Here is a 57,671-nt window from a genome sequence, read left to right on the forward strand (position 1 = left end):
CACGGCGGCTGGAAGCATGCTCGGAGACGAACACCCAGCCTCCAGGGGCTTCTCCGCCTATTGCCGCACCCTGCATGATACGCAGGATAAGCAATGTGAGCGGAGCCCTGATGCCGAGTGTCTGGTAGCCAGGCAGCAACCCCATCAACAAGGTCGGGAACGCCATCAAGAGCACGCTGAGCGTAAAGACCTTCTTTCTTCCTGCGACATCTCCAAAATGGGCCATAATAAGCCCACCTACAGGACGTGCCAGATAGCCGGCTCCGAAAAGGCCGAATGCCTCCGCCTGTCGCAACCATTCAGCCTGACTGTCCGGGAAAAAGTGCGCGGCAATCAGCTTTGCAAGGAAAGCAAAAATAACAAAATCATAGAACTCCAGCGCCCCTCCCAGCGAAGCGAGAGCTAAAATCCGAAGCTGAGATGAACTGAGAGGCGAAGCTGCCGGGTTAGACGACATGAAGAAGTGTTTCCTGCGCACGGAAAGGTTTCAGCAGAGAGGCTGGAACAAAAGGATTGGATCTTATAATCGCGCTTGTTTCAAACCGTCCATGTTTTTTGGAATAATATACCACACAAAAACCGAAAATTTGCACTTTCAGTCTCTATAACTTTCCATTTTACCTTGAACCAATCGGCCTTTTAGCAAGGATGGCTAGGTTATACCGATCATTCCTCTGCCCATAGGATCAGAAGGAACACGCAGCAGGTGCATCTAGACCATTCGTTGAAAACGGGTAAGATAGCTCTCAAGATTTTTGAGGCAACAAACTCTAGTAATCAAGCGACAGGAACAGCATTTCGAAGATTTTTTAGAAAATTTCTAAGGAGTATTCAAATGCGATGTAAATGACATGATAGAAAACTTTGATTTTGGTCGTCTCACGGTTATTGGCGATATTCTTCTCGACCAATACATTGTTGGAACAGTAAATCGCATTTCGCCTGAAGCACCTGTTCCTGTCCTGTTGCGCTCAAAGCATTCTGTTGTCCCTGGTGGAGCCGCCAATGTGGCTGTTAACGCTGCCTCTCTGGGGTGTACTGTCAATCTTGTGGGTGTCGTCGGCCCGGACGCCAATGCTGATATCCTCCGGACAATCCTGGGAAAACATAAAGGCATTAACGTCAGCGGGTTAGTTGAAGAGCCTGAATGGTCTACCATTTCTAAAACCCGCGTTCTGAGCGGCCAACAACAGATCGTCCGCATTGATGAGGAAGAAGTAACGGGCTTTACCGAGCAAACTCGGCAGAGGCTGATCTCCAATGCACAGGTCGCGATCGATAACTCGGACGTTCTTGTCTGTTCAGACTATGCCAAAGGTGTACTGGCTGATGACGTTCTTGAAGCAATCATAAGATATGCGCGCGGGAAAAATATTCCTGTTATCGTAGATCCGAAACGCAAAGATTTCACGGCCTATTCGGGGGCGACCTTGGTCACCCCGAACCGTACCGAAGCGGCTCTTGCTACCAACCTCCCCGTAAATACGGATGAAGAGGTTCTCAAGGTGGCCGCGACACTCTCCGAACAATTCGGCGGAGATGTTCTTCTTACGCGTTCTGAAAAGGGCATGACACTCTGGCAGAGAAACGGCCACATTCATCATGAGGCTGCCCACCAATCAGAGGTATATGACGTTTCAGGTGCAGGAGACACCGTTCTCGCAACAGTGGCGAGCATGCTCTCGGCTGGTCAGGACCTTGATACAGCGGTGATGGTCGCAACCGTTGCTGCATCCATAGTCGTCAGAAAATTGGGCACTGCGGCGATTTCGCGAGAAGAGCTGAGCCAGCAACTCCTTAAAGACGTTTCAGAGGCTGGGTTGCTGGCGTCTTGGGAGAGCGCGGCGCGAACTGTCGAAAACTGGCGCAAACATGGGGCTTCTGTCGTTTTTACAAATGGATGTTTCGACCTGCTCCACCCCGGACATATCGCTTTAATCAAAGGCGCGGCCGCCGAGGGCGATAAGCTCATCGTCGCGATCAACAGCGATGCGTCCGTCAAGAGACTCAAAGGCGAGGCCCGCCCCGTTCAAAATGAAATCGCACGCTCAACAGTGATCGGTGCATTACGGGACGTCGACATGGTTGTGATTTTCGATGAGGATACGCCTCTGGACATCATAAGAGCATTAAAGCCGAATGTTGTCGTAAAGGGTGCCGACTACACGGAGGATGCTGTTGTTGGAGGCGATTTCGTAAAGGAACATGGTGGCCGGGTAGCTTTGGTCGATATTGTCAATGGACACTCGACGACGAGCATCGTTAAAAAAATAAGTAATTGAAATTATTATTTTATGAAATATCCACCAAATTACCTGAATAACGTTACAATAAGGCAGATAAAATCTTTCTGCAGGAGACCATCTCGAAAGTAAAATTAATTTATTTCAGAATATGCCTGATCCCTCTAGATTTAATTTACGGGAAATAGGAGTATGAGTATCGTCGCTTTCAAATTCTTCTCGCCTGACGTTCTCTCCATGCTCACAACGATTGTTTCCTAGATGCCTTTCAAGTCACACTGCAGGCCGGTCTCCGCCTCTAAAACCATCGTTCTTACGGGCGCGTCTGGAGGCATCGGGACGATCGTTACCCAAAAACTGTTGGACCAAGGGCACGTTGTCGTCGCGCTGTCCCGCACCGCCCCGGATATATCGCATGAGGCACTGACACATATCCGATACGATGCTGTGAACTTGCACGATATAGGTCAGATCAATAAGAAAATTTCGGAAAAAATTTCTCATATTGACGTTTTACTTCATTGCGCCGCAATCATAAGTCCAAGCACGATAGAGAACTCTCCACCAGAAGATATAATACGGCAAATATCGATTAATCTGACCGCCCCCATTACTCTGACGTCTCTTCTATTGCCAAAAATTCCGGCTGGTGGTCGGATTATTCTGGTAAACTCGATGGCTGCAACAATTCCTTTGGCCGGAAGTAGTGTCTACGGCGCCACAAAGGCAGGATTGCGTAACTTTGCATTATCATTAGCTCAGGAAGTGCGTTCCAAAGGTATTTCTGTTTCCTCTATCTTCCCGGGCGCTGTGGAAACCGGGATGCTACGCCAGGAGATGGAAAACGGTGGCTCGGTTCTCAATTTCGTTAGTGATCCCGCGAAGCCAGAAGACGTTGCGTGTGAAATTCTGAAGCTCATTCGCAAACCAAAACTGGAGCGTTTTCTTCCGACACTCGACGGAATTTTCGGTGGCCTTTGCCTGCTGATGCCTACGCTCCTGCGTCTTAGCATGCCAGCGCTCACGTTCTTTGGAAAACGGGGCTTTCAGAAATTTCTCCGCAAACAGACAAGCCGACAGTAACTCGGGCAGCTTTCTGACCAGAGCCGAAAGCGCGACCTCCTGACCCTACAATCCGTCTCTCAAAACAGATCTATAGGAAGGCAGAATATCATGCAGAATACGTTGCCAAAGATAACTGCTCATGCCTCTGATCTTTTGACGCGCAAAGAAAGCCATTGTCAGGGGGCCAAGCTTAGAAAGAAAATTCCGCGCGGAGCTCATGCCGAATGGAGTTCTCCTTCGACCCGGCAAAGCCCCGTAAGCCTTCTATCTCAACAGGGTAAGAACCGGATCCCGTCTCTTTTGCCTGTCCGCTATGACCGAATGAAGGTGTCTCCCTTCACGTTTCTCCGCGGTGCAGCGATTGTTATGGCTCAAGACCTCGCATCAACCCCAGCATCCGGCATTGATGTTCAGTCTTGTGGAGACTGCCATCTTGCTAATTTCGGCAGTTATTCGTCTCCAGAAGGCGTGCCGGTCTTTGATATCAATGACTTTGATGAAACCCTGAAGGCGCCATTCGAATGGGATATCAAGCGCCTCGGAACGTCTCTGGTTCTTGCAGGTCAGGAAAATGGGTTATCTAGCAAGGCGGCCAGAGATCTAGCCGCCAATATGTCCTTGTCATATTGCGAGCAGATGACGCGGCTAGCCGCGATGACACCACTTCAGATCTGGTCAGAGCGAATTGACCTGACCGCAGCTATTGCCGGCTTCGACGATCAGAAAGTTCGGGCTCGTGCCGAAAAACTTTTGTCCGACCGGTTGGAAGCAGCGAAGGGGCATTTCGGCCTGATCGCCAGCGACGGAAAAAATCCGTCTTTCAAAGAAAAGCCACCGCTCGTCATGCGGCTGCCAGAGCAGGAAGACACCATTCGTCTTGCCTTCAACCGGTACGTTGAAACGCAGCCGTTAGAACGGGCCATTCTGCTACGTCGCTACACCCTTAAAGACGTTATTTTCAAGGTTGTTGGGATCGGAAGCGTCGGGACATTCTGTGCGATCGGACTGTTCTCAACCGCCGATGGTGAAACTATGCTCCTGCAGATCAAGGAAGCTCAGGTTTCCGTTCTACAGGCTGATACGCGGACCTCACCATTCGCCAATCAGGGCGAACGTGTCGTAACAGGCCAAAGGATCATGCAGGCTGTCTCTGACACCTTCCTCGGATGGACGCACAGTAACGCCTCGACCTCCAGTGACACACCAGATCTATCCGGAAGCGGACGGCAGTTTTACGTTCGTCGCGTGAAAGACAGCCGATTAGCTGCAATTGGTTCAGACGTTGCTCAAGATGGTCTGGCGGACTACGCAAAATTATGCGGCCGTACGTTAGCTCGAGCCCACGCACGCTCTGGAAATGTCAGTATGATCTCTGGATATCTCGGCAAAGGAGCTTCGTTTGCTGCGGCCGTATCGGAATTCTCCGAGACATATGCAGACCAGACGCACAAGGACTGGAAGACGTTTTGTTCAGCTCTGGAAAGCGGTGAACTTATTCAAAAATCTGCCTAAAGATACGCATTATGGGAAGGTCCGGACCGGATTTTTCGTCTTCACGTCAAACTTTCGGACCTTCCCGGTGCTCGGATCTAAGTGACATTCCCATGTGAATGTCACCCACTCAAAAGGGTTGGTTTTCGTCTGATATTGCCCTCGCCCTTGTATCAAAGAGGCGTTTATCACTCTCTCGCTCTCAGGCTTGTCGTCTTGAAGAAAAAAGCGGTTACTTGAACTTCCCAGCCTCACGAGTTCACGTCTGGCAGCAGACTGACAGAGATAGGTTGTCATAAGCCATGCCGTTCCTTGCGTCGCCACGGCATTCCTCTCGTGAGGGTCACGAATAGAGGCGACCTGACGCGAAATGAGTTTTTGTTCTGCGGGTGACGGAGCAGTCTCTTTCTGGGCGCCCGCGTTTGCAGTCCCGGACAGAGCAACGAAGAACAAGAACGATCCCGCTAGCAGATAATCATAGATTTTCATAAAGTCCCCTGCACCGTATTTTGCCTGTCTCTCATCCCGAGCGTATAGGGTGGGACTGATCCCTCACCCTGCCAAGTAGCAACTCAACCCTGGACCCCGCCTTTCATGATCCGTCAGTCATCTACGCTTACAACGTTCGTAGTCACCCTGAGCTGCCCTAACCGACCTGGCATTGTAGCGGCAATCAGCCAGCGCCTTTACGAACTTGGTGCCAACATCACGGAAGCACAGCAGTTTGATGACACAGGCAGTACACAGTTCTTCATGCGAATTGTTTTCGATGTGGCAAAGGAGGCATTGTCCGAAACCCAGTTGAAAACAGAATTTTCCCGGCTAGCTGAAAATTTCTCGATGGACTGGCAAATCAGTGACACCTCAAAGCGCCAGAAAGTTCTCCTTTTTGTGTCCCGCTTCGATCATTGCCTTGTGGACCTGCTCTATCGCTGGCGTATCGGTGAACTACAGATAGATCCGGTGGGAATCATCTCCAATCATGCGCGGGAAACCTATGCTGATCTGGATTTCCATGGTGTTCCATTTCACCATCTTCCCATTACCAAAGATACCAAGGCGGAACAGGAACAGCGTATCTGGACTGTTTTTCAGGAGAGTGGTGCTGAACTGGCTGTTCTGGCGCGATATATGCAGGTGCTTTCCAATGAAATGGCCACTCGCCTTTCTGGACGTTGCATCAACATTCACCATTCGTTTCTACCAGGATTTAAAGGCGCTCGCCCCTATCATCAGGCGTTCAGCCGTGGCGTAAAGCTTATTGGTGCAACGGCCCATTATGTCACCAGCGATCTGGATGAAGGACCGATCATTGAGCAGGACGTTGAGCGGATCTCTCACGCTGACGACCCGGAAGACCTGATCCGTAAGGGACGTGATATCGAGCGCCGCGTGCTTGCTCGCGCCGTACGGTATCACATTGAACGACGGGCCATTTTGAACGGAAACAAGACGATTGTTTTTACGCCCTGAGCGAGACGACGGGCGACAAGGCGCTTTATTGAACAAGCGCCTTGACGAGAGCCTTGATCGCCTTCTGTGCCGCTTTGGACCCCCACTCCTTGAGGAGCCTGTTGCTACGAGGACGTTTGGAAAGTGCATAAGGACTTTCCCTGATGGGCGGCATGCCTACAACCTGTTCCTTCATGGATTGTGGAAGAGCAGGAAACGGGTCCACGTTCACGAGCTGCATTAAAAGTGCAACGGCTATGATCTTACAGGTTGGCTTGCGAGTATTCAGGCACACATAGGCGCCCGTCCCGTTGGAAGCAGGATCGTATATGGCTTTCCATGTCACAGCGGGAACCGGAATACGCCCTCTTCCAATCTTTGCCGTGTGCTCGGGATCGTATCCTGGGCCGGTAACGACGAATATTTCGCCTTCCTGACGTGCCCACCCTCTGACAGCGCTTTCAACACCTTCCCACGGTCCACGGTTCAACTCACCCGTTTGGGGAACAATATTGGACAGCAGGAAAGACTGCTGCTGAGACGCAAGACCCGGCTCATTGCCGCTTGGTGTCATATGCCCTCGGTCGTAGCCTGAGGCTCTGTAGTCGGTCAGTGATGCACGCATTGAGGCGGGCAGCCTCATATCGGGAAAGAATTTTCCTTGTCGGTTCGTGTCATCGGCAATTTCAAGATTTTCTTCGGTCAGGTCTTCAGCAGCCCAGAGCGGGCCTTTTGTCGCTTCTGAAACCAGAACGGCGTAATGGTCATTACAGAGCTGAACAGTGCCTGATCGCGCGGTCTCTGACAGAAGTGCGGGGGGAACGCCTTTGGCAAATAAGGCCGGGCACGAAGCCGCATGTGCCGGACATGCGACAACCAGAAACCCGACGAAACCAAGCGGAAGATATTTCAACGCCCCTCACAGACCTAAAGCCAGACAATCTTGCCTGCCGGAACAACGAGGGTATTGAAAATGACTGGTACGGGCAGAGGGACTTGAACCCCCACAGCTTGCGCCACCAGAACCTAAATCTGGCGTGTCTACCAATTCCACCATGCCCGCAGACTGTGAAGTGGGTCTAGACGATCTCCACGGCTCTTGCAATGGCTATCAACGACCTAAATGACTGAAAAATCACACCTCACAGAAAGAAAATAATTTTAGGAGTTAATTTCCAACCTTCTGGAATTTCAGAACAAAATTGTCCCCTTCCCCGATGGCGGCATATTTGGCGCGATCAACCTGGCCCAGAGCGTATGTTGGAGGAAGGGTCCAGATCCCTTTGGGCCACTGTGCCGTATCCCTGGGATTGGCGTTGATTTCGGAGCTCCCAACAAGCTTGAAACCCGCCTTTTCAATCATCTGAATAGCGTAGGCCTGTCTCACATACCCATCTTTTGCCTGGGGGTCCTGGGGTGCGCTGGTGTTTCCGCGATGGTCTTCAATACCCAGAATACCGCCAGGCTTTAGCACTTTGTGGATTGCCTCCAGCATTTGCGGGGCATTTCCAGCTTCCATCCAGTTGTGCATATTCCGGAATGTCATGACGAGATCCGCACTGTCTGCCGGTGCGAAATTCAAATTCTCTGCATCAAAACGAGTGGTTTTGACGGCTCCGTAGATATCCGGATGCGTCGCCTGAAGCTTGGCAATACTCTGCTTTTTGATATCTGCCGGCCCGAGAGCAACCGTATAAGTGCCTTGATCATGAAGATACGGCGCGAGAATTTGGGTCCAGTACCCTCCCGCAGGCCAGATCTCTACGACATTGGACGTAGGAGTTATCCCGAAAAACTGCAGCTCTTCCAGCGGGTGCCGAACACTGTCACGGGCGACGAAGGCCGGCGTTCGCTCTGAAAGTTTGAGAGCTTGACCCAAACTTGGGCCAGCCAATGCTGGCGTGGCTGTCAAACATGACAAGGCCAACAGAAAACCGGATCTCGACAGCATGATAATGACTCCTGTTGCAGATGTCGTGACTGTGACACGAGGTTGTAGAGGCTGTCTTCACACTTCTTCGAAGCCTGGTGCCCAAACGGTGCTTTACAATCACGAAATCTGATAAAGGATAATTTAACAATCATCCCATCCGGGAAACGGCAACAGGGCAAAGCACACATGCGTCTCGACGACCAACGGGAAAGCACCAACATTGATGATCGACGCGGTTCCGGAGGCGGAGGACGCGGCCCTTTGAGGATTGGAGGGATTGGCGGTGTCATCCTTGTCATAGGGGCGCTGTACTTCGGCGTAGACCCCCGTGTAGTCCTGAGCCTTCTGGAAAATGGACCGACAGCAAATACACCGGCGGCCACCCAGACTCAGGCAGCAAAAGACGACCCCGGCAGAAAATTCATCGCCCGTATTCTCGGCTCAACCGAAGATGTCTGGAGCAGCACCTTTCAGCAAATGGGCCGAACCTATCATGATCCCGGTCTGGTTCTCTTTTCTGGCGGGACACAATCTGGCTGCGGTTATGCACAAACGTCCGTAGGCCCGTTCTATTGCCCTGCCGACCATAAGGTCTATCTGGATCTGCAATTCTTTCAGGAATTGCAGGATCGTCTGGGAGCAAGTGGCGACTTTGCCAAGGCCTACGTTGTGGCTCATGAGGTTGGGCACCATGTTCAGAATGAGCTGGGCATTATGCAGCAGGTCAATCAACAGGGCAGCGCTGCCCAAAAAGGGGCGAATGGCCTTTCTGTCCGTGTTGAATTGCAGGCGGACTGTTTCGCGGGTGTCTGGGCCAAGCGTGCGAATGATAGCCGCCACTTCCTTGAGACGGGAGATATTGAAGAAGGTATGAACGCGGCCTCAGCCGTTGGTGACGATCGCCTGGAGCGCAAAGCTCAGGGTTACGTCGTCCCGGACAGCTTCACCCACGGGACATCTGCCCAAAGAGTCGCGTGGTTTAAGCGCGGACTGGAAAGCGGAGATATCAAACGCTGCGATACGTTTAACGCCCCCGCGCTCTAATCTTTCTGGCCTCAGGGTATGGCGATATCAAATGTGCCTGCAATGCCCAGAGGCCAGACATCTGACACGTTTCGATGCCGTCATACCTCTGGAAAATTTCCATATTCTGGTGCTTCAATAGGCGCATCTTAAAGCGTCTGCTGGAAACTATGACCATGAAGCGTATCCTGCTCGGTGTCTTCTCCCTAGCCCTGCTTTGTAGCGCCGGTACAGCGTTGGCCGAACCTGCATCTTGTGCGCCTGGAACGACCTCTTTACCTGCGGGGTATGAGGGCTGGAGCAACCCCACTCCTTTGACCGCAGCCACAGACAAGGCTGGTCTTTCTGCAAGTCACCTAACGCTCAATCATGCGTCTGCCGTTCATCTGGCACACACTCCCGACATTCACTTCCTGCAGAGGCCCGCTGAACCAGGCGGAAGTGTGAGTTATGGAGGGATGATTGCTTTCGAAGCTCCCAAATCGGGAGCTTATCGCATCATGCTGCCAAACAAAACGTGGATTGACGTTCTTGGACAGGGGACACCAGCCGTTTCGACGCATCATCAACATGGTCCCGACTGTTCGGGTATCCGCAAAATGGTAGATTTTCAGTTGCCGGCTGGGCAATACACGCTTCAACTTGCGGGCAGCGGTCTGCAAGATATGCCCGTCATGGTGTCTGCCTTGCCGTGATGCGCTATCACATAATGCTGTTTCTGGGCTTTCTTACGACTGGAGCAGCATTTCCTGCGATAGCCGCGAATATTTCCCCAATCGCTGCGAAAATTGAACTGGGGCACAGACTTTTCTATGACGCAGATCTCTCTCGTGACGGAAGCATGTCGTGTGCAAGCTGTCATGAACAGCGTCATGCCTTCTCAGATGGGAACCCGACCCATCCGGGAGTAACAGATGAAGACGGAATCCGGAATGTTCCACCTTTAGAGAATGTCGGGCAATTTCATACGCTCACCTGGATCAACCAACACGTTACAACACTGGAAGATCAGTTCTTTATTCCGTTAAGTGGCCATCACCCAGTGGAAATGGGCATGACAGACATGCCCGAGCTCGCTCGTCGGCTCTCCGCAAACCCTTGCTATCGCGTTCTGTTTTCAAAAGCCTTTCCTGAAAAAAATATTCCGATTGATGCCCGTTCCGTAGCCCAGGCCGTGTCGGCCTTCGAGCGAGAATTAATTTCCGATAAGTCACCGTGGGATCTTAGGTTATCCGGGGCGACGCGGTCACAAACAAACGGAAAAAAGATATTCTTTGGAAAGGGAAAGTGCAGCTCATGCCACCACCCCCCCCCTATTCACTGATCAGGAATTCCATGCACTGTCGACATCTTATTCCGAACCCATCAGGACGCCTTCTCTTCGGAATGTCGAAGTAACCGCTCCTTATTTGCATGACGGTTCTGCCCCCATTCTTAGAGACGCTATTCTGGCACACCCCAAAAGCAGTCTGCTTTCGCAAAACGAGCTGATAGAACTGATGGCGTTTCTTAAGCTGCTGACGGATCAGAATTTTCTTTCTGATGCCAACTTGGGGTTGCCATCTGAAGAATGCCCAATAAGCACTCAATGATCAGCCCTGGATAACGTAGCCAGTCTGCACACACGTTATACAAATCCGACTGCGCTTTTCAATTGAACCGGAGCGATGGCTTGGTACGAGGCCTCGATACTGATACATCCGTTGGTCTCCGCTCCACTCAGATGATCTGTCGGGAACCATTCATGACCAAACTTACAGCTCTTGTTATAGGACTTCTGTTCGGGTCTACATCGATAGCTTACGCAGAAGATGGTCAGGCTCTCTACAGCAGCAAGTGCAGCGTATGTCATCAGGCCGCCGGAATTGGATCGCCAGGGCAGTTTCCTCCCCTCAGCGGAAGAGTTGGAAAAATCGCCTCGTCTCCTGAAGGAAAGGCTTATCTGAAAGACGTTCTTCTGAATGGCCTGCATGGTGCGATTGACGTCTCAGACGAGACATATATGGGCTTTATGCCGTCTTTCAATTCGCTGACAGACAGCCAGATTGCCGCGGTTCTTACATATGTCTCGTCCCTGAATACGTCTGGAAAGGCCCCGGCTTTTTCTGAAGATGAAATCAAGGCTGCCCGTGGCACTCCAAAAAAAGCGAAAGAAATCGTTTCAGAACGGGCCGCACTCAATTCCATCCACCCGCTCCCATAAAAACTCATTTTTAGAGAGCCAAAGCTATTTTCTGTGACTTCCCATTAAAGAAAATATGGGATGTCACAGTCTAATTCTTAACCTTTTTCCATATTCTCTTTTTGAGAAAAAAGACCAGCATGCTCATCGCTATAAGGTAAAGCAGGGTAAAAACGCCTACCTTATGTCTGGTGTGAAGATGTGGATGGGCCGCCCATTCCAGAAACGCACCTACATCCTGCGACATCTGGGGAATGGTTGATGACGTTCCGTCTGAGTATTGGACCTGACCATCATGTAGAGGCTGGGGCATCGCGATGTGGCGATGCTTCATCGCAAGATTATAGTACGAGCCTTTAGGCAACACCGTCCCTTCCGGGGCGGATGCATAGGAGCGCAAAATCTGAATAATGCGCGCCGTGCCTCCTTGTTGGGTCAGAGCAAGTCGTGAAAAATCTGGAGGAAGACCACCGTGGTTGGCTAGTCTTGCCAGGTTTTCACTTGGATAAGGCGATCCAATTCGATCTGACGGGTGGGCTGGTCGTGTTTTAGGATCGCCATCATCGTCAAGACCATCGGCAACCTGATGCTGTGAAGCGTAATCTTTAATGGCCACCACAGACAGGCCGAGGTCTGAAAGATCTGAATAAGCAACATAGTTCAAGCTATGGCAACTACTGCAAACCTGCCTGAATACCTGGAGCCCGCGCTGCTCAGGCGTAGATGCGCCTGCTTTGAAAGAAAAAAGAGCGAGTAAAACTAAAAAAGGATATTTCATTCCCTACCCTCTTTTGCGAAGCCCAAGGAAGATGCTGTTTCGCCACGCGATTGAAGTGGCAAAAGTATCAAAAAATACAAATACCAATAGAAAACAGCAACGCGGCTAAGCCACAGCCACCCTCCTGCGGGTGGATGCATTCCAGCAAAACCCAAAGCCATAAACGAGAAGAAAAGCATTAAAAGCGCTGGTCGGAGGAGAGGTCGAGACTGTGCGGATCTGACCGGGGACTTATCCAGCCATGGAACCGCAAATAATACGCCTATACTTCCTGTCGCAAGGATGAGGCCTCCAAGTTTGGAAGGAACCGCCCTTAAAATCGCATAAAACGGTGCAAAATACCATTCCGGCGTAATGTCCTGAGGCGTCACAAGCGGGTTGGCCTGTACGTAATTCTCTGCAAGAGTCAGAAAATCCGGAGCGAAAAAAACAACTACGGCATAGACGATAAGAAACAAACAAAGCCCCAATCCATCCTTGGACGTATAATAGGGATGAAATGGGATTGTTTCATCAGAAGATTCAGGATCTATTCCTGTCGGGTTATTTGATCCCGTAACATGCAATGTTGCAGTATGAAGCGCAACGACGCCGATAATAGAAAATGCTGTCAGGAAATGAAGGACGTAAATCCTGTGTAAAGCAACATTACCAAGGCCCTCCCGTCCCATTAGCCAGGACGTCAGGACTTTGCCGATCAATGGCACAGTATTGAGCGCATTCACGACAACTGTAGCGCCCCAATAGGACATCTGCCCCCACGGGAGAATATATCCCGCAAAAGCCGTTATCATGACCATTAAAAGCAGTCCGAGCCCAGTGAGCCAGATCAGTTCGCGAGGCGCTTTGTAGGATCCGTAATAGAGCCCTCTTGCGACATGAACGTAGAGAGCGGCAAACAGCATGGAAACGCCGCCCATATGAATGGATCGAACCAGCCAGCCCGATGCTACCTGCCGATCCATGGTCTCTATGCTGGAAAACGCATCTGACACTGTCGGAGTGTAATTAAGAGCAAGAAAGATCCCGCTCAGCAAAAGCATCCCGAGCGAAACCGTGGCAAAGGCACCGAAATTCCATAGATAATTGAGGTTTTTCGGCATCGCAAAGTCAACATATTCACGCCGAAAAGAAGAAACTATCGGGAGACGTTTCTCTACCCACCTGGAGAGATCTTGAGATTTATCGGTCATAAGGGCAATCAGATCTGCTGGATCGTCGCGATATCAAAATCTGGATCGCCTTTACTCTTCCCAATGAGAAGGTGCTGATCAGAAAGTATCGTCACGGGCGGAACAGGAAGATTATAGGGCGCGGGCGCATCCTTATATGCCCGCCCTGCGATATCGAATTGTGACCCATGGCAGGGACAGGCATATTTCCCGGATCGATCGCCAGACGATGGCGCGTCAAAAGATGGCACACACCCCAGATGCGTACAGATTCCGATCAGGACGCCAATTTCAGGCACAACAGAGCGATGCCAGTTGATCGCATCCTGAGGTTGCTGGTGCATTTTGGAATCTGGGTCACGCAGCCGATGCGCCAGTTCAGGAACACGGAGCGAAGCCAGCATTTCTGGTGTACGCCGCTGAACGAACACCGGCCATCCACGCCACGTCACCACAAGCTGCTGCCCCGGCGCCAGCTTCGAGAAATCAACCTCAACAGTATCATCTTCGCCAATGCGACTGCTCTGCGTACCATTCAAACTGTTGAGAAACGGATATGCCAGCGCGCAGGCCCCTGCACAGCCCATCCCCAGCGTAACTGTCGCGAGCACATCGCGTCGCCGAGGGTGGTTTTCCTCTTCCAATCCCTGTTGGGACGAGGAAGGAGGTGCATCATCCTGTGTCATGGTGTCCTACTCAAATAACCAGCTCAAATCATCCAAGCCCATATAGGTGAAGTCAATCTTAAAGATAGGCTGCACGAAACGGAGCCTCTGTTTCTCATCATGCACCTTCAGGGGCCAACCCGCTCTTTTTAACACCATACCCATTCATAAAAATGACATGAAACTCTTGAAATTCCTTGATGATTTCATCCGCCGAGACTGATAAGCGTCTTATCACAATTGAGTGTATGGAAGAGATCAACGGTGGCAACAAAACTGAACCGTCGCGGCGTGCTAGGTCTGGGAGCAGGTTTTTCCCTCAGTGCGCTTCTTCCATCCATTCAGCGTGCCCGTGCCATCCCTGCCCGTCGGGACACAGGAACGATCGAAGACGTCCAGCATATCGTTGTGCTGATGCAGGAAAACCGATCTTTCGATCACTATCTTGGTCATCTGTCAGGCGTTCGAGGGTATGGAGACCGGCATGTCGTGCGTGGTCCAAACCGCGAACCGATCTGGTGGCAGCAACGGCAGAAAGCCGAAAATGGCTGGATCACGCCGTTCCATCTCCCGACACAAACTACCAGTGCAGAATGCGTGATTGATCTGGACCATAGCTGGGCTCCTACGCACGCAGCGATCAACAAAGGCTGGAACAACCAATGGCCTCGTCACAAGAAAGATATGACGATGGGCTATTACACACGGGAAGATATTCCCTTCCATTACGCTCTGGCTGACGCGTTCACGGTCTGCGATCACTATTTCTGCTCCACGCCGACACAGACACACCCCAACCGTTTTTACCTCATGTCTGGCACCGTTGATCCCAATGCGACAGGCGGTGGCCCGATCCTCGATAATGTGGATTGGGTAGACAGAGATTTTTATCCCAAGGTGCCTGAACCTTTCACCTGGACGACCTACCCTGAGCGCCTTCAAGAAGCCGGTGTGTCATGGCAGGTTTACCAGCAGGGCCTGTCTGGCGCCGATGTTGAGAATGGTAATTTCGGCACAAACGTTCTGATGTGTTTCAAGAATTTCGCTGACGCCAAGCCGGGATCAGCCTTGCATGAGCGTGCCATGACCGCGCGAACCCTTGATCACTTGAAACAGGACGTTCTGGCGGATCGGCTGCCACAGGTGTCATGGATCCTGCCTCCGGCGGCATATTCTGAACACCCCCGGTGGACGCCCGGCTACGGTGCAACCTTTATTGCTCACGCGCTCGATGCCCTGACGGCCAACCCGGACGTCTGGGCCAAAACTGTTTTTCTCGTGATGTATGATGAGAACGACGGGTATTTCGACCATATGCCGCCCCCACAGCCTCCCACACCGGTTCTCCCCGGTCAGAGCACGGTGACGACAAGAGACGAAATTCACAATCACCTCCAAAGCTTCAGGCCAGACCGCTACAAGGCTGACGATCTTCCTTATGGCCTGGGGCCGCGTGTACCCGCTTTCGTTATCTCTCCTTGGAGCACCGGCGGCTTTGTCTGCTCCGAAGTGTTTGACCACACCTCTGTGCTACGCTTCATCGAAGCCCGTTTTGGCGTCAGGGAAACCAATATTACGCCATGGCGTCGTGCAGTCTGCGGCGACTTGACCAGTGCGTTCGATTTTTCGCGCAAAACTACGGTTAAGCCGCCGCTTCCAGACACGGCCGCCTACAGGAAAATTGCTGACGCGTCCTGTAAGCTTCCCTCGCCCGTTATTCCTCATCAGAGCACGCTCGACGATATCGGCGACCAGGAACGAGGTGCACGCTTGGCGAGGCCACTGCCATACAAACTCTCTGCAGACCTCCTGGAGACCAGTACAAGCAGCTTGACTTTCGAAATCCGCAATGACGGCACATCCGGGGCATGTTTTTACGTATACCGTGATGGAACCGAGGAAACCCCTCGCCGCCATACTCTGGAACCAGGAAAAGCCATCACTGACGTTTGGAAAATAGAGAGCGCCGGACAACACGACTTCACCATTCTCGGGCCAAATGGGTTTGCGCGTTACTTCCAAAACGCGAAACCTATGGATATCCAGGTTCAAGCGCGGGGAGATACTCAAACCGGCAATCTGGTCCTAAACCTCAAGAACACTGCATCTACTAAGAAGAAGGTCAGGATCCAAGATAACGCTTATGGTGCGGAAGACCGTTTTCTTTCCCTTGAAGGAAATCAGTCGGCATCCGTCTCCGTTGAGCTCGATGCCAGTCATCACTGGTATGATCTTGTTCTCTCCTGCTCCGATGAACCGGGCAATCAATCTCGATTTGCCGGGCATGTAGAAACCGGACAAACGAGCATCACAGACCCTGCTATGGGCAACGTCCTGGCCTGACGGACACAGTCATACTCTCGGCAAGAGCATACTCTGGAATGCTCTTGCCGGAAAAACCAGCTTAGCCGCTTATATCAAGGCCGATGTCCAGCGCTTTGACCGTATGTGTAAGCCAGCCCAAAGACAAAACGTCCACTCCGGACTCTGCAATCGGGCGCGCCGTCTGCGGTGTAATTCCACCGGATGCCTCTGCAATAGCGCGGCCATCGATAAGTTTGACAGCTCTACGAAGCGTTTCCACACCCATATTATCGAGAAGGTAAGCATCTGCTCCGCCAGCCGCGAGGGCTTCTTCAAGCTGGTCCAGCGTATCGACCTCCAGCTCAATCTTCATCAGATGCCCTGCCCGCTGACGCGCCGCCCTCAAAGCTGCCGAGACGCCTCCGCATAAAGCCAGATGATTGTCCTTAATCAGGATAGCGTCATCAAGCCGATATCTATGACTGGCACCACCTCCTGCACGTACCGCATATTTCTGAACCGCTTTAAGGCCAGGAAGAGTTTTGCGCGTGCAACAGATCCGAGCCTTCGTGCCATGAACAGCATCCACGATCGCCCGCGTCGCTGTAGCGATGCCGCTCAGGTGCGAGAGCAGATTTAACGCCGTGCGTTCGCCTGCCAGAACCGTACTCGCAGACCCGTCAATGACGGCCAAAACATCCCCGGCCCCAATCCTGTCTCCATCCTGCCTGTGAGAAATAAACTCAGCCTTGCGGTCAAGAAGACTGAATGCAAGCTGGGCCCCCTGTAACCCAGCCAGAACGCCATTTTGTCTTGCACGAAAAACTGCCTGAAGGGGCTGTTCAGGATCAAGAAGAGCCTGTGTCGTCACATCTCCGCCCGTTCCTAGGTCTTCAACAAGCGCGGCACGAACTACAGGTTCCCAGAGAAGATCAGGCAGAAAGGTCTGAAAGGTCATGCAATGTGTCCTTATGGCGAAGGAAGATCAGTTATGGTCAGCACAGTTCGGTTAGGCATCGTTTGATTTGGAAAGTCCGTGCGCCAGTGGCTTCCACGGCTCTCCCTACGTTTCAGGGCAGACGATGCAATGAACGCGGCAATGAGCGCTTCATTATTAACGTGGATATCAGGAAGAATTGTTTCAAAAAGGGCCTGCAATCCACGCTCGTCTCTGAGCAGTCCGGCATACTGGCTCATGAGTGAGGCCAAATCATGCACAGAAGGAGGATTGCTGACTTCGCGCGGCGCAATCGTCCCGAACAGCACCTTTGGAAGCATGCTGTTATCGACGCTTTCTGCGACCCATTTCCCGATTACGAAGGCTTCGAGCAATGAATTACTCGCCAAGCGATTAGCGCCATGAAGGCCGGTACAGGCCGCTTCTCCGCAGGCCCACAGACCCGGCACAGAGGTACGCCCCTGCTCATCAACATCCAGACCACCCATGTGATAGTGCATTGCTGGACTGACTGGGATGAGCTGTGCGTCCGGATCAATCCCCATGGCCATGCATGACGCTGTTATGCCCGGAAACCTCAGACTAAAGGGCGTTTTTCCTATTGCCCGCGTATTCAGAAAAACGTCGTGTCCGCTTTGAATATGAGCCGAAATCGCTCGCGCGACGATATCGCGTGGCTGGAGTTCTTCCGTAAATCTGTTTCCAGTTTCATCGACCAGAAGAGCACCCGCCCCGCGTACCGCTTCGCTCACCAGAGGTCTGCGGCCAGTCTGGCCAACACCTTTGAGAGCTGTTGGATGAAACTGGGTGAATTCCATATCAATCAGTCTGGCGCCGGCACGTGCAGCATGAGCCAGACCATTCCCGGTCAATGTTCCAGGGCTGGTGGTACAGTCATAAAGAGCACCAATACCACCGGATGCTATGACGCAGTATGAAGTGGGCAGAAAACCTTGTGAGGCCCTAACGCCGATAAGGCGCCCTCCTTCCGTAACCAAGCCCTCTAGTCGCGTTCCTTCCAGAACAGTGACGGTATCGAGACTTCGAACACGCTTTATCAACGTCTGCATGATCGCAGCACCGCTTCCATCTCCGCCGACATGGAGAATACGGTGTCTGGAATGCGCAGCTTCTAGATGCAGGTCCAGCGCTTCGCCCTTTTTTGCAAAAGGGACGCCCCACTCGAGCAAGGTCCTGATGGCGTCAGGTGCCGAGTTCGTAATCAGTTTCACTATGTGGGGAACACTGAGGCCGGCACCTGCAGCTAACGTGTCCTGAGCGTGCAGATCCGGTGAATCTTCTGCTCCAACTGCGGCTGCAATTCCCCCCTGAGCCAAAGAACTCGCCGCCTCGTGCCCTAACGGAGCCGGGCTGAGAACAACACAGGGCTGTCGAAGGTGCAGGGCAGCGGAAAGACCTGCCAGTCCTGCCCCTACGATAACGGGTTGCCCAGCGAGGTGACTTAAAAGAATGTCCTTCACAATTAGATTGCCAGCATTCTCTCGACCGCCATGCGGGCTCGCCCTTCAAGCTCGGACGGGATGGTTACCGGAGTTTCGAGGTTTTCGAGAGCTCTGCGGATTCCTGCCAACGTAATGCGCTTCATGTGTGGGCAAAGATTACACGGGCGAACAAACTCGGTTTCCGGATTCAGCGCGGCCAGATTGTCGCTCATCGAGCATTCTGTCACCAGCAACACTTTTTCCGGGCGGTGGGTCGCGACGTAGTCAATCATATTGGCGGTGGAACCGGAATAGTCTGCCTCGGCAACCACGTCTGGCGGGCATTCAGGATGCGCTATGACCGTCACACCTGGATGAATTCGCCGATACTGCCGAATTTCCTGCGGTGTAAAGCGTTCATGCACTTCACAATGACCCGCCCAGGTCAGCATTTCGATGCCTGTTTCGTTCTCGATATTTTGAGCCAGAAACTCGTCTGGAATCATGATAACACGAGGAACACCCAGGCTTTCCACGACCCGTCTGGCATTACCCGACGTGCAGCAGACGTCTGTTTCCGCCTTCACTTCCGCTGTACTGTTAACGTACGTGACAACCGGAACCCCCGGATAGCGCCGCTTCATCTCCCGGACGTTTTCCGCCGTTATGCTCTCTGCCAAAGAACAGCCAGCCCGATCGTCCGGAATTAGAACCGTCTTGTCGGGATTCATCAGCTTGGCGGTTTCCGCCATGAAATGTACGCCAGCCATGACAATGATGTCTGCGTCGAGGTTCTGGGCATCACGAGCCAGAGCCAGACTGTCTCCACGGATGTCCGCGACACAGTGGAAAATTTCCGGCGTTTGATAGTTATGAGCCAGGATAACGGCATTTCGTTCGCGTTTCAGGCGAAGAATAGCCTCGATGTCATCCGCGTATAAACGTTCCCAATCCTCCCGCGCCATCAGGCGGGAGACAGGTTCGTAAAGCCTGTCACGGCTTTCCAAGACATGCTGACGGCCCATGACGGACTCCGTAATAACATTATGCTCCTATTGAGCATAATGCATCTTACCGTATTCACAAGCCTGTCGGTCAACACGTTTTCAGGAGAACGTTCCCAGTGGAAGCTTGGCCCCTGTCAGATAGCAATTTTCAGAATTGTCCTTCCGGAACTTGTAAAGCCGCGCAGGTCTTCCCTGAACGCCGCTCTCGTAGCGATCGGTTTCACTGACCAGATCCTGATTTTGTACCAACCGACGAAAATTCTGCTTGTGCATCAAACGCCCGGAAAGAGCTTCCATCGCTTGCTGGAGTTGAAGAAGCGTAAATTCTTCGGGCACGAGCTCGAATACGACAGGCGTGTAACGGATTTTCGCTCTTAAACGAGACATCGCCGTTGCGAGAATACGCCGATGATCCCAGAGCATCGGACTCTCTCCCAGTCCGGCGCTACAATGGGGTGACTCCTGAACCAGCCCAGCCTCCCACAGCAGTTCATAACGCTCCAGCACGGCTTCGTCGTTCCAGCTTTCCCCGCTCAGGCCAAACGTGGCCTTACAGCGGTCGAGCTTTTCTTCCTCATGGGCAGCCCACTTGAGAAGTGAGCGCTCAATGGTCCTGAGAAGGGCAACGCTTCCTTCAGTTCGGCGGTCTTCCCAGGGAAAGTACTGATACCATCCCCTCCATCCTGCCTGATCGCCACTGTCGCGCGTCAGAGCCATATAGGAAATACGCACAAGCCGTTCAGTTTCAGCAGGAACAGAGTCCCCGAACGTATAGAGTTGCTCAACATGGCCGAGGCGGAACCCCGTGAGTTCCTCTACCCAATGGCGCACACCACGCTGCAATGACGAGTGTTCCGTTTCCAGGGCGCCTGCAGGTAAGCAGGCCCCATTCTGAACGGTCAGAACTTCTGGTGTTCCGCTCTGAAGTGTGGTCAGGACGGCAACCAGTTCCGCCCGACACGTCGCAACGTGATGATTCATTCTAAAATCATGTCTTCCCGTTGGGTAGAAACTCCAGAAGTAACGCTTTTTTCAGAAAGGAGGCTTGGAGTTTCTTGCTACCACCTCCCCTCCCTAAGGTTTCAGCCTGCGATGCTGTCTGGCATGGACGCCATATCGATCACGAAGCGATATTTGACGTCTGAACGCAGGACGCGCTCATACGCCTGATTGATCTCATCCATCCGAATGATTTCCACGTCACTGACGATGTTATGCTGACCGCAGAAATCTAGCATTTCCTGCGTTTCCTGAATGCCGCCGATAGCAGAGCCAGCGAGACTACGGCGCTTGGCAACAAGGCTGAACGCCCCAACAGACATCGGCTTTTCCGGTAGTCCTACAAGCACCATATGCCCATCCTGCTTCAGCAGGGACAGGTAGGCATTGATGTCATGATCTGCCGACACAGCATCAAGAATAAAATCAAAGCGGTTCGCCTCGGCAGCCATCGCTTGTTCATCGCGGGAAATGACAACCCGGTGTGCACCAAGTCGCTTCCCATCTTCGACTTTACTTGGAGACGTTGTGAACAGCGTCACTTCGGCTCCCAGCGCAACGGCAAATTTGACCCCCATATGGCCAAGTCCACCGAGCCCGACAACACCAACACGATGCCCTGCCCCAATTTTCCAGTGAGACAACGGAGACCATGTCGTGATCCCGGCGCAAAGCAATGGTGCCGCTGCGGCAGGATCAAGATTTTCGGGAATACGCAGGACGAAACCTTCATCGACAACGATGGCGCGCGAATATCCGCCGAACGTGTAGGCACCGTCTGCCGGGAATGCAGGATCGGGACTGTTGTATGTCCATGTTGGGCTGGCATCACAATACTGCTCCAGACCAGCCTCGCAGGACGCGCAGGTTCGGCATGAATTCACCATGCAGCCCACGCCCACCCGGTCACCGACTTTAAAGCGTGTTACGTCAGGCCCAACCGCTTTGACATGGCCGATAATCTCATGCCCCGGCACGCATGGATAAGAAGCAGGCCCCCATTCGCTCCGTGCGGTATGGATGTCAGAGTGACAGACACCGCAGTGGGTAATGTCAATCTGAACGTCCAAAGGACCGCAGTCACGGCGCTCAAAAGCGAAGGGAGCCAAGGGAGATGTCGGGCTGGAGGCCGCGTAACCAACACAGGTAAGCATTGCAGGTCCTTGTTGAGACAGAAGAATCAAAGCGTCAAAACGATTGGCCTACCCTAACAGGAAGTCCCACTGAACTGTACCCATGCTGAGTTGGCACAGGTTTCTTCAGGCACGCGTAAGACAACCCACAACGTCACGAGCCTCTGCCAGTAAAGCCTCAAGATCCAGTCCGGGAATAGCGCCATCCACTACCACAGGCACACCATCCATAAGGACATGACATACAGTTGTGGCGCCTGACACGACCGGAGCGATCAGTGGATCATGCAATCCAGCATATCTGGGTGCGTCTAGACCATGAATAACCAGATCCGCCGCTGCGCCGACCTCAACCCGGCCGACATCGGTAAGCCCCAGGATTTGCGCTCCCGCGGATGTTGACCAGCGCATGACGTCCTCAGCCGTAACAGCGTCAGCACCGTGAACTGCGCGATGAATCATCCACGCACAATGCATCTCTGCCCCCATGTCACAGGCTTCATTGGATGCTGCCCCATCAACTGCCAGCGATACGCGGCCGCCCAGAGCGTCCAAGGCCGGTGCAGGCGCGATACCTGAACCAAGGCGGCAGTTACTCTGAGGGCAATGCGCCATACCGGTCCCGGTTTGGGCCATAAGCGCCAGTTCGCTCTCATCAAGATGAACCAGATGCGCAAACCAGACGTCTTCTCCAACCCAGCCATGCTCGGCAACAAACTGAAGGGGCCGCATTCCGTAAGTTTCCAGACAGAACCGAACATAGTTCTCCGTTTCAGACAGATGCGAGTGGAGCGAAATACCCATGCTTCGGGCGGCAATAGCCATTTCCCGAAGCTCATCCGGCGTGACGCCCCAGGTTGGCGTGTTAGGGGCCAAAGCAATTCGGCGTTTCGCATTCGGGCCAGATTGATGATACCGGCCGACAAGCCCTTCGACACGTTTCATCATCACATCCAGCGTCTCCGTCGGGGCTGGAATAATGTCGTCCGTATCGAATTTTCTGGCTCGCGTGGTGCCTCCACGCGCGAGAACATAGCGCAGACCCAGATCTTCAGCGGCTTCAAACAGTACGGCAGCCGGGTCATATGCATACATATCTGCAAACAGGTAATGATGATCAGCGACCGTCGTGCAGCCCGACAAGAGCAGTTCCACCATTCCAACCCGGGCCGCCACATTCAGCGCCCGCTCATCTATGCGGTTCCAGTAGGTGTTGGGCACAAGGCGAAGCCATGGCTCCAATGGCTTATTGATGGCCGTTGGAACCGCTTTGAGCACACTTTGAAAGAGGTGATGATGCGTGCTGATAAGCCCGGGAGTTGCAATTCCTCCCTTGGCATTCAGAACCTTCTCCCCAGAGGCAGGTACTAAATGACCGATTTCCGTGATCTTGCCGTCGCGAATGCGAATGTCACCGGTACGTCGAGCGGCATCGCCGCGTAGTCCAGTTAAAATTCCACCGATATTCTGTATCAGTAAGCTCATGCTGGCATCACCCGGAGAGTATCCACAAATTCTGTGGTGAAGGCACTTTTCCAGTCAGCATCGGACGGCAAGAGGTTTTGGCTGACCATAAAGTCTCGTGTGGCCTGCCACCGGGCAAGCGTCATCGCGCCAAGACCTCGCTCTTTGACATCTGGGGATGACAGAGCATCTGCTTTTTTCAGTCCTGCGTAGCCGAAAGCCAGATGCTCCAGCGTCATGTTAGGGTTAGCTTTAAGGATCAGAGCATTCCCCGAATCGGGATTTTGAAAATAATCCCGCCATCCCATCAAAGACGCTTTCACAAAGCTGCTTACCTTTTTCTTATTGGTCGCAACCATCTGCTGAGTTGTGACCATAGGAGCGCCATAGGGCGGATAACCCAGATCCTTGAAGAGGAAAAACTCGACCGGCATTCCTTTCTGCCGGGCATCCCACAGTTCGGAGGATGCATAAGCCTGAACGGCCATTTCTTGATCTAGAAAAAATGGCTGGAGATTGAAAGAATAAGGCCTCGCCTGCTCTTCCCTGTAACCAAAGCGATTTTTGAGCCATGGCCAGAACGTCGCATGGGAAGATGCTGCTATCAGAATTGGATGGTCACGGAGCTGGGCGAGATCCGTGACGCCAGCATGCGTCATCAGACCCTGCTGATCGTGCTGAAATGTACTGGCTACTGCAACAAGAGGAATTCCAGAGGCGACGGCGGAAAGAAGCTGGAAGTCGTAGCCAGTAATGAAATCTGCACGGCCGGCAGCCAGAAGCTGAGGGACATTCATTTGCGGGCTGGCCGCCTCTATCGTGACGTCCAGCCCCTCCTGTGCGTAATATCCCTTGGCAAGCGCTTGATAAAACCCACCAAACTCAGCTTGTGCATACCAGGATGTTATAAGCTTGACGGGCGTCCCCGCATTTTGCGCCCTACTGATGAGCGGCATAGATAATCCGCCGAGACTTCCAGCCAACCCCAAAAGGGTTTGCCTGCGACTGAGAGACATCCTGGACATACGGAGCGTTCTCCATTCTTCATTCAATCATAGTTTATGAATCGAAACGGTTTTCATGAAAGTGCCTATTTGAGAATATTGAAATGCTTTTATGAGAACGGCTTTTATAATTGACAGGCAAATGCCCTCCATGTTTTGTGTTGGAAACGAGTAGAAGCGGTCGAAGCCCTGTTACAGGCTTTGGGCATTGCTCCAACAGATCCGGACTACGGCTCTGGTTGGGGGCATATGCCATTATTGATCGCCACAACCCCTCACCCTGCCGTAGTTCCGTCTCTGTTGTCTTCAATACGTTTATGGAGAAAACGAGTATGGTCCCGACAGGTCTGAGCGAACTTGAAACCGAACGCCATATTGGCGGAATGGGGACGAATATCGCCCGTCAAATTCCCAGGATCGATCTCTCCTCTTTTGAAGAGCGGAAATACCAGATTGCCGACGAACTTTGGTCTGCGGCTACGGAAATCGGTTTTTTTCAGGTTTATAATCACGGCATTCCGCAGAACGACATAGATCGAGCGTTTTCACTGGCAACAGCCTTCTTTGCCCTCCCTAAAGATGCAAAGGCCCGCCTTCCCCTCAAACCTGGTACAAACGCCGGATGGGAATTTCAGGAACAGGTGCGGCCCTCAACAGGTACACCTGACCATAAAGAATCATTTCAGATCACTCTTCCCAGAATGACGGCTCTGTGGCCAACAGAGCAAGACGCGCCGGACTTCAAGGAATTTCTATCTCACTTCGAGCACCAGAACTGGCTTCTGGGTATGAAGATCCTATCCTGCTTTGCCATCAAACTCGGATTTGACGAAAAGTTCTTCACCGAACTGCACGACCCGTCCTCCCCTGACTACCAGTGCACTCTTCGTCTCATTCACTATATGAGCATGGAGAATGCTCTGCCGGAGGACTTCAAACGCTGGCGTGCAGGCGCCCATTCGGATTTTGATTGCCTGACACTTCTTCATCAGCGAACAGGCGAAGGCGGTCTTCAGGTTTGCCCTGGGAAGGATGCAAAGAGCGGGGCATGGACCGACGTTGAACCCGTCTCAGGATATGTGACCTGCAATATTGGCGACATGCTGATGCGGTGGAGCGACGACAAGCTGCTATCTACGCTTCATCGTGTTCGCATGCCACAACCGGGCGAATATCTTGGTGAGCGCCTCTCCATTCCCTTTTTCTGCCAGGCCAACCGCGATGCAATCATTCAGGGGCCAGAGAAGAAATATGCTCCGATATCTGCGCAGAACTACCTTCTGGAGCGCCTGAAGGCTAATTTTGCGGCGACTGAATCGAAAGGCAGCACCCCGGAAACTGATGCTGCCCCGTAAAAATCAAGCTAGCGCCTTACGTTGCCTGACTTGAAAAATTGTCAGGCAACCCACTCCCAGAGCGCAGAACGCAAACAGGGCATAACTGGTCCAGAGCGTTGTCGAGAAGTACAGGTAAGGCATTAGAACTGCCGAGACCGAAATAAACTGGCCGACCGTGCCTGCGACAACGCCACGGGTCTTCCTATCTGTCGCAACCACCGGCAGCAAAGACATCCCTGCACCACTCAGGCCGCTATAGGCGAATGTCCAAAGAAATAGCCCGGCAGACGCGACCAGCATCGTGCTTCCCGGGAAAAGCAGCAACCATTGAGCCAGCATGCCAATAGCCGCCATGATGCAGAACATCACCCGGGAACGACGCTCCGTTCCGACACACAGACTGACAATCAACCCACCAGCCAGCATTACGACAATTTTGATAATCGCGACTTCTGCGGCAGACGCAGCCAAACTCACATGGTGAACGCGCGCAAGGTAAGACGGCGCGATCAAACTGGTTCCATAAGCAATCCCATTCGGGAGCGTTACTGACAGCCCGAGAGCCGTGACCAGCCAAGGTGACAGTCGCTTGGCCGGACCGCTTTCAGTCAAGACAGCTGGCGGCTCTTTCAAGCCAGCGAGTGTCAGAACGCCAACAGCAAGAATAGCAACCATCAGCGCCATATGGGCCGTGCAGGCTGCCTGCCAGCGTCCCCCATTCAAAAAAGGAATGGCGAGCAGAAGACCGGCTGAATATCCGGCCGGAGCAAAAGTGGACCAGAATGCCAAAGCTTTGGAGCGACTTTTTTCTGGCAGATAGCGCATAAACAACACCGGCGAACCTGCTGTTGCGAACGCAAACCCGCACCCACACAGCATAAGCCCGATCCGCAGGCTCCATAACGTGGATGTTGACAGGAGGAGACTGTCGCCAATCAACGTAAGGACAACTGAAATTGGAAAAGCGCGCTTTACGCCAATACGGTCGACCACCATGCCAAACAGGAAGGATGTGAAGGCCGCGGGCACCGAAAAGAAAGACAAACTGGTGCCCACAGGGCCCGGAGAAACATGTCGGGCTTCCGCGATCGCACTGATAAACGGAACCACCAGTCCGACAACGGCCATGGATACTGCCGAATAAACGTAAATTACCAGAACAAGAAAGAGATGATAGCCTGATCTGTCGCTCGTGGTCTGCATGGTCTTGTATCCTTGAAAAGGCCGGCCACGGGTCCGGCTAAGGGCTATTCAGTCGGCTTAGTTATTCCATGGAACATTCGGCAAAGCTTCCTCTACCGGGCCTGGCGGCTTGATCGAAGCGCAGTTTTGCGGAGGCATATGACCAGCCAGAAGCGTTTTCACGAAAGGAATGGAATCCTTCAAAGACACGTTGACTGCGCCATTATGGGTCATACCCGGATATCGCTTCCACAGTACGTGAGTCCCCGCATCACACATGGCTGCAACGGCATTATACTGCCCATTCACTCCAGCCTCACCATCCGCCAGACCTGTCCCGGCGAACACAGGAAAGCTGATTTTGGCATTCGGGATCGTGAAGGCTGCATCGTGTCCAGCCTCGAAAGCAGGAAGCTTCTCGTTGAAAAGTGCGTTACTTTGCACTTTGAGCTGGTCAGCTTTGTCGAAAAGATTGTGCAGGCAGGCGTGGCGAGCAATCTGGGACATCTGGCGCCCCGCACTCGTCAGAACTGTTCGACTGTCTGTCTCAGGCTGCAAAGACTGGTCAGATCCTTCAACCCGCAACATGGCAAAGGCGGAATCCATTTTGCTGGCGTCCGTATAAACTTCAGGAATAGGCACATGTCTCGCGCCTGGTGGGGCTGCAAAACCTGTTACAAGGCCTGTAGCAACGACTCCCCGAATGTTTAACTCAGCAGCGTATGAGGGCGCTAACCAAGCGGCTCCAAGCGCTGCCCCAGATCCCTGCGATTGCCCGACCAGAACGATCCAGTTTTTGATCTCTTTTGGGAAAGCGCTCAAAGACGCTCTCAATCCGTTTAGAACGCTATAACCCTCCGGTCGATAAAACAGATAGGGGTGCGGTCCTGGCGTTCCCAGACCCTGATAATCCGTCGCGACAACGACAAACCCTTCAGACAACCACCGCGACAGATAGGCTTTATCCCGACTGGAATACCCGCGCCAGGATGGAGCACAGACATCCGCAACGCCTGTCGTTCCGTGCTCCCAGGCCACAACAGGCCATCCACCGACAGGAGCCTTGCCCTTCGGAAACAGAACCTGCCCTGAAACTGCAACCGGACCGCTTTTGTTCACGCCGTTCTGGGAAGAATACAGGACCCTAACGCCGCGACTGGCTCCTTGAGGAAGTTTGGTCAGATCCATGTCTTCGTGCTGGATCAGCGTTCCGGGTATTGAGGAGATAGCCGTATTAGCCGTGTAAAAAGCGCTTACGCCACCGTCGCCATATCGGTCGTCACCACCCGCGGTGGTTGACGGTGATTCAGGTGAAGCTGTGCATCCACCCAGTGCCAGCAGGAAAGTCCCTGTAGCGCATGTCAGGCCAGTCAGTTTTGGCATCATGAGTGGTCTCCGGTACTGAGGGAGAGTACACGGCGCCATTCCAGCGTGCGTGCAATTGCTCCAAACGGATAAAAGTGTAGTCCACGAAAATTCGTGTCGGATGTTTGAGCGATTTCTTGGGCAACAGCATCAACAAGATGTTGCGGATTGCAGGGCATAAACCAGCGATGAAGTTTCCAGCGTTGACGCTGCATGAAACGCAAAGACTGCCCAACACCACAGGCCAGACCATACCGCACCAGCGTTTTTGGCGTCGTTAGCCCGTAAATTCCCAGGTTGATTGGCAGTGTAATGCCCTCTTCCCTGAGCCTTTTCTCCCAGGCAAGAACTGGAGCCGCATCAAAGCAGAACTGCGTTACGATCTGCATATTCAAACCCTGCGTCCGTGCAAGTTCCTGTTTGCGACGCATATATTCCAGCAATGTTGCTTCGGAGGCCTGTGGGTGCCCTTCAGGATGCCCAGCAACGTAGACAGTGCGAATGCCCGTGCGAACCGGGATCTCTGTTTCCAGAATTTGCACCGTATCTGCAAAGATACCCGCAGGCTTATCCGCTCCACCCGCGATCAGGAGCATTCGCGGAATATCCCGCTCGGTCAATGCAGAGCAGATTTCCTGCAGGTGACCTTCATCACGGATAGATCGAGCTGCAACGTGAGGAACCGGCAGGTAGCCGCACAACTTCAGCAGGTCACAGGCCGCTAGAACGTCTGCAAATGGCACGCCCGGAAGCCAGGTCACGAAGACCCTTGATCCGCAGGCAAGATCAGGCAGAACACCCGAGAGCTCCAGAATACGGGATGGCAAAAGCTCGATGGAGCTTTCCGTCATCAGATCTGCACGCACCTGGCCGACCGATATAGTCATGCAGCAATCCTTTTTTCCGCGAGATCCAAAACGGTTTTGAGAAGCATCATTCGTGTCATCACGCCAAAACTTCGATCAGGTGGCGTCATCCAGCTCGCGACATCAGCAACTGCAGGATGGACATCACCTTGCAAAGAGCCCTCGGGCCAGCTCATGCCAACATCAATGACGACAGCTCCTGATCGCACCATATCCGATGTTATCAGATGCGCTGAACCGGCGGCGGCTATAATGACGTCGGAGTTCTTCAGAACATTCTTAAGGTTTCGGCTTTTACGATGCAATATCGTAACGGTCGCGTTTCTGCTTTTTCCAGACAGCAAGAGCGCGGCAGGGCCGCCGACGAGACGTCCCCGCCCCAGAACAGCAACATTGGCCCCTTCCAGAACAAGGCGTGCCTGCTGCAAGACTGCATCAATGCCCCTCACAGTGCAGGGAATAACTGACGGATCTGATGTCGTCAGAGACAACAGGTTAACCGGATGAAGACCATCGACATCCTTTTCAGCGCTGATCGCCTGAAGAACCTGCCCCTCTCCTAAATGTGCCGGCAGAGGAAGTTGAACCAGAATTCCAGTAATGGCTGAATCTTCATCAAGCCTTAGGATTTGCTCTAAAAGATCTGCCTGCGTGATAGATTCAGACAGAACAATCTTTCGAACTTCTATTCCAACCTTTTCGCAGTCCTCGATTTTACGACTGACATATGTAGCGCTTTGTGGATCATCGCCTACCTCCACTAGCGCCAGGCAGGGAATGGTGCCCTGTTGCCTCAGCGTTGCGGCCCTGCTCTTGCTCTCCTCCAGAAGTGCGAGACCCAGTGCATCCAGATCAAAGAAACGAGCAGCCACCGCAATTACTCCCCAGCCAGAAACGGTCTCAGATAGCTTTGAGACGACGAATGATTTTTTTCATAAACGTCCGACGGGCGTTCAACGTGGTGTTATTCATATTGTAAAGCCCCAGGTAATCGACGCTGACACGACGGTTCATGACGGCCCGCAGAAAACGGGTCCCATTCTTCCGTGGCGGATCACCAAGAACAAACGCACGGTGCCGTGGGCAACCGTAAGTGGTGACGGTCATGACCTTCTTGATGTTTGTAAAGCCAGGAGAAAGCTTTCCATCTATCAACTTAAAGGAAACGTCCGGAAGAAAAACGCGATCAAAATAGCCTTTAAGAATTGCGGGCCAACCAAAATTCCAAACAGGGTGACACAAAATTAGTACATCCGTACTTTGCAGGCGCTTCACATAATCCGCTACGCGATGCTGATTAATGCTGACATCATGATACTCGATACGATCCTGCGGACTTAGAACAGGATCGAAATTGTCCCGATACAGGTCCAGAGCATCGACTTCGTGCCCTTCAGCTTCCAGTGTCTGCGTTACCAGCCTGAACAGTGCCGCGTTGAAGCTATCTTCAAGCGGGTGGGCGAAAATGACGTGGACTTTCACGCGGGGTTCCCTGTTTTTCTGGCTCTATCAGAAGAGTTATGTTCGTTATTCGAACACTTGTTCGTTATATTTATTTTAGGCATAATCATTTTCAGCCTGCAATGATATTCGTAACGGCTATGCAGAGTTTTTTGCCCAGAAACGGATTTGTCCATGGACCAGCCCTCGCCTGTCCCCGATACCGAGATTTCCCTGACATTTGTTAAGGGCCTCGAAGTCCTACGTGCTTTTGAAAATGGCCAAACAGACATGACTGTCGCAGACATTGCGCGTCTGGTAGGGCACACGAGGGCCGCCACGAGGCGACTTGTCAGAACGTTGGAAGTTCTCGGATATGTCCGGAGTATCGATCAGCGCTACAGGCTTACAGCACGCGCCTTGAAACTGGGGCTTGGCTTTCTACAAAGCCGCTCCATCGGTCATCTTGTCGGGCCGGTTCTTCGAGCTGAATCCATTGTTATCGGAGAATCCATTTCTCTCGCTCTGCTGGACGCAGGCGAAGCAATCTATGTCTTCCATAATCCCGCAGACAAATCCGCCGAAATGTCAGGGCATACTATCGGCAGCAGCATGTCTCTTGCCAGGACCGCAACTGGCCAAGCCATTTGCGCCTTTCTACCAGCGACCAGACAACAGACCATACTGGCCACCTCAGGCCTTTCTGAAGCAGAAGCGGCATGCGTGGCTAAGAGTCTTAAAGACGTTCACTCTCAGGGTTTCGCCTTGAGAGATGTGTCTCCGCAAAGCGATCTGCGTGCCCTTGGGGTGCCTGCCTTTAATGTAAATGGCCAAATTGCTGGTGCGCTCAGCATCGTCTTTCCAACCAACCGATACTCCATGACACAGATCCAGAAGGATCTGGTTCCCCACCTTCAGCGATGCGCAACTTATCTTGTCAGCGCCCTGTGAGACCCACAAATGACAATCATCCTGCATACTTCTGAGCTTGCCCAAAGCTATTTGGCCAGACTCAAAGCACAGATCCGCTCACAGCAGAAAATTCTGGACCGTACGCCCACTCTCGCTGTCGTCACCGGCTCTTCTGACGCGGGGCCATCAGCCTATCTGCGTCGCATTAGCGGACTGGCGGAACAAGCCGGCATTAACTTACAAGTTGTTGACATTGCGGGACAAAATGAAAGAAATTTTTGCCAAACGGTCCGAGAACTTGGTGCTAACAAGCAGATCGATGGAATTCTGATTCTCTTCCCACTCCCGGAAGAAATTTCCCGCCAAGCCATCATAGACGCCCTTCCCCCGGAGAAAGATGTGGACTGTCTCCATCCACTCAATCTTGGAAGCATCATGAACGGCGCTCCATACTTCGAGCCCTGCACGGCAACAGGTGCCTTGATGGCGACAGAACATCTCGTCGGAGATCTGCGCGGAAAAGACTGTGTCATCATTGGCAGTTCGCCGGTTGTCGGGCGCCCTTTGACCATGCTGCTTCTAGATCGCGGCGCAACGGTTTCCGTTGTTCATATCGATACTCAGGACATCAAGTCGCATTGCAGGAAAGCGGATGTTCTCTTTTCAGCGGTAGGAAAAGCCAGATTAGTGACTGCGGACTGGATCAAACCAGGGAGTTGTCTCATCGATATCGGGATCAGCTATTGCCCGGATGAGGGCCGTGTCGTTGGAGATGTTGATCTCAAATCTGTCGAAGACATCGCATATGCGGTTACTGCGGTTCCAGATGGTGTTGGTCCACTGACAACCTGTACATTACTGGCCAATACCGTGAAAAGTGCTTTTAATCGGGCGGAATTAAACTTCAGCTATCTCGCTCTTTCGCAATAACAATAGAAAAGGCCGGAAAGAAGCTCTTTCCGGCCCACACTCTTTTAGCCCTCTGCCTTCAGCGTTCTGGCACTGAGCATCTTTCCAGGGTTCAGCAGTAACATCGGATCATATCGCTTCTTGATTGCGGCCAGATCTGGTGATGCCACACGGTGCATACCGCCTTCCTCAATGGTCACGACATGCGGGTTGGCAATATTGACCCCCCGCTTCTCATGTTCCGCAATAATATAGTTCAGGCGCTCTTCGTCCGTGAAGCGAATAACCGGCAACGCAGCACAACTCACATGGCCGCCCATCGGAAAGAATTCCAGATGCATCATCAGGTCATCAGGGAAAAGCGCACGGATTTCCGCCACCTTCTCTAGTGTCCCGACGTGCGGATAACCGCACTGCAGATACGTGTAACCACGATCTTTCTTCAGAACCTGAAGCGTCGTGTGGTTCCATGTCAGCTCATAAAGCGGAGTTGCACCCGACGTGTCCTCAGCTTCTCTGGTGTTGGCTTCATAACAAAGGTGACCGTTGGCCGCTTCTGCAAGCGCCTTAACCGTCTCAATACCTGCCGGAGCGATCATGAGAATGACCAGTGACGCCCCATCTGGCACGTGCTCGCGTACGGATGCGAAGAATGGTGGCAGGTCACCGTCAACAACAGACACCAGCTTCTTCTGAATACCGGCCTGAAGCGCAATATCACGTGCAAAAACCGCTGCTTCTTCAAAGGTGCCGAATGAGATGGCCATATCCAGCCAATCCACGGCTGGCTCAACGCCAATCTCCAGTTCGGTAATCAGGCCTGTCGTTCCGTAGGTGTGAAGAATACCCCTCGCATCAGAGCCGCGAAGTTCGAGAGCTTCCGGATTTTCGTCCAGAGTGACAAAGCGGAGCCCCAGAATATTTCCCGGTGACGAAAGACCGCCCCATCGAACAGACCCAATACCGCCGGATCCACCCGCGATAAACCCGCCGATCGTTGCTGTCCGTTTCGTGGACGGATACATGCGGACTTCCCAGCCCCGTTCATGCAGAGCACGATCCAAGTCCAGCATGTTCATGCCCGCCTGTACGCGTGCGACACCATCCTTGACCCAAAGGAGCTTGTTGAGCTCTGTCATTTCAACGACAGCGCCTCCCTCCATCGGAACGGCCTGTCCATAATTCCCAGTGCCACCCCCACGCGGAGTAAGTGGCGTTTTTGTCTCGCGTGCCACCCGTGCAATGTGAAGAAGGTCCTCTTCATTGCGCGGCATAACGATACAATCGCCAAAACAGCTATCAAGCTGCCGCTTTAGAACCGGACTATACCAGTAAAAATCACGGCTTTTCCGCTTCACAAGAGCCGGCACCGTCTGAACAGGAATATCGCCCAGAAGCGACAGAAAGGTCTCAACCGAGCTCATCGACCCAGATCCTCCGTAATGGGACGAAGACGATCCAGCGGATATTCAGCAATCTCGGCAAGAAGTTCAAGAAAACCTTCAATCCACTGATTGGCAACAGCTTCGCCCTTCTCGGCCGTAGCAACCCCGGCATTTCCTGCCGCACCTGACGGGTGAATATCATGCGTCAACCAACCAAAGCCGACACGACCCTCTGCTTCCAGCCATTTGGCCGTCTCGGCCAGCTTCTGGGGCCATGGCTCGAAATTATCAGCGCGTTCCATCTCAACAAGATCCGGGCGCAGGTGAAGCATCAGGGATGTTTCAATGTCGCCACCATGAATCCCATACCGGCGCTCCTCTTCGGTAAACATGCCATCCGGCACGCCAAAACGCGACCAGCCAACACAGACAACAAACATTCCATGGGTCCGTCGGAGTGTTCTGGCAACGATATCCAGGATCTGTGGCTGCCCACCGTGAGAATTCAGGAGCACCAGCCTCTTCACACCAGATCGTGCGACGCTTTCACCAATTTCGATGAGGACCTGCGTGAGGGTCTGCGCGCTCAGGGTCAGTGTTCCAGGGTAAGCAACATGCTCTTCGCTTTTGCCAACAGCCTGAATAGGAAGTGCGGTGGCGGGGACGGTCGCGGGAAGCGCCTCCATTGCCTTATCAAGCAGCATTTCATTGATACAGGCATCCACATAGACCGGAAGATGTGGACCATGCTGTTCCACCGCCGCCACAGGAAGAATGGCCACGGTCTCAGGGGGAAGCTGACGAAACTGGCGGGAAATCATGTCACACCAGCGCTTTTTGGGCCAGAAAACCGTCTCGGAACTGCTTGTCATGGGCTTGTCTTCCGTTGTCTCTTGTGTGGAATGACACGCCCCGTTGAGGACGAGCCAACACATTCCCTGCTCCGATATGATATCATCCCGGAACGAAAAGATAGATGAAACAGGAAGATCGCAGCTTTTAAAGCATCTATTTTCGACAGGAGCGATGCAAAAAAGAGGGCGCAAATTTTACGGGCATTCCGCTAGCGTTTCAAAAAACAGGAGCCAGCCATGTCCGAACTTTCAACACAGTCAACGCCTACGCGCTCCGTGCGCCTGAATCGTCTCTCCAAAACCGTGATGGTCGGGTCTCTGGGAGTCTTCGGCCTTCTCGTCGCACTTAATAATATTACAGATTATGGTTCGAACTACGAATTTGTTCGTCACGTTCTGTCGATGGATACCACGTTTCCCGGCAACAGCCTCAGATGGCGCGCGATCTCAGTCCCGCTGCTGTGGCATATTTTTTACGTCCTTATTATTGGCGCTGAATTCGCAACCGGTGCTCTTTTTTCGTTTGCGGCTTGGACGATGGCGAAGGCGATCAATATGGATAGTCTGGCCTTCAAGGCCGCTCATACCCTTGTTCCCGTCGCGACAGCCGTAGGATTTCTCATCTGGTTTTTCGGCTTCTCTGTCGTCGGAGGAGAGTGGTTCGCGATGTGGCAATCCCATAGCTGGAACGGACAGGAAGCCGCCTTCCGGTTTTTTATGAGCATGCTTGGAGTTTGTATTTTCACCCAGCAGAAAGAATGAGTGCATCCTTTTTGCGCGCACAAATGGGTTAAAAAGGTATCGGTCCAGCAGCAGAATAGCTCTTCCCACGGAGACAAAAAAACCGTTACGGTCTAATTATAAATGGACGTTGGGAGGCAGCTCATGACACCTTACAGGCTTGATCGACGCAGTATGCTCCGCGGCATCATGGCTGCGGGCGCGGTGTCTTCCCTACCCTCTGGGCGAGCAAAAGCGGCATCTAGGCCCCTGAGTCTGCTGACCAACTGGTATGCTCAGGCAGAGCACGGAGGCTACTACCAGGCCTCCGAAGACGGACTGTACAGCGCTCAAAATCTGGATGTTTCAATTCAGATGGGTGGCCCCCAGATGAACATGACCCAGCTTCTGATGGCGGGGCAATGTGACATTGCCATCATGCAGGGTGAAGAAGCCATCCGCTGTGCAGTGCAGGGCATTCCCGCCGTCGCAATCGCTACGACTTTCCAGAAAGGCGTTGGCGGCTTGATGACCCACCCGGATATTCATGACATCGCCCAACTCAAGGGCCATCCCATTCTGATCAGTTCAGAAGGGCGAGCCAGCTTCTGGGTGTGGCTTAAGAAGCGTTATGGCTTCACGGAAGATCAGGCCCATCCCTACACCTATAATCTTCAGCCCTTTGCTTTCAATCCGCAGATGGCCATGCAGGCCTTTGTTTCCTCGGAGCCCTACGGCGCCAAAAAAGCGGGTATTCCATTCAATTTCTTCCTCCTCGATGACTTGGGCTACGCTGCCTATGGAAACGTGCTGATGGTGTCCCGCAAGACCCTCGAAGAACGTGGCCCCGAGCTCCAGAAGTTCATCGCGGCCAGCAGCGAAGGCTGGAAACGCTATATTTTTGGAGATCCCACTAAGGGGGATGCTGCGATCCGTAAAGCTAATCCGGATATGAGCGCGGACCAACTCGCGTGGTCCCGCCAGAAACTCCGCGACATCAAAGCTCTGGGCGCACCGGGAGCACCAATCATGACAATGAATGATGAGCGCTGGCAGCGCATTTACGACATCCAGCTTTCAGCTCAACTCATTGCAGACAGTCCGAAATGGAAAGATGGGTATACCCTCGATGTCGTCCACAACAGCCTGGCGACTGTCCCCGCATGAGCAGTCCCGTTCTTTCCCTGAGCAGCGTTGAGAAAATTTTCCCCAACGGCGTGCGTGGTCTTTCTCCTGTCGATCTGAGTGTGGAGAAAGGAGATTTTGTTACGCTGATTGGGCCATCTGGATGCGGCAAAAGCACGCTCCTCAAGCTCATCGCCAATCTTCATACGCCGTCGGCGGGTACGCTGGACTGGTGGGGCGGTGGCTTCAGGGACGTAGGCCAGAAAGGGCGCCGTATGGCGTTCGTCTTTCAGGATGCAACGCTCATGCCATGGGCCACGATCGTGAAAAATGTGCGCCTTCCGCTTGATTTGGAAAAAGTGGATAGGACAACGGCTGACAAGCGTGCCCATGCCGCTCTTGAACGCGTTGGCCTAGGTCATGTGGCCGATCAATATCCGGCACAACTTTCCGGCGGCATGAAAATGCGCGTGTCCATTGCCCGTGCACTCGTTACCGAACCAGATCTTCTTCTGATGGATGAGCCATTCGGTGCACTGGACGAATTTACCAGAAACCGCCTGGATGAAGAGATGGCTCGTCTTTGCTATGAAGACGGCCTCACCACTCTGTTCGTCACACATGCCCTCCATGAGGCTGCATTTCTGTCCAGCCGCGTGATGGTCATGGCGGCTCACCCTGGGCGTATTCATGCTCAATACGAAATAGACCGTGGCATTGTTCGCGACGAAATTTTTCGCCTTTCCGATCAGTTTGCCAGCATCAGCAAAGAATTGGCGATCCTCCTGGAAGATGCCAGTCGGGACAGCATGATTGGTCAGGAGGCGCGGCAATGATGACATCCCGCTCTCTCTCGCTCCTTGCTCCCATCACGCTCGGAATCATCCTTCTGGCAACTTGGGAAGCGATTTGTCGCTTCTGGCATATCCCGCCTTACCTGATGCCCTCTCCGTTAGCCATCTGGCGTGCTTTGATGCTGGACGGCGTATCATTACTCCATGCGCTGCTTATCACTCTGGAAATCACATTTGCGGCGCTCGTTGTGGCCGTCCTCGGGGGTGTTCTGATAGCCTTCCTACTGGTGCAGAGCCCGCTGATCGAACGGTGCCTGATGCCTTATGTTGTCATCATGCAGGTGACCCCGATTGTAGCCATTGCGCCGCTGATCATCATCCTGATCCACAATACTCCCCTCGCCCTCACTGCCTGCGCAGCATTAGTAGCGATCTTCCCTGTGATCTCGAACACTCTGCAAGGCCTGCGCAGCGTAGATCCAGATCTTGCGGCTTACTTTCAGATGCACAAAGCCACCCGCCTTCAAATGCTGCTGCGACTGCGAATTCCAAGCGCTCTTCCCATGTTCATGGCGGGCTTGCGCATCGCAACAGGCCTCTCACTTGTCGGCGCCATTGTAGCTGAGTTTGTTGCCGGAACCGGCGGCAATTCGGCTGGCTTGGCGTACCAAATCCTTCAATCCGGCTTCCAGATGGATATTCCCCGGATGTTCGCGGCACTGTTCCTTATTACAGTCGCAGGCCTCGTCCTGTATGCCGCAGCAGCCAGCCTCCAGCGCTTTGCTCTGAGACATCGCTCATGACTTTTCCAGCTTCTTTCAGCACTGTCCCAGGCGTCCTCCTGAACGCGACTATTCCGGCAGGCCTGCTGCCTTCGTCATTCACTGATGAGGCCATGCGCTACGATATCGCGCTCTCAGATGGGAAAATTTCGGATATTCTACCGGCAGGAAGTCTTTCTTCCGTCGGGGACGCAATTGATCTGAAGGGTCAGATGGTTTGGCCCTGCTTTGCAGATATTCATACCCATCTGGACAAGGCCTTCATCTGGGAGCGCACACCCAATCCTGATGGAACCTTCATGGGGGCCTTGCAAGCCACAACCCAGGATCGAGAAGGGTATTGGACGGACGCAGACGTTGAGCGCCGCATGGAGTTCAGTCTGAACTGTGCCTACGCGCACGGGACAAGCGCCATAAGAACGCACCTGGATACCTTCGGCACGCACGGGAACCGCGTTTGGCCGCTTTTGCGTCGCCTTCAAAAGAAATGGTACGGGAAAGTCGCTCTGCAAGGCGTCTCCCTGACCATGCCTGAGCGCTACATGGGTGAAGACCGGGACGGCATCGTTAGAAATGTCGCCGAGACAGAGGGGGGCGTTCTGGGCGCCGTCCTGATGAAGCACAACACGACGCCGGAAGCCCTCGAAGTTCTCTTTGGACTAGCCACAGAATACGGGCTCGAACTGGATCTTCATGTCGATGAGAATGGAGAAACAGACGGAACGGCTCTGGAACTGATCGCCCAGACAGCTCTGAAGCTTCGGTTTCGTCAAAAGATCTTATGCGGCCATTGCTGTAGCCTTAGCGTCCAAAGCGAGACGCAACAGACGCACATTATTTCCCTGCTCGGCGAAGCCGGGATTGGCATTGTGAGTCTCCCCCTTTGCAACATGTACCTTCAGGACCGCACCGCAGGGCGCACACCAAGGTGGAGAGGTGTAACCTTGCTGCAGGAACTCGATGCCGCGGGTATTCCAGTCATGCTCGCCAGCGACAATGTCCGAGACCCCTTCTACGCTTACGGGGACTTTGACATGCACGAAATTCTTCAAGGCGGTACGAGGATCGGCCAGTTGGATCATACTCACCGTCCTTGGGCGCAATCGGTCACAAGCCGTCCGGGATCCTGGATGGAAAGGACCCATCGCCTGGAAAAAGGTGCACCAGCGGATCTGATTATCTTTCCAGCTCGTTCCATGAATGAATGGATGAGCCGCTCTCAGGCCGGACGGACAGTTCTCCGAAACGGTCGCATTCTCGAGGCAACTCCCCCTTCATACGAAACTCTGGGAGGTGAAATCTGATGTTAGCGCTGAAATCTCGCCGGACGGAGACAATGCAAACCCGGGATGGCGTTTCACTGGTTGCTGATATCTGGGAACCAGACGGAGACGGCCCCTTCCCCGTTCTTCTGATGCGACAGGCTTACGGTCGCAAGATTGGTACGTCGCTCTGCTACGCACCGCCAGAATGGTATGCCAGTCACGGCTATATCGTCATCATGCAGGACGTGCGGGGACGCGGAGATTCTGGCGGTGAGTTTGTCCTGTTCGAGCATGAAGCGACCGACGGTGCAGATACGATCGCCTGGGCTGCATCCTTACCGCGCAGCAATGGTCGCGTGGGGATGTTTGGCTTCTCCTTTCAGGGGAGCAACCAACTTCTGGCAGCCGGAGAAAAACCAGAAGCGCTCAAAGCAGTTGCGCCTGCCATGATCGGCTGGCAGCTGGATCAAGACTGGGCGTATGAAAATGGGGCGTTCCCGATGCGCGCCAATCTTGGTTGGGCGACGCAACTGGCAGCAGAAACTGCGAGGCTTCAGGGAGACTACGAAGCCCAGCAGACACTCTTTGCTGCTAGTCGAGGCATGTCTTTCAATGGGCAACAACCAACAGTGCCTGCACATGAGGCGCTTCTGGCGAAATATAGCCATTATACCCGTTGGAGAGAGACACCTCCGGGAGATGCCTACTGGGACAAAATCTCTCCTGCATCGCGGTTGAACGAAATCGCGGAGCTGGCACCTGCAGTTCTACTGATTGGGGGATGGTACGACAGCCACCTGCCTGGCACGCTGGAAGCATATCATGCCCTGTCTCCCCACATGCCAACACGCTTGATTGTTGGCCCCTGGTCTCACTTTCCTTGGGACCGACATATCGGGGATGTGGACGTCGGTGAGGCTGCCATTACAGACATCGATCAGCAGCAAATCGCATTCTTCGATCAGTATCTAAAGTCAGCCCCCATACCCGAGACGGAGCCAGTACGCCTTTTCGATATGGGCGCCTGTTGCTGGCAGGACTTCCCGACACTCTCGGCGGGAAAAGTTCCAAGCTATCCAGCCGGGACGGGCCGCTCCGCGATTGACACACGCGATGGTATTCTGAGCGCGTCGACAGCGCCTACAGCACCGTCAGAGAGCCTTACTCTCGATCCGTGGCGCCCTTCGGGTCCGTGTGGTGGAAGCTTCGGGTTTCCGGGAGGCCCCGTAGATCGTGCCCGCACCGATGCGCGTTCGGACGTCCTGACATTCACGACGCTCCCGCTCGAATTCGATCAGTTGCTCGCAGGAACGATCACAGGGTGCTTTGAAATCGAGAGTGAATACGCCGGTTTTGACCTTCATGCCTGCGTCTCGCGTATCGATCAGAACGGCAAAGTACACCCCCTCGCAGAAGGATACGCGCTGACCGCCCCTGGTCAGACCTCTCTGCCGCTACGGGGAACATGCGTCACATTGAAAGCCGGAGAAAGATTGAGACTGTCCCTGTCTCTCTCCTGCTTTCCCGTGTTTCCAATCAACCCCGGCACAGGGGCCAGCCCTATTACCGCCACTCTGGACCAACAACAGGTGACGACAGTTCACTTCAAATGCGGCTCCGGAACCTACCTTCTTCTTCCTTGGATCAAACAGGAAAGATAATTCTCATGCCTTTCGCAAAATGCAGCCCTGATAGCGTTGAAGCCTTCCGGATTGCCCCGGATTCAACCAATTACTTTGCCATTTTGTTTGACAAGACGGCTGGCGATTACGCGTCTATTGCCGTTGTCGAAATTTTTGAACCTGGTGGCGCAACACCACCCAATACACACACTGATGCGGACGAAATGTTTTTTGTGCTGTCCGGCACAGGCCGCGCCTGGTGTGATGGTCAGAGCTGCGAACTCAAGGCTGGCGACGCGCTTCTGGTCAAGCCGGGATCAGAGCATGTTCTGGAAAATACGGGCACCAACAAGCTCTACACTTTGACAGTAATGACCCCGGACGAAGACTTTGGAAAACTGATCCGTAGCGGAGTTCCAGTCAAGCTCGATGCGGAAGATCTGGCGGTGCTGTGCGGAGGCAGTCAATGAGGCGTCTGGGCAGCACACACGTTAACAGTTGGGGGGCAACTGCGTCCTCCATAAGTCTTTTACGGCCAGAGCGTCCTTCTCGGCCAGTTAGTGTTCCGTCTCAGCCTCAGGCACTGACGTTCGATCTTGCTCGTACCGCGATTATTGTGATCGATATGCAGAATGACTTCTGCCACCCGGACGGCTGGCTCGCGTCCATTGGTGTCGACATCACAGCTGCCCGCCGCCCAATCGATCCGCTGAAGACACTCCTTCCTGCGCTTCGAAAGCATGATGTCCCTGTTATCTGGCTAAATTGGGGAAACCGCCCAGACAGGCTTAACCTCCCCCCCTCTGTCCTGCATGTTTATGACCCTGCAGGTGAAGATAAAGGCATCGGAGCGGCTATAGGCTCCACAGATCGCAAAGTTCTGGAAGATGGCAGCTGGAATGCTGCAATCATTGACGAGCTCGAAGTCGAGCCGGAAGATATTCACATCTCCAAGTATCGAATGAGCGGCTTTTGGGACACGCCACTCGAAGCGATACTCAAAAACCTTCGCGTAGACACATTGCTTTTCTCAGGCGTCAATAGCGACCAATGCGTTCTCAGTACACTGACAGACGCAGGATGTCTCGGTTACGACTGCATCCTCCTCGATGACTGCTCCGCGACGACTTCTCCAGATTTTTGCCAAGACGCAACCGTTTACAATGTTCGCCAGTGCTACGGATTTGTAGCATCTGGCTCAGATCTGGCGAAAAATCTTATTCGCTAGAACGGTGAACACAGCGGCTTTCAGGAGCAACCTCAGTGCTGCTGGAAGCCGCACAGACAAGGGTCTTCCGATGCTTTTGCTCCGCAAGGAGAGGCAATATGAGCCCTCTAATTTAATGCCTAGGCTCAGGCCCCATTGATATTAAATGGCCGGATATAATTCAGGCTCCTTGAGGAGACTGAAGATGAGTGACCTGTATTGGCTGACGAACGAGCAAATGGAGCGTCTGCGGCCCTTTTTCCCGAAGAGCCATGGCAAACCTCGTGTTGATGACCTTCGTGTGTTGAATGGGATCATTTTCGCAAACAGAAATGGTCTGCGCTAGCGTGATGCAGCCCGGGAATACGGTCCATACAAGATCCTCTACAATCACTGGAAGCGCTGGAGTTCATCCGCATGATGGAGAGACTGGCTACCGGCAAGGCAGAGCCTCAGACGATCATGAATAATACGACCTATCTCAAGGCACATCGCACAGCTTCGAGCCTATGGTTAAAAAGGGGCTCCAGGCCGTCTGATTGGGCTCACCAAAGGCGGGATGAATATGCGAGCGGACGTCCGCTCGGTTTCTTCATGACAGCAGGCCAGATCAGTGATTACACCGGTGCGGCTGCCCTTCTGGACGATCTCCTACCAGCCGAATGGATGCTTGCAGACCGGGGCTATGACACTGACTGATTCAGGGGTGCCTTAGAGGAGAGAAGGATCAAACCCTACATTCCGGGGCGAAAATCCCGTAGGAAACCGGTAAAATACGACAAGCGAAAATACAAAAGACGCAACCGTATCGACATCATGTTCGGGAAGCTTAAGGACTGGAGACGGGTCGCGACACGCTATGCTATGACAGATGTCCCACCGTTTTCTTCTCGGCAATCTGCCTCGCTGCAACCGTCTTGTTCTGGCTATGCGTCCTGAGCCCAGACACACGTCAGACCTCACGTTGCTCGACACAGCCATCACACTGCTGTTTTTGACGGGAAGAAACGGCAACCACGAGCCCGCGAAACTCAACAATAAAAAAAGCCCCCGGAACGTAATGTTCCGAGGGCCCATTAAAAGTTCGAAAATCAGAAGCCTGTGGAAATCGTCCCTGTCATGCTGAAGCGCGGCTCAACATAGAACTGGGCACTGGATCCATTGCCTGAAAGATTACCATTCATCAAACGAACAGCCGATGCATTTGTACCCACACCTACGACACCCGTCCGGACAATCGACCCTGTCAGGTTCGTAAAGTTCAGACGGATTGTCGGAGACTTCGCATACCACACTGGCTTGAAGTGATAGCCGAGTGACAGTGTGTTCGTTACATACCCAGGAATACGCTGATCACCTGCGATGGTGACGGACTGCGGTCCCGTGTAGTGAACGGTTGCATTCGCGAAGAACCCTTGATGCACATATGTCAGACCAAAATTCGCCATCACGTGCGGGGATAGAGGTGCCTGCGTACCCTTAGTCCTGAAGGCCGTCAGATTACCGCTCGCATCGGATGCCGCAATATTCGTGTCCATCCGTGCATTCAGATATTCAAACGAAACATACGGACTGAAACCATAGATCGGCTGTGTAGAGAACATGGCATCAAAACCGCGAGCAGTCTGATTACCAGCATTAACGACACCAGATTGGTTATTGCCAAGATACGTTGTCAGCAAGCGATTGGTAATATTGTAGTTAAAGAGATCGAGGTCTACGATAACGTACTTGTCGTTATACCGATATCCAAGCTCTTCTTTAATGGAATACTGGTTCTTAGGCAGCGTTCCAGTGTAGGTCGTGTTGGCCAATGCTGATGCAGACGGTTGACGGAAGTCACCCTCAGCATTGATGTAAACCTGATGGTGCTCATTGAAATGATAGCTGACGGACAGGTGCGGCAGAGGTGCCGTCAGGTTCTGGCCCATCTGCTTATGTCCAGGATATGTTGTGTACCAGACATTGGACATCACATATTTGAAGCCAGCATTGACCAGCAGGTGGTCATGGAAATACTTCGCTGTGTCCTGCAGAAATAGCGAGTGAATTTCGTAACCAGTTGTGTTGCCCGGGTAGGAACGGGTAGTCCCAGAATACACCTGATACGTTGAGTCGTTCGGGCTCGGATTGGAGCCATCTGCTTTCGTCACACTGGTTGGGAAATGCTGGGTATAGTCCTGATTTTCATACCAGTAACCAAGCTCAAAATGGTTGTGCTTGTCGATGTCATATCCCAGCTTGGCTGTCGCCCCGACATCAAGTGCTGCGTTTTCCAGGAAGTAACTTGTGATCGGTGTACCTTTAGCAATGGTCTCGCCCGACTTATAGTTCGTAGCACCACTTGCAGCTGTTCCAGCTGAGCCATCCCAGCCTTTGCCCATGTTGTAATACGGGCGAAGATCAAACTGCAGCTTGTCTGTAAGAACGATATGGATTGGAGCACTCAGGAAAATCTGGTTCCAATGGTCGATATTGTTCTTCCAATAGTCATTTGCGCTGGTGGAATCAAACCCAGCCTTGCGCCCGTACCCCTCGCCCGTTGCCTTGTATTTGTAGAACTGAGCGGCGGTAGGATAGCGGTCGATGGTAAAGTCTTCATTATTCCAGGACATGAAGAGCTTCGCAAAAGAGCCATTCTCCCAGTCCTTGCGAATACCGAAATCAAGATGACGGCGCTCGTTGATACCGGCACCCATCCATGAACGGGCATGAGTATTCGAAAATGAAAGGAAGGTGCGAACGCCAGTCTTTGCGATATCACCACTCTCAACGCGCAGGAATTCGCGAGAAAGGTTATTTGTGCCGTATGAGAAATCCATTAAGCCGCCGAACTCATGCGACGGATCATGGGACACTTCGTTCATGACGCCCGCAGCAGCAGACGTAGCCGGCAGATCCACTGCGGACGAACCCGGCGTGAGGCTGACGCTATCCAGATTTTCTGAATCAATGTCTTCGGCCATATAAGCGGCGCTAGCAGCAGGCGCACCGTCGACCATAAGGGCCATATCAGCATCGGTCAGGCTTCGGCTCTGAATACGTCCACCCTGCATACCGGACGTATCCGGCGTGGAGACGTTTACGCTTGGCAGGTTCTTGATGAGATCAAGTGCCGTACTTGTCGGACTTTTAGCCTCAATAAATGCCTTCGTGATCGTCTGGATTGCGTAAGGAGCAGTCTCAACGCGCATCATGCCGCCGCCGCGGCTTCTGGCCAGGCGTGACGTCGATACGGTAACGTGTTCATCACCTGTCGAATTGATCGAGGCAGGCCGACGCATTTTCGGATGTGCAGGAACAGCTACAACATCGCTTTTCTGACCCGCAGCAGCTTGGGCGCGGGCTGCATGACGCGCGTGAGCCTTATGGTGGACTGGAGCATCACTCGAAGCTGCCTGCGCAGATGCAGCAAGAGACGACGAACCAAAGCCAGCCAGACACGTTACAAGAAGAAGCGCCTTCCTGGACGAGTACTTTTCAAATCGGTACGGACACATAACCTTTTGGCTTCTCCTGCTGCAAAACGATTTTCGTTCCTGACAGGACCTGATCTCCGTCAGAAGAGACCCTTTCCCATAACGAAAACGTAACATAATCGAGTGCTACCTCAGAAGGCGAATAATTGCCTCACACCGACATCAAAAATAGGACACAAGGCAGATCCCGAACACCTGATGTGTCTTTTTCACACGCCTTCACATGTTTTGCAACATTCCATCGATAGATCATGCCCAGTTCTTTGATATCAAAAATATATGTTTTATTTCAGTAACTTATAAGAGTTTTGGGCTGGAAAATATGTACCTTTCCAGTGGCTACATCTCCACCGCTCAGGCTATTATTTTCCGCCCAAGGACAGTGGATACTCCAGTGTGCTTTTGAGGCAACATACCCCAGCCTAATTACGAAAACCGCGCTTACCAACGGATCTTGTAGGCAGTTTACTCTCTTTTCTTGAAAGATCTTCGGAACGTTCTTAGTCTGCATCTTTTCGGTGCGAAAACTACGATGCTTCACAGTCGCCTTCTCATCTATCTGGATACTGTTGCCCGCTGCGGTTCCATCCGAAAGGCAGGCGAGCATCTGAATGTGGCCTCAACGGCTATCAACCGACAGATTCTGACACTGGAAGATAACCTGGGCACCCCAATCTTTCAGCGCCTTCCACGCAAGCTGGTCCTTACGGCCGCAGGAGAGATCCTGCTCGCTCACGTCCGTGACACGCTCAAAAACATGAACCTCACGCGGCAAGTTCTTGAGGATCTGAAAGGTCTCAAACGCGGCGAATTCTCGATCGCCACAATGGTGGGTCCGATTTCGACCTTTCTACCACTCGCTCTGGCTGACTTTCATAATACGCATCAGAATGTTCGTATTCATGTCAGCACCTACGGCACACATGATCTGGTCGAGACAGTCAAAAATGGACAGGCCGATATCGGTATTGGGTTCGATATTCCAATGGACAACAGCCTCGTTGTTCAGACTGCGCGTACCGTTCCTCTTGGCGTCGTGATGAGCGTGCATCATCCCCTCGCCCATCAGGAATCCATTACTCTTGAAGAATGCAACGCATGGCCCCTGACGGTAGCAGACGACAGCATGGCCATCCGCCCCCACCTTGAAGATCTCTATGCCGCCCGCGACTTGAGCCTGACGCCAGCCATCGAGACCAACTCCATTGAACTCATGCGTCAGATGGCTCTATCCCCCGGAAATATCACCTTCCTGACACCATTGGACATCATTCAGGAAAGAGCAGAGGGCAAGCTCAAGTTCCTGTCCCTCAACGAGCAAGGTACTCAGCCCCAAACCCTCTCGATCGTGGCGAGATCTAAAATTTCCAATCCATTTACCGCGCTCTTCATTGAGAGAGTGGAGTATTTTCTTCAGGATTACACGAGTACCTATCCGGTTTGATCCACCTGAGAAACGCTATCAGGAGAGCGCGTCAGTCTGGAAAAGAAACACTTTCAACCCGCCATGGGGAATGGGCGCGCCTGTCGGCAGGAATGGAAGACCTGTAGAGTGGGCCAAAGAGACTTCCGTCGTCAGAATACCCACACGCCAGCCCTTAAACTGCTCCAAAAGCCTGTTTCCCAGGGCACGATAGAGTGCAGATAACTTCGTCTTGTCGCCGATGCGTGTGCCGTAGGGCGGATTCAGAATAACCAGTCCGGGAGAGCCCCCTTCTGGCGGCATGATTTCGCTGATCGTGGCCTGACGAAACTCCGTACATGCCGTGACACCCGCTCGCAACGCGTTGGCTTCGCTCATAGTAATAGCGCCCGCGTCTCGATCACTTCCGTAAAAGTGGAACTCAGGCGTACGTTCACTTTTAACGGAGCGCATTGTCTGCCAAGCGTCTTCGTCATACGTGGCCAACTGCTCAAAGGCGAAATGCCGTGATCGTCCCGGATTGAGGCGAGAAGCGATCTCTGCTGCTTCAATCACGAAAGTCCCGGAACCACACATAGGGTCCAGCACAGTTTCCTGACCATTATACCCGCACTTTCGTAGAAACAGCGAAGCCATGGTTTCTCTCATAGGAGCACGATTAACGGCTTCCTTGTGCCCTCGCCTGTGGAGGAGATCGCCAGATGTATCGACACTGATGGTGCAGAAATTTTGGTCAATCCGAACGCGCAGGACGACATCTGCATTATCTTCCGCAGGAGCGCCTAGCAGTTCCGTGACAATCTTGGAGATCCGCTCAGCCGCCGCGCCGCTATGATAGATCCGCGAGGACGAACACGACACTTCCACTTTGAACGGCACGTCAGGGCGAAGAAACTCTGTCCACTTCACTTCTCGGGCGCGTTTTTCAAGCTGGGACAGGTATTCTGCCTTGAACTGCGCCACGCGCGCCAGAACCCGACTTGCACCCCGGATCCAGAGGTTGGCACGCCAGACTTCAGGCCACCCACCCCGCAGTGTCACACCACCAGGTACGACTTTTGGCTGGCGAAAGCCCTTCATCCGGACTTCGGAGCAAAGGGTCTCTTCCAGTCCCGGAGGAGCAGCAAGAAAGATCTCAAAGTGCCTGTTATTCGTCATGCGCTCTGAATGGCAGGAAGAGAGGGAAACAGCAATCGTCCGTTCTGAGTTTCAGCTGAGCTAAAACTGGGCCGGGGGATCACAACCACTGACAATAAAATTTTTGTGCTCACGCAAACAAGTGCCTCCCTGCAACGTAAGCCGCAGATACGCGGAAGCCCCCTGATGATCCTTTAACCAGCGGCCTTTCCTCTCACAAACTCTGTGCAACGCGATCATCCCATCAGGAGGACCGATCATGAATCCTTCAGAACGTCGTAAGTTCGGGCGGAAAGACTTTAGCGTTACAGCCTTCGCTTTCGGAACGGCCCCACTTGGAAATTTTCTACAGGAAGTCGGCGAGCAGGAGGCAGATGACATGATCCAGCAGGCCTGGAACGCTGGCATTCGCCTGTATGACACGTCCCCCATGTATGGTCATGGACTGGCAGAGCTTCGGCTGGGGCATTCCCTCCGCTGGAAAAACAGAGATGACTTCGTCATCACAACAAAAGTCGGCCGAACGCTACATTCTGCCCGCAGGGCTGAGATTGACTTTGCCCCGTGGGTCAATGCGGCCCCTAACAAAATGACCTTTGACTACAGCTACGATGGAACGATGCGAGCCTTTGAGGACTCTCTTCAAAGGCTCGCTCTTGAGCACATCGACGTCGCTTTCATTCATGATATCGACCGCTTTACGCATGGCCCCAACCAACCTGAAGTTTTTCGGCAGGCGATGGACGGAAGCTGGCGTGCGCTGGAAAAGCTTCGATCAGAAGGCGTCGTCAAAGCCATTGGCGTCGGCGTCAACGAATGGGAAGTCTGCCATACCGCGCTTCAGCAACGAGATTTTGACTGTTTTCTTCTGGCAGGCCGATACACGTTGCTGGAACAGGACGCCCTAAACGAATTCCTGCCTCTCTGCGAACAACGAGGCGCTACGCTTATTGTGGGGGGCGGCTTCAATTCAGGCATTTTGGCGACAGGGGCAGTTCCTGGCGCGAAGTATAATTACTCCCCTGCTCCCGCGAGTATCCTCGAACGCGTCAAGAAAATTGAAGCTGTCTGCGCAGACTATAATGTGCCTCTCCCGGCCGCTGCGCTGCAATTTGTGGTGGCACATCCCACAATTTCTTCTTTTTGCGCAGGGACACGAAATGTGAGCCAACTCCAGCAGAATCTGAAGTGGTTTACGCATCCCATCCCTGAAGACTTCTGGGCTAAACTCAAGTCAACCGGCCTGCTTGCAGAACGCGCTCCCGTTCCAGCCATGGCTTGACTTTGCCATCCGTAAGCTCGGGATTTTTCCGAGGGCTATTCCTGCTTTGAGACATAATCCCGAGCCTCAAAACATCATCTTTTTGCGAGGCGAACCCCTATTCGTCGAAAATGATGCCCCACACTCTGGACACCATAAATGATACATGTAACATTAATAACGTTATGTGTTGTTGTGTGAACGTTATTCCTGCAACAAGAAGCACATGTCAGTTCCGTCGAACGTAACATTCCAGAATGTTCGGTCTCTGATCTGATGGTGAGTCTTTCAGGATGACCCAGCCCAACGGCCTGTTCTCTGCGCGTTTGTCAGCTTTAGGTGTGCTGTATGGATCTGGTTCTCGGAATTGATGTTGGGACTGGCAGTGCGCGCGCTGGCATTTTCACCCTGACAGGGCAGAAAATGGCCTCTGCCGTTCAGCCAACCAAAACGTGGTCACCAGCACCAGATTTTGCTCAGCAGTCCTCAGAAAACATCTGGACAGCCATCTGCACAGCCACACGCACCGCACTCGCCACCCTGACTGAGCCTTTCCGCATCATTGGGATCGGCTTTGATGCAACTTGTTCTCTCGTCGTGCTCGATACAGAGGGCAAACCGCTATCGGTGGATCCGCAAGGCGCGGCAGAGCAGAACATTATTCTCTGGGCCGATCACCGGGCATTGAGAGAAACTGCTGAAATTAACAACGGAGGATATGAAGTCCTGCGTTATGTTGGCGGAAAAATCTCGCCAGAAATGGAAACACCCAAGCTTCTTTGGTTGAAGCGTAATCTGCCCGAGATTTTTGCCCGGGCTGGCCATTTCTTTGACCTCCCCGATTTCCTGACCTGGAGGGCAACCGGTTCCCTGTCACGTTCAGCCTGTTCCACAGCCTGCAAATGGACCTATCTGGCTCATGAAGACAGATGGGATGATACTTATTTCAAGGCTATCGGCCTGGAAGAACTAACGGATGACAACTATGCCCGTATTGGCAATGACATTCGTCCGCTCGGTGGGATCGTTGGAAATGGCTTGAGCCCAGAGGCCGCCACTGAACTGGGTCTTGAGGCTGGCATTCCCGTGGGTGTTTCAGCCATTGACGCGCATGCTGGCGGCCTTGGCATTCTGGGAATTGAAGCTCACGGCGAACTCTCTGACGATGTTCTTGAGCGCTCAATATCTTTAATCTGTGGCACATCCAGCTGCCATATGGCGGTGTCTCAGGAGGCCCGTTTCGTACCAGGCGTGTGGGGCCCCTATTGGAGCGCCATGGTCCCTGATATGTGGCTGAATGAAGCAGGTCAGTCAGCAACCGGTGCGCTGATTGACTTCGTCATTTCTCATCATGCCGCGGGGCCCGAGCTCAAGCAGCAGGCTGAGCAATCAGGCAGTAATATCTACGCCCTCCTCAATGCCCGAATTGAAGAGCTGGAAGCCGATAAACTGCCAGGAACCAGTACAGCCAATCTTCACCTGTTGCCAGATTTTCATGGAAATCGTTCTCCCCACGCTGACCCGGATCTGAAGGGCGTTATCAGCGGACTCGCCCTGTCAGCGACGCCTGATGATCTCGCCAGGCTTTATCTGGCTACCCTTCAAGGCTTGGCGTACGGCACAAAGGACATCATCGATGCCCTCAATGCCCAAGGCTACCGGATCGACACCATTCTCGCCACGGGAGGAAGCACCAAGAACCCCATCTTCCTGCGTGAACATGCAAATGCCACTGGCTGTCGTATCCTCCTACCCAAGGAGCCTGATTCCGTCCTTCTCGGGGCAGCAATTCTGGGAGCTGTCGCCAGCGGGCAATATGCCACTTTGCGCGCAGCTATGGCTCAGATGAGCCACGCCGGCAGCGAAATTCTGCCAGATGCAAAGACCCATACCTATCACACAGCCAAGCGGTCAATCTGCCACGATATGCTCGCCAGCCAGCTCGCATGGCGTCAGCAAATGCAGGACGCTTTGGAAAAAACGTCCGCTCACTGATCTGCCTCCCGAAAACCCAAGCTGTCGTCCGTAACCCCGTTCACAGCTCTTTTTTCAAAGGTCTGAGTTCCATGTCCCGTCTGAAAACAGCCTGCACCCTTGCAGTTCTCTTGAGCGGTTCAGTTCTTTCTACTGCGCAAGCCGCAGGCACCCTGACAATTGCAACCGTGAACAACGGGGACATGATCGTCATGCGTCAGCTGTCGCAGGAATTTGAAAAAGCGCATCCCGATATTCATCTCAACTGGGTGACTCTTGAAGAGAACGTTCTGCGCCAGCGCGTCACAACCGACATTGCCATGAAAACCGGTCAGTTCGACGTTGTGACGATCGGGAATTACGAAGTTCCCATCTGGGCGAAACAGGGATGGCTCACAGAAATCAAGCCGGACGCTGCATACGACATCAACGATGTGCTGCCATCGGTTCGGGAGGCTTTGACATCAGATGGCAAGCTTTACGCTCTCCCCTTCTATGCCGAGAGCGTCATGACCTACTACCGCAAGGATCTGTTCCAGAAAGCCGGTCTGACGATGCCAGACGCCCCCACCTACGATCAGATCCGGCAGTTCGCCGACAAGATCACAGACAAGTCAGGACAGGTCTATGGCATCTGTCTTCGTGGCAAGCCTGGCTGGGGTGAGAACATGGCCTATGTCTCATCACTGGCGAACACATACGGTGCCCAGTGGTTCGACATGTCCTGGAAGCCAATGCTGACGTCAGACGCATGGAAAAAAGCTCTGACATGGTATGTCTCGGCGCTGAAGGAAGACGGCCCACCGGGCGTTACATCCAACGGCTTCAATGAAAATCTGGCACTCTTCGCGAGCGGACATTGCGGCATCTGGATTGATTCCACCGTTGCCGGCGGCCTCCTGTTCGATCCGAAGCAGTCTCAGGTAGCCGACAAGGTCGGCTTCGCGTCGGCCCCCAAAGGCCCCTACGGCAAGGGACCAACATGGCTGTGGAGCTGGAGCCTTGCCGTTCCCGTCAGTTCCCATCAGGGCACGGATGCCCAGACCTTCATCACATGGGCAACCTCCAAGGAATACGTGAAGCTGGTTGCGGACCGAAAGGGATGGGTTGCCGTTCCCGCTGGAACCCGTGCCTCAACATATGCTGCACCCGAGTACCAGAAAGCAGCCCCGTTTGCGTCGTTCGTTCTGAACGCGATCAAGACTGCCGATCCGAGTGGACAAACAGCAGAACCACGCCCCTATACCGGAGCGCAGTTTGTCGGAATTCCTGAATTCCAGGCGGTTGGTACTCAGGTCGGACAGACGGTCGCCGCGACCCTTTCCGGCCAGATGACCGTGGATCAGGCACTGACTGCAGCACAATCTTCTGTCACCCGTTCGCTGCGCCAGTCCGGCCGCGCCAAGTAAGGCAGAGTGCCATGCAGGCAGTTCTAGAACACAGCCCCCCAAAAGGGGCACCAGAACGCAAGGGCAAGCGAACGGGGCTTCTGCTCCTTTCGCCTGCCGTTCTGATCCTTCTCGTCTGGTCTCTCGTCCCATTGGCAATGACGCTGTGGTACTCGCTGATCAACTACAATCTGATTGACCCGACGCTTCACGGCTTCGCTGGCTTCAGCAACTACTGGTACCTTCTGACTGATCCGGATTTTCTGTACTCCCTGTTGCATACAGTTATTCTGGTCGTTGGCGTCCTGATCATCAGCGTAGGTGGTGGCACGCTTCTGGCCATCCTTTACGATCAGGAGTTCTTCGGGCGCGGCATTGCACGTGTTCTGGTCATTTCTCCGTTCTTCGTCATGCCGACAGTGTCTGCCCTGCTGTGGAAGAACCTGATGCTGCACCCGATCTATGGCGTTTATTCCGCCATGATGCGGGCTGTCGGTTTGACGCCAATTGATTGGCTTGCCCGGTTTCCACTCCTGACAGTCATGATGATCGTCAGTTGGGAATGGTTGCCATTTGCCGTCCTCATTCTCCTCACAGCCGTCCAGTCACTGGATAGCGAGCAGAAAGAGGCCGCACGGATGGATGGTGCCGGTCCGATCGCTCAGTTCCGTCATATCATTCTCCCTCACCTCAGCCGCGCTATCAGCGTCGTCGTGATGATCGAGACGATTTATCTGCTGACAATCTTTGCGGAGATCTCCGTCACGACGGCAGGTGGCCCTGGAGTGGCCTCCACCAACCTGGCGTATCTCATCTACTCCCGCGCATTGCTTCAGTTTGATGTCGGCGGTGCCTCTGCCGGTGGTGTGCTGGCCATCATTATCGCGAATGTCGCTGCGATGTTCCTCGTGCGCTCCGTCGCACGCAACCTGGAGGTGTGAGATGGCGATCAAGACAAAACGCAGCACAAAAATCGCCGTCACCTGTCTAGGCTGGGGTATTGCGCTATGGCTCTTCTTTCCCATTTTCTGGATGATTTTGACGGGCTTCAAGAGCGAAGTTCAGGCGGTCTCAACACCGCCCAAACTGATCTTCGCGCCGACCCTCAGCAGCTACGCGGAAGTGTTCGAGCGCGCGAGTTACTGGCACTTCACCTTCAACACCGTCATCATCTCGGTTGGTGCTACTGTGGGCGCGCTCCTGCTTGCCATTCCGGCGGCATACTCGATGGCCTTCATGCCCTCAAAGCGCACACGCGGGACGTTGCTGTGGATGTTGTCGACACGCATGCTGCCTCCTGTAGGGGTGCTCGTACCCATCTATCTTCTGGCCCGAAGCACCCACCTTCTGGATACCTGCACAGGACTGGCCATCGTCAATATGCTGACGAACCTGCCCATCATCGTCTGGATGCTGTTCACATTTTTCCGGGAAGTTCCTGCCCCAATTCTTGAGGCTGGTCGCATGGACGGGGCAACACGCTGGCAGGAAATGACAATGGTCCTGCTTCCCCTTGCCCTCCCGGGGATCGCCTCCACAGCTCTGTTGTCGCTGATCCTGTGTTGGAATGAGGCTTTCTGGTCTCTCAATCTTACCTCTTCCAATGCCGCTCCGCTCACAGCATTCATTGCTTCCTTCTCCTCACCAGAAGGACTGTTTTTCGGCAAGCTATCCGCCGCATCCACACTTGCAGTCGCTCCGATCCTTGTTCTGGGCTGGATCAGCCAGAAACAGCTCGTACGTGGCCTCACCTTTGGAGCCGTCAAATGATGGCTACCCTCGCTTTCTCCGTCCCCCAAACGCTCAGGAACGGGACCTGATTCATGGCAACGCTTGAACTCAAGAACCTCCGTAAAACCTATCTTACGGAAGAAATTATCAAAGGCATTTCGCTGTCGATCGAGGACCGTGAATTCGTGGTTTTTGTCGGGCCGTCCGGCTGCGGAAAATCCACGCTGCTTCGTATGATTGCAGGCCTTGAAGACATTACTTCCGGAGACCTTCTGATTGACGGTCAGCGCGTCAACGACGTGGAACCGGGAAAACGCGGCCTAGCCATGGTGTTCCAGTCCTACGCGCTCTACCCGCACATGGACGTCTACAAGAACATGGAATTTGGCCTCAAACTTGCTGGAGTGTCGGAGAAAGAACGGAGCGAGAAGATCAAGCATGTTGCCGCCACGCTTCAGCTTGAACCCTACCTGCATCATAAGCCGGGTCAGCTCTCAGGCGGTCAGCGGCAGCGCGTTGCTATCGGCCGCGCCATCGTACGTAACCCGAAGGTTTTCCTGTTTGACGAGCCTCTCTCAAACCTGGATGCAGCCTTGCGAGGCCAGATGCGAGTGGAGCTTTCAGCCCTTCATCGCAAGCTGAACGCGACCACCATCTATGTGACTCATGACCAAGTGGAAGCCATGACAATGGCGGACAAGATCGTGGTCCTTCAGAAAGGCGTTGTGGAACAGATTGGCTCACCGCTGGAGCTTTATCACCACCCGCGCAACCTGTTTGTCGCCAAGTTCATCGGTTCCCCTCCCATGAATTTCTTCTCCGCAATCTTCCAGAACGGCGGGCACGACGGATCGAGTGTTCAGCTCCGGGACGGTACTCTTCTTCATGTCCCGGTCTCGCCACCGGATATTCTGCCCGGAACCAAGATTACGGTCGGTATTCGCCCAGAACACGTTGAGCTGGCTCCCGCGAGTGATGATAGCGGGGTTGTGGAAGTTATCGAGCGCCTCGGTGCCATCACGCTGGTTCATGTCCGGTGTGCCGACGGGCAGATCATCGTTGTTCAGACAGACGGTTTCACAACCCTTGAAGTCGACACGCCGGTCAGCCTGAAGCTTCCTCCGCAGCATTGCCATCTTTTTGCCCCTGATGGCCTGGCGTTCGAGGCCTGCCGCCGTCATCCCCTTGCCGCCTGATTTTTCTTCCCAGGAATATACATTATGTACATGGAAAAACTTCGCCTTGACAGTCGCGTCGCAGTGGTTACGGGCGGTGCACAGAATATTGGCCTCGCCTGCGTCACGGCTCTGGCAGAAGCAGGCGCACGCGTCATCATCGCAGATCTGGATGAAACACTTGCTGCACAATCCGCAGAAGACCTGCGCAAGAAGGACCTGAATGTGGATAGCATCCGGATTGATGTCACCAGCACGGAGAGCGTTCAGTCCGCAATCAAAACCCTTCACGAGAAAGAGGGGCATCTGGATATCCTGGTTGCCTGTGCCGGTATCTGTATTTCAGAGGTCAAAGCCGAGGATATGACGGATGGGCAGTGGCTCAAACAGGTAGACATCAACCTGAACGGCATGTTCCGGTGCTGTCAGGCTGTTGGCCGGATCATGATCGAGCAGAAAAAGGGCGCCATCGTTGCGATTGGCTCCATGTCCGGACAAATCGTCAATCGCCCCCAGCAGCAGGCGGCCTACAACGCGTCAAAAGCGGGCGTACACCAGTATATTCGTTCGCTGGCCGCAGAATGGGCCCCTCACGGCATCCGCGCCAACGCTGTCGCCCCGACCTACATCGAGACAACCCTGACCCGTTTCGGCATGGAAAAGCCGGAACTCTATGACGCCTGGATCGCCGGAACCCCAATGGGCCGAGTTGGCCAGCCGGATGAAGTGGCATCCGTCGTTCAGTTCCTGGCTTCAGACGCCGCCAGCCTCATGACCGGTGCCATCGTTAACGTCGATGCCGGCTTTACTGTCTGGTAAGTATCAATTCTACAGTTGGGCCTCTATGAGAGGCCCAACTGTTCCTCAGGAACGCCGAGCCATAAGAGGGTCTGTCTTCCCCGGCCGCCCCGTTTCGATCCGACCGGCAAAATGGACGTGTCCTTCCGTTTTCCCGCTTCGGCTGGTCACGGTCAGATCATACCAGAAGTCACTTCCGACCAACGGATAAAAGCGTGACGCCTCCTGTCCGGCAGGCAGTATGGTCGTCCATTCTCCTGCAGGGCCGTAAGCATCTTCAACGGTTAATTCTACAGTCGCTGACTGAACGTTTTTGAGCGCAAGCCTCACTCCATCGTGCTCTTCCAAAAGCTGGACCTGCAATCCGGAAAACCCTTTGCCCGCCCGATAAAACCCGGCTGGACCATGCAGGGTGAAATCATGCTCAATCTGTAAAGGGATATTTTGCGTGTGCCCTGCCCCAACAGTGTATTGGCGTGATGGTCCCTGGCCGGAAAGCCGGAACACTGCCCCACGCGTCCCACTGTTGGCGATTATCAGATTTTGCCATTGCCCCGTGACCTGAACATCAGCTGATAACTTATATGGCAGTACACAAGTTGTTCGCTGCCCTTCCTCCTGTCGAGGTAATGTTTGATATTGTGGGACCAACGGAAGCGGAAGCATGCAGGACTTTCGCGTCTGAGGCATATAGTCGTCTGTATTGGGCAGGCTCGCTTGCCACGATGTGTCAGTCTCGGAAAAATCGAAAGCCGATGTCAGATCGCCACACACAGACCGGCGCCAAGGCGTAATGTTCGGAGCACGCACCCCAAACCTGGCTTCAAGGAACATCAGGACGGATGTGTGATCAAACAGCTCCGAATTGACACGTCCTCCTTTACTCCATGGCGAGATCAAAATTGCCGGAACCCGCGGACCTAGGCCCACAGCAACGCCGTGATAGGTCTCTCCGCTCACTGAAACGGTGCTGCTGCCTTCATCCGGATGCAAAGCCGGAACAGGCGCTGGAACATGATCAAAGAACCCGTCATTTTCATCATAATTCAAGATAAAAACGGTTTTGGACCAGACGTCCGGATGTCGAACGAACACGTCCATCAGTCTTGAAATCAGGTGTTCACCATATCCGGGCGGAGCATTGGGATGTTCGGAAAGAGCGGCGGAAGGCACAATCCAGGACACCTGAGGAAGCATCCCAGAAGCAATATCTTTCTCAAACGCC

51 protein-coding genes, 1 tRNA gene and 1 pseudogene (2 of these 53 only partly in view) are annotated in these 57,671 nt (G+C 53.3%); 29 read left to right on the plus strand and 24 right to left on the minus strand.

What is annotated here, in order from left to right:
* Positions 1 to 457: the start of an MFS transporter gene (locus KP707_RS09555; protein ID WP_211503067.1), read on the minus strand. It extends 815 nt beyond the left edge of the window; the window shows 457 of its 1,272 coding nt (coding positions 1-457); its start codon is at positions 455 to 457; its stop codon lies beyond the left edge, outside the window.
* Positions 458 to 851: 394 nt separating this feature from the next.
* Here KP707_RS09555 and rfaE1 point away from each other — a divergent pair, with 394 nt between their 5' ends.
* From rfaE1 to purU, 4 genes are all read left to right on the plus strand, one after another.
* Entirely contained in the window at positions 852 to 2,282 is a 1,431-nt protein-coding gene (gene rfaE1, locus KP707_RS09560; RefSeq protein WP_211503066.1) for a D-glycero-beta-D-manno-heptose-7-phosphate kinase, read from the plus strand.
* Positions 2,283 to 2,504: 222 nt separating this feature from the next.
* The gene (locus KP707_RS09565; protein WP_211503065.1) at positions 2,505 to 3,326 is read left to right on the plus strand and encodes an SDR family oxidoreductase; all 822 of its coding nucleotides are present in this window, start codon (positions 2,505 to 2,507) and stop codon (positions 3,324 to 3,326) included.
* 90 nt (positions 3,327 to 3,416) lie between these two features.
* Complete coding sequence (locus KP707_RS09570) at positions 3,417 to 4,820, plus strand: DUF2252 domain-containing protein (protein ID WP_211503064.1); 1,404 nt, start codon at positions 3,417 to 3,419, stop codon at positions 4,818 to 4,820.
* A 573-nt stretch (positions 4,821 to 5,393) separates the two neighbouring features.
* A complete protein-coding gene (gene purU / locus KP707_RS09575) occupies positions 5,394 to 6,272 on the plus strand; it encodes a formyltetrahydrofolate deformylase (RefSeq protein ID WP_211503063.1) in 879 nt (292 codons plus the stop codon).
* 25 nt (positions 6,273 to 6,297) lie between these two features.
* On the opposite strand, the gene KP707_RS09580 is transcribed toward purU, so the two are convergent.
* The 3 genes from KP707_RS09580 to KP707_RS09590 form a co-directional block, all read right to left on the minus strand.
* Complete coding sequence (locus KP707_RS09580) at positions 6,298 to 7,164, minus strand: DNA/RNA non-specific endonuclease (RefSeq protein ID WP_211503062.1); 867 nt, start codon at positions 7,162 to 7,164, stop codon at positions 6,298 to 6,300.
* Positions 7,165 to 7,229: 65 nt separating this feature from the next.
* Positions 7,230 to 7,314, minus strand: a tRNA-Leu gene (locus tag KP707_RS09585).
* 105 nt (positions 7,315 to 7,419) lie between these two features.
* Positions 7,420 to 8,202 (minus strand): class I SAM-dependent methyltransferase, encoded by a 783-nt coding sequence (locus KP707_RS09590; RefSeq protein ID WP_211503061.1) that lies wholly within the window; start codon positions 8,200 to 8,202, stop codon positions 7,420 to 7,422.
* Positions 8,203 to 8,370: 168 nt separating this feature from the next.
* Between KP707_RS09590 and KP707_RS09595 the strand changes: the two genes are divergently transcribed.
* From KP707_RS09595 to KP707_RS09610, 4 genes are all read left to right on the plus strand, one after another.
* Positions 8,371 to 9,228 (plus strand): neutral zinc metallopeptidase, encoded by an 858-nt coding sequence (locus tag KP707_RS09595; protein ID WP_046901844.1) that lies wholly within the window; start codon positions 8,371 to 8,373, stop codon positions 9,226 to 9,228.
* A 155-nt stretch (positions 9,229 to 9,383) separates the two neighbouring features.
* Positions 9,384 to 9,902 carry a hypothetical protein gene (locus tag KP707_RS09600; RefSeq protein WP_211503060.1) on the plus strand — a complete coding sequence of 173 codons (519 nt, stop codon included), beginning with the start codon at positions 9,384 to 9,386 and terminating at the stop codon, positions 9,900 to 9,902.
* 146 nt (positions 9,903 to 10,048) lie between these two features.
* On the plus strand, positions 10,049 to 10,531 hold the full coding sequence (locus KP707_RS16795) for a cytochrome-c peroxidase (protein ID WP_252348864.1): 483 nt from the start codon (positions 10,049 to 10,051) through the stop codon (positions 10,529 to 10,531).
* A 420-nt stretch (positions 10,532 to 10,951) separates the two neighbouring features.
* A complete protein-coding gene (locus tag KP707_RS09610; RefSeq protein ID WP_211503059.1) occupies positions 10,952 to 11,410 on the plus strand; it encodes a cytochrome c in 459 nt (152 codons plus the stop codon).
* 70 nt (positions 11,411 to 11,480) lie between these two features.
* On the opposite strand, the gene KP707_RS09615 is transcribed toward KP707_RS09610, so the two are convergent.
* The 3 genes from KP707_RS09615 to petA are packed head-to-tail and all read right to left on the minus strand — an operon-like array spanning position 11,481 to position 14,025.
* Entirely contained in the window at positions 11,481 to 12,167 is a 687-nt protein-coding gene (locus KP707_RS09615) for a cytochrome c1 (RefSeq protein WP_211503058.1), read from the minus strand.
* Positions 12,164 to 13,360 carry a cytochrome b N-terminal domain-containing protein gene (locus KP707_RS09620; protein ID WP_211503057.1) on the minus strand — a complete coding sequence of 399 codons (1,197 nt, stop codon included), beginning with the start codon at positions 13,358 to 13,360 and terminating at the stop codon, positions 12,164 to 12,166. Before KP707_RS09620 ends, KP707_RS09615 begins: the two co-directional genes overlap by 4 nt.
* Before the next feature lie 8 nt (positions 13,361 to 13,368).
* Positions 13,369 to 14,025 (minus strand): ubiquinol-cytochrome c reductase iron-sulfur subunit, encoded by a 657-nt coding sequence (petA, locus tag KP707_RS09625; protein ID WP_211503056.1) that lies wholly within the window; start codon positions 14,023 to 14,025, stop codon positions 13,369 to 13,371.
* A gap of 243 nt (positions 14,026 to 14,268) precedes the next feature.
* Here petA and KP707_RS09630 point away from each other — a divergent pair, with 243 nt between their 5' ends.
* Positions 14,269 to 16,347: a phosphocholine-specific phospholipase C gene (locus KP707_RS09630; RefSeq protein ID WP_211503055.1), complete on the plus strand. Its 2,079-nt coding sequence runs from the start codon at positions 14,269 to 14,271 to the stop codon at positions 16,345 to 16,347.
* A 61-nt stretch (positions 16,348 to 16,408) separates the two neighbouring features.
* Here KP707_RS09630 and nadC read toward each other — a convergent pair whose 3' ends face one another.
* From nadC to KP707_RS09665, 7 genes are all read right to left on the minus strand, one after another.
* On the minus strand, positions 16,409 to 17,266 hold the full coding sequence (nadC, locus tag KP707_RS09635; RefSeq protein WP_211503054.1) for a carboxylating nicotinate-nucleotide diphosphorylase: 858 nt from the start codon (positions 17,264 to 17,266) through the stop codon (positions 16,409 to 16,411).
* A gap of 11 nt (positions 17,267 to 17,277) precedes the next feature.
* A complete protein-coding gene (locus tag KP707_RS09640; protein ID WP_211503053.1) occupies positions 17,278 to 18,747 on the minus strand; it encodes an L-aspartate oxidase in 1,470 nt (489 codons plus the stop codon).
* A gap of 2 nt (positions 18,748 to 18,749) precedes the next feature.
* Positions 18,750 to 19,733, minus strand: coding sequence for a quinolinate synthase NadA (gene nadA, locus KP707_RS09645; RefSeq protein ID WP_211500806.1), 984 nt, complete (start codon positions 19,731 to 19,733; stop codon positions 18,750 to 18,752).
* 81 nt (positions 19,734 to 19,814) lie between these two features.
* Positions 19,815 to 20,696, minus strand: a complete 882-nt coding sequence (locus KP707_RS09650; protein ID WP_211503052.1) for an NrtR DNA-binding winged helix domain-containing protein — start codon at positions 20,694 to 20,696, stop codon at positions 19,815 to 19,817.
* Between the two features lie 101 nt (positions 20,697 to 20,797).
* A complete protein-coding gene (locus tag KP707_RS09655) occupies positions 20,798 to 21,868 on the minus strand; it encodes an NAD(P)-dependent alcohol dehydrogenase (RefSeq protein ID WP_086633902.1) in 1,071 nt (356 codons plus the stop codon).
* A 105-nt stretch (positions 21,869 to 21,973) separates the two neighbouring features.
* On the minus strand, positions 21,974 to 23,332 hold the full coding sequence (locus KP707_RS09660) for an amidohydrolase family protein (RefSeq protein ID WP_211503051.1): 1,359 nt from the start codon (positions 23,330 to 23,332) through the stop codon (positions 21,974 to 21,976).
* Positions 23,329 to 24,336, minus strand: a complete 1,008-nt coding sequence (locus KP707_RS09665; protein WP_211503050.1) for an ABC transporter substrate-binding protein — start codon at positions 24,334 to 24,336, stop codon at positions 23,329 to 23,331. The genes KP707_RS09660 and KP707_RS09665 overlap by 4 nt, the downstream gene beginning before the upstream one ends.
* A gap of 311 nt (positions 24,337 to 24,647) precedes the next feature.
* Between KP707_RS09665 and KP707_RS09670 the strand changes: the two genes are divergently transcribed.
* A complete protein-coding gene (locus tag KP707_RS09670) occupies positions 24,648 to 25,670 on the plus strand; it encodes an isopenicillin N synthase family dioxygenase (RefSeq protein WP_373687796.1) in 1,023 nt (340 codons plus the stop codon).
* A gap of 3 nt (positions 25,671 to 25,673) precedes the next feature.
* On the opposite strand, the gene KP707_RS09675 is transcribed toward KP707_RS09670, so the two are convergent.
* Genes KP707_RS09675 through KP707_RS09695 form a run of 5 tightly spaced genes read right to left on the minus strand, consistent with a single transcriptional unit; the run spans position 25,674 to position 30,547 of the window.
* Positions 25,674 to 26,855 carry an MFS transporter gene (locus tag KP707_RS09675; protein WP_211503049.1) on the minus strand — a complete coding sequence of 394 codons (1,182 nt, stop codon included), beginning with the start codon at positions 26,853 to 26,855 and terminating at the stop codon, positions 25,674 to 25,676.
* Between the two features lie 57 nt (positions 26,856 to 26,912).
* Positions 26,913 to 28,220 carry a lipase family protein gene (locus tag KP707_RS09680; RefSeq protein WP_249202911.1) on the minus strand — a complete coding sequence of 436 codons (1,308 nt, stop codon included), beginning with the start codon at positions 28,218 to 28,220 and terminating at the stop codon, positions 26,913 to 26,915.
* A complete protein-coding gene (locus tag KP707_RS09685) occupies positions 28,217 to 29,086 on the minus strand; it encodes a methylenetetrahydrofolate reductase (RefSeq protein ID WP_211503048.1) in 870 nt (289 codons plus the stop codon). Before KP707_RS09685 ends, KP707_RS09680 begins: the two co-directional genes overlap by 4 nt.
* Positions 29,083 to 29,937 carry a bifunctional 5,10-methylenetetrahydrofolate dehydrogenase/5,10-methenyltetrahydrofolate cyclohydrolase gene (locus tag KP707_RS09690; protein ID WP_211503047.1) on the minus strand — a complete coding sequence of 285 codons (855 nt, stop codon included), beginning with the start codon at positions 29,935 to 29,937 and terminating at the stop codon, positions 29,083 to 29,085. The genes KP707_RS09685 and KP707_RS09690 overlap by 4 nt, the downstream gene beginning before the upstream one ends.
* A gap of 28 nt (positions 29,938 to 29,965) precedes the next feature.
* Positions 29,966 to 30,547 (minus strand): NAD(P)H-dependent oxidoreductase, encoded by a 582-nt coding sequence (locus KP707_RS09695; protein ID WP_064274384.1) that lies wholly within the window; start codon positions 30,545 to 30,547, stop codon positions 29,966 to 29,968.
* 153 nt (positions 30,548 to 30,700) lie between these two features.
* Here KP707_RS09695 and KP707_RS09700 point away from each other — a divergent pair, with 153 nt between their 5' ends.
* Together KP707_RS09700 and KP707_RS09705 are read left to right on the plus strand one after the other, a co-directional pair.
* Positions 30,701 to 31,456 (plus strand): IclR family transcriptional regulator, encoded by a 756-nt coding sequence (locus tag KP707_RS09700; RefSeq protein ID WP_211503046.1) that lies wholly within the window; start codon positions 30,701 to 30,703, stop codon positions 31,454 to 31,456.
* Between the two features lie 9 nt (positions 31,457 to 31,465).
* On the plus strand, positions 31,466 to 32,347 hold the full coding sequence (locus KP707_RS09705) for a bifunctional 5,10-methylenetetrahydrofolate dehydrogenase/5,10-methenyltetrahydrofolate cyclohydrolase (protein WP_211503045.1): 882 nt from the start codon (positions 31,466 to 31,468) through the stop codon (positions 32,345 to 32,347).
* Positions 32,348 to 32,391: 44 nt separating this feature from the next.
* On the opposite strand, the gene KP707_RS09710 is transcribed toward KP707_RS09705, so the two are convergent.
* Together KP707_RS09710 and KP707_RS09715 are read right to left on the minus strand one after the other, a co-directional pair.
* Positions 32,392 to 33,750, minus strand: coding sequence for an FAD-binding oxidoreductase (locus tag KP707_RS09710; RefSeq protein ID WP_211503044.1), 1,359 nt, complete (start codon positions 33,748 to 33,750; stop codon positions 32,392 to 32,394).
* Positions 33,747 to 34,583, minus strand: coding sequence for a creatininase family protein (locus KP707_RS09715; RefSeq protein WP_211503043.1), 837 nt, complete (start codon positions 34,581 to 34,583; stop codon positions 33,747 to 33,749). The genes KP707_RS09710 and KP707_RS09715 overlap by 4 nt, the downstream gene beginning before the upstream one ends.
* A 219-nt stretch (positions 34,584 to 34,802) precedes the next feature.
* Here KP707_RS09715 and KP707_RS09720 point away from each other — a divergent pair, with 219 nt between their 5' ends.
* The 9 genes and pseudogenes from KP707_RS09720 to KP707_RS09760 all read left to right on the plus strand — a co-directional run.
* Positions 34,803 to 35,327 carry a DUF2165 family protein gene (locus tag KP707_RS09720; RefSeq protein ID WP_211503042.1) on the plus strand — a complete coding sequence of 175 codons (525 nt, stop codon included), beginning with the start codon at positions 34,803 to 34,805 and terminating at the stop codon, positions 35,325 to 35,327.
* Between the two features lie 123 nt (positions 35,328 to 35,450).
* Entirely contained in the window at positions 35,451 to 36,452 is a 1,002-nt protein-coding gene (locus tag KP707_RS09725) for an ABC transporter substrate-binding protein (RefSeq protein WP_249202910.1), read from the plus strand.
* Positions 36,449 to 37,246 carry an ABC transporter ATP-binding protein gene (locus tag KP707_RS09730; RefSeq protein ID WP_211503041.1) on the plus strand — a complete coding sequence of 266 codons (798 nt, stop codon included), beginning with the start codon at positions 36,449 to 36,451 and terminating at the stop codon, positions 37,244 to 37,246. Before KP707_RS09725 ends, KP707_RS09730 begins: the two co-directional genes overlap by 4 nt.
* Positions 37,243 to 38,007: an ABC transporter permease gene (locus KP707_RS09735; RefSeq protein ID WP_211503040.1), complete on the plus strand. Its 765-nt coding sequence runs from the start codon at positions 37,243 to 37,245 to the stop codon at positions 38,005 to 38,007. Before KP707_RS09730 ends, KP707_RS09735 begins: the two co-directional genes overlap by 4 nt.
* Complete coding sequence (locus KP707_RS09740) at positions 38,004 to 39,290, plus strand: cytosine deaminase (protein ID WP_211503039.1); 1,287 nt, start codon at positions 38,004 to 38,006, stop codon at positions 39,288 to 39,290. The genes KP707_RS09735 and KP707_RS09740 overlap by 4 nt, the downstream gene beginning before the upstream one ends.
* 32 nt (positions 39,291 to 39,322) lie before the next feature.
* Positions 39,323 to 40,912 carry a CocE/NonD family hydrolase gene (locus KP707_RS09745; RefSeq protein WP_252348849.1) on the plus strand — a complete coding sequence of 530 codons (1,590 nt, stop codon included), beginning with the start codon at positions 39,323 to 39,325 and terminating at the stop codon, positions 40,910 to 40,912.
* A gap of 5 nt (positions 40,913 to 40,917) precedes the next feature.
* Complete coding sequence (locus KP707_RS09750) at positions 40,918 to 41,343, plus strand: cupin domain-containing protein (protein ID WP_046901873.1); 426 nt, start codon at positions 40,918 to 40,920, stop codon at positions 41,341 to 41,343.
* Positions 41,340 to 42,101 (plus strand): cysteine hydrolase family protein, encoded by a 762-nt coding sequence (locus KP707_RS09755; RefSeq protein ID WP_211503037.1) that lies wholly within the window; start codon positions 41,340 to 41,342, stop codon positions 42,099 to 42,101. Before KP707_RS09750 ends, KP707_RS09755 begins: the two co-directional genes overlap by 4 nt.
* A gap of 184 nt (positions 42,102 to 42,285) precedes the next feature.
* A pseudogene (locus tag KP707_RS09760) lies at positions 42,286 to 43,009 on the plus strand (IS5 family transposase); the annotation flags it as partial.
* A 162-nt stretch (positions 43,010 to 43,171) separates the two neighbouring features.
* On the opposite strand, the gene KP707_RS09765 reads toward KP707_RS09760, so the two are convergent.
* Entirely contained in the window at positions 43,172 to 45,580 is a 2,409-nt protein-coding gene (locus KP707_RS09765) for a TonB-dependent receptor (protein WP_211503036.1), read from the minus strand.
* Positions 45,581 to 46,091: 511 nt separating this feature from the next.
* Here KP707_RS09765 and KP707_RS09770 point away from each other — a divergent pair.
* Positions 46,092 to 47,003 (plus strand): LysR family transcriptional regulator, encoded by a 912-nt coding sequence (locus KP707_RS09770; protein WP_233126160.1) that lies wholly within the window; start codon positions 46,092 to 46,094, stop codon positions 47,001 to 47,003.
* A gap of 18 nt (positions 47,004 to 47,021) precedes the next feature.
* On the opposite strand, the gene KP707_RS09775 is transcribed toward KP707_RS09770, so the two are convergent.
* Positions 47,022 to 48,140: a class I SAM-dependent RNA methyltransferase gene (locus tag KP707_RS09775; protein WP_211503035.1), complete on the minus strand. Its 1,119-nt coding sequence runs from the start codon at positions 48,138 to 48,140 to the stop codon at positions 47,022 to 47,024.
* Positions 48,141 to 48,378: 238 nt separating this feature from the next.
* Between KP707_RS09775 and KP707_RS09780 the strand changes: the two genes are divergently transcribed.
* The 7 genes from KP707_RS09780 (at position 48,379) to KP707_RS09810 (ending at position 56,467) form a co-directional block, all read left to right on the plus strand.
* On the plus strand, positions 48,379 to 49,401 hold the full coding sequence (locus tag KP707_RS09780; RefSeq protein ID WP_211503034.1) for an aldo/keto reductase: 1,023 nt from the start codon (positions 48,379 to 48,381) through the stop codon (positions 49,399 to 49,401).
* 327 nt (positions 49,402 to 49,728) lie between these two features.
* On the plus strand, positions 49,729 to 51,375 hold the full coding sequence (locus tag KP707_RS09785; protein ID WP_211503033.1) for an FGGY-family carbohydrate kinase: 1,647 nt from the start codon (positions 49,729 to 49,731) through the stop codon (positions 51,373 to 51,375).
* Between the two features lie 71 nt (positions 51,376 to 51,446).
* On the plus strand, positions 51,447 to 52,763 hold the full coding sequence (locus KP707_RS09790) for a sugar ABC transporter substrate-binding protein (RefSeq protein WP_099213045.1): 1,317 nt from the start codon (positions 51,447 to 51,449) through the stop codon (positions 52,761 to 52,763).
* Between the two features lie 11 nt (positions 52,764 to 52,774).
* A complete protein-coding gene (locus KP707_RS09795) occupies positions 52,775 to 53,683 on the plus strand; it encodes a carbohydrate ABC transporter permease (RefSeq protein WP_211503032.1) in 909 nt (302 codons plus the stop codon).
* Between the two features lies 1 nt (position 53,684).
* On the plus strand, positions 53,685 to 54,512 hold the full coding sequence (locus KP707_RS09800; RefSeq protein WP_086633853.1) for a carbohydrate ABC transporter permease: 828 nt from the start codon (positions 53,685 to 53,687) through the stop codon (positions 54,510 to 54,512).
* A 53-nt stretch (positions 54,513 to 54,565) separates the two neighbouring features.
* A complete protein-coding gene (locus tag KP707_RS09805) occupies positions 54,566 to 55,669 on the plus strand; it encodes an ABC transporter ATP-binding protein (RefSeq protein WP_086633852.1) in 1,104 nt (367 codons plus the stop codon).
* Between the two features lie 24 nt (positions 55,670 to 55,693).
* Positions 55,694 to 56,467 (plus strand): SDR family NAD(P)-dependent oxidoreductase, encoded by a 774-nt coding sequence (locus KP707_RS09810; RefSeq protein ID WP_211503031.1) that lies wholly within the window; start codon positions 55,694 to 55,696, stop codon positions 56,465 to 56,467.
* Positions 56,468 to 56,512: 45 nt separating this feature from the next.
* Here the strand turns inward: KP707_RS09810 and KP707_RS09815 are convergent, their stop codons facing one another.
* Positions 56,513 to 57,671: the 3' portion of a phosphocholine-specific phospholipase C gene (locus KP707_RS09815; RefSeq protein WP_211503030.1), read on the minus strand. 869 nt of this gene lie beyond the right edge of the window; the window shows 1,159 of its 2,028 coding nt (coding positions 870-2,028); the start codon falls outside the window, past its right edge; its stop codon occupies positions 56,513 to 56,515.

The organism is Gluconobacter sp. P5E10, from assembly GCF_018812145.1.
Classification (GTDB): domain Bacteria; phylum Pseudomonadota; class Alphaproteobacteria; order Acetobacterales; family Acetobacteraceae; genus Gluconobacter; species Gluconobacter cerinus.

Bases quoted from the DNA above. Each gene is read 5' to 3' on its own strand.
- KP707_RS09565 (WP_211503065.1), top strand. From the start codon at position 2,505: ATGCCTTTCAAGTCACACTGCAGGCCGGTCTCCGCCTCTAAAACCATC.
- KP707_RS09665 (WP_211503050.1), bottom strand. From the start codon at position 24,336: ATGTCCAGGATGTCTCTCAGTCGCAGGCAAACCCTTTTGGGGTTGGCT.
- KP707_RS09805 (WP_086633852.1), top strand. From the start codon at position 54,566: ATGGCAACGCTTGAACTCAAGAACCTCCGTAAAACCTATCTTACGGAA.
- KP707_RS09650 (WP_211503052.1), bottom strand. From the start codon at position 20,696: ATGAATCATCACGTTGCGACGTGTCGGGCGGAACTGGTTGCCGTCCTG.
- KP707_RS09700 (WP_211503046.1), top strand. From the start codon at position 30,701: ATGGACCAGCCCTCGCCTGTCCCCGATACCGAGATTTCCCTGACATTT.
- nadA (WP_211500806.1), bottom strand. From the start codon at position 19,733: ATGGGCCGTCAGCATGTCTTGGAAAGCCGTGACAGGCTTTACGAACCT.
- KP707_RS09655 (WP_086633902.1), bottom strand. From the start codon at position 21,868: ATGCTTACCTGTGTTGGTTACGCGGCCTCCAGCCCGACATCTCCCTTG.
- KP707_RS09600 (WP_211503060.1), top strand. From the start codon at position 9,384: ATGAAGCGTATCCTGCTCGGTGTCTTCTCCCTAGCCCTGCTTTGTAGC.
- KP707_RS09685 (WP_211503048.1), bottom strand. From the start codon at position 29,086: ATGACTATATCGGTCGGCCAGGTGCGTGCAGATCTGATGACGGAAAGC.
- KP707_RS09720 (WP_211503042.1), top strand. From the start codon at position 34,803: ATGTCCGAACTTTCAACACAGTCAACGCCTACGCGCTCCGTGCGCCTG.
- KP707_RS09590 (WP_211503061.1), bottom strand. From the start codon at position 8,202: ATGCTGTCGAGATCCGGTTTTCTGTTGGCCTTGTCATGTTTGACAGCC.
- KP707_RS09750 (WP_046901873.1), top strand. From the start codon at position 40,918: ATGCCTTTCGCAAAATGCAGCCCTGATAGCGTTGAAGCCTTCCGGATT.
- KP707_RS09730 (WP_211503041.1), top strand. From the start codon at position 36,449: ATGAGCAGTCCCGTTCTTTCCCTGAGCAGCGTTGAGAAAATTTTCCCC.
- KP707_RS09570 (WP_211503064.1), top strand. From the start codon at position 3,417: ATGCAGAATACGTTGCCAAAGATAACTGCTCATGCCTCTGATCTTTTG.
- KP707_RS09755 (WP_211503037.1), top strand. From the start codon at position 41,340: ATGAGGCGTCTGGGCAGCACACACGTTAACAGTTGGGGGGCAACTGCG.
- KP707_RS09795 (WP_211503032.1), top strand. From the start codon at position 52,775: ATGCAGGCAGTTCTAGAACACAGCCCCCCAAAAGGGGCACCAGAACGC.
- KP707_RS09745 (WP_252348849.1), top strand. From the start codon at position 39,323: ATGCAAACCCGGGATGGCGTTTCACTGGTTGCTGATATCTGGGAACCA.
- KP707_RS09725 (WP_249202910.1), top strand. From the start codon at position 35,451: ATGACACCTTACAGGCTTGATCGACGCAGTATGCTCCGCGGCATCATG.
- KP707_RS09765 (WP_211503036.1), bottom strand. From the start codon at position 45,580: ATGTGTCCGTACCGATTTGAAAAGTACTCGTCCAGGAAGGCGCTTCTT.
- KP707_RS09675 (WP_211503049.1), bottom strand. From the start codon at position 26,855: ATGCAGACCACGAGCGACAGATCAGGCTATCATCTCTTTCTTGTTCTG.
- KP707_RS09615 (WP_211503058.1), bottom strand. From the start codon at position 12,167: ATGAAATATCCTTTTTTAGTTTTACTCGCTCTTTTTTCTTTCAAAGCA.
- KP707_RS09710 (WP_211503044.1), bottom strand. From the start codon at position 33,750: ATGAGCTCGGTTGAGACCTTTCTGTCGCTTCTGGGCGATATTCCTGTT.
- KP707_RS09670 (WP_373687796.1), top strand. From the start codon at position 24,648: ATGGTCCCGACAGGTCTGAGCGAACTTGAAACCGAACGCCATATTGGC.
- KP707_RS09610 (WP_211503059.1), top strand. From the start codon at position 10,952: ATGACCAAACTTACAGCTCTTGTTATAGGACTTCTGTTCGGGTCTACA.
- KP707_RS09735 (WP_211503040.1), top strand. From the start codon at position 37,243: ATGATGACATCCCGCTCTCTCTCGCTCCTTGCTCCCATCACGCTCGGA.
- KP707_RS09810 (WP_211503031.1), top strand. From the start codon at position 55,694: ATGTACATGGAAAAACTTCGCCTTGACAGTCGCGTCGCAGTGGTTACG.
- KP707_RS09770 (WP_233126160.1), top strand. From the start codon at position 46,092: ATGCTTCACAGTCGCCTTCTCATCTATCTGGATACTGTTGCCCGCTGC.
- KP707_RS09715 (WP_211503043.1), bottom strand. From the start codon at position 34,583: ATGACAAGCAGTTCCGAGACGGTTTTCTGGCCCAAAAAGCGCTGGTGT.
- KP707_RS09780 (WP_211503034.1), top strand. From the start codon at position 48,379: ATGAATCCTTCAGAACGTCGTAAGTTCGGGCGGAAAGACTTTAGCGTT.
- petA (WP_211503056.1), bottom strand. From the start codon at position 14,025: ATGACACAGGATGATGCACCTCCTTCCTCGTCCCAACAGGGATTGGAA.
- nadC (WP_211503054.1), bottom strand. From the start codon at position 17,266: ATGACCTTTCAGACCTTTCTGCCTGATCTTCTCTGGGAACCTGTAGTT.
- rfaE1 (WP_211503066.1), top strand. From the start codon at position 852: ATGATAGAAAACTTTGATTTTGGTCGTCTCACGGTTATTGGCGATATT.
- KP707_RS09705 (WP_211503045.1), top strand. From the start codon at position 31,466: ATGACAATCATCCTGCATACTTCTGAGCTTGCCCAAAGCTATTTGGCC.
- purU (WP_211503063.1), top strand. From the start codon at position 5,394: ATGATCCGTCAGTCATCTACGCTTACAACGTTCGTAGTCACCCTGAGC.
- KP707_RS09775 (WP_211503035.1), bottom strand. From the start codon at position 48,140: ATGACGAATAACAGGCACTTTGAGATCTTTCTTGCTGCTCCTCCGGGA.
- KP707_RS09660 (WP_211503051.1), bottom strand. From the start codon at position 23,332: ATGAGCTTACTGATACAGAATATCGGTGGAATTTTAACTGGACTACGC.
- KP707_RS09790 (WP_099213045.1), top strand. From the start codon at position 51,447: ATGTCCCGTCTGAAAACAGCCTGCACCCTTGCAGTTCTCTTGAGCGGT.
- KP707_RS09800 (WP_086633853.1), top strand. From the start codon at position 53,685: ATGGCGATCAAGACAAAACGCAGCACAAAAATCGCCGTCACCTGTCTA.
- KP707_RS09620 (WP_211503057.1), bottom strand. From the start codon at position 13,360: ATGACCGATAAATCTCAAGATCTCTCCAGGTGGGTAGAGAAACGTCTC.
- KP707_RS09680 (WP_249202911.1), bottom strand. From the start codon at position 28,220: ATGATGCCAAAACTGACTGGCCTGACATGCGCTACAGGGACTTTCCTG.
- KP707_RS09595 (WP_046901844.1), top strand. From the start codon at position 8,371: ATGCGTCTCGACGACCAACGGGAAAGCACCAACATTGATGATCGACGC.
- KP707_RS16795 (WP_252348864.1), top strand. From the start codon at position 10,049: ATGTCGTGTGCAAGCTGTCATGAACAGCGTCATGCCTTCTCAGATGGG.
- KP707_RS09785 (WP_211503033.1), top strand. From the start codon at position 49,729: ATGGATCTGGTTCTCGGAATTGATGTTGGGACTGGCAGTGCGCGCGCT.
- KP707_RS09740 (WP_211503039.1), top strand. From the start codon at position 38,004: ATGACTTTTCCAGCTTCTTTCAGCACTGTCCCAGGCGTCCTCCTGAAC.